The 57,671-nt window shown below is 65.7% G+C and carries 42 protein-coding genes and 2 rRNA genes (1 of these 44 only partly in view); 27 read left to right on the top strand and 17 right to left on the bottom strand.

What is annotated here, in order from left to right:
• The 7 genes from CupriaWKF_RS08390 to CupriaWKF_RS08360 all read left to right on the top strand — a co-directional run.
• Positions 1–191: ribosomal RNA gene (locus CupriaWKF_RS08390) — 23S ribosomal RNA — on the top strand; it begins 2,690 nt to the left of the window's first position.
• 129 nt (positions 192–320) lie between these two features.
• Positions 321–434: ribosomal RNA gene (rrf, locus tag CupriaWKF_RS08385) — 5S ribosomal RNA — on the top strand.
• Between the two features lie 283 nt (positions 435–717).
• On the top strand, positions 718–3,246 hold the full coding sequence (locus CupriaWKF_RS08380) for a hypothetical protein (protein WP_276100546.1): 2,529 nt from the start codon (positions 718–720) through the stop codon (positions 3,244–3,246).
• 31 nt (positions 3,247–3,277) lie between these two features.
• The gene (locus CupriaWKF_RS08375) at positions 3,278–5,203 is read left to right on the top strand and encodes a GMC family oxidoreductase (RefSeq protein ID WP_276100545.1); all 1,926 of its coding nucleotides are present in this window, start codon (positions 3,278–3,280) and stop codon (positions 5,201–5,203) included.
• Positions 5,151–5,582 carry a hypothetical protein gene (locus tag CupriaWKF_RS08370; protein ID WP_276100544.1) on the top strand — a complete coding sequence of 144 codons (432 nt, stop codon included), beginning with the start codon at positions 5,151–5,153 and terminating at the stop codon, positions 5,580–5,582. The genes CupriaWKF_RS08375 and CupriaWKF_RS08370 overlap by 53 nt, the downstream gene beginning before the upstream one ends.
• A gap of 7 nt (positions 5,583–5,589) precedes the next feature.
• Entirely contained in the window at positions 5,590–7,857 is a 2,268-nt protein-coding gene (locus tag CupriaWKF_RS08365) for a molybdopterin cofactor-binding domain-containing protein (RefSeq protein WP_276100543.1), read from the top strand.
• A gap of 16 nt (positions 7,858–7,873) precedes the next feature.
• Positions 7,874–8,332: a (2Fe-2S)-binding protein gene (locus CupriaWKF_RS08360; protein WP_276100541.1), complete on the top strand. Its 459-nt coding sequence runs from the start codon at positions 7,874–7,876 to the stop codon at positions 8,330–8,332.
• Between the two features lie 28 nt (positions 8,333–8,360).
• Here the strand turns inward: CupriaWKF_RS08360 and CupriaWKF_RS08355 are convergent, their stop codons facing one another.
• Positions 8,361–8,825, bottom strand: a complete 465-nt coding sequence (locus tag CupriaWKF_RS08355) for a ferritin-like domain-containing protein (RefSeq protein ID WP_276100539.1) — start codon at positions 8,823–8,825, stop codon at positions 8,361–8,363.
• A 393-nt stretch (positions 8,826–9,218) separates the two neighbouring features.
• Between CupriaWKF_RS08355 and katG the strand changes: the two genes are divergently transcribed.
• The 11 genes from katG (at position 9,219) to CupriaWKF_RS08300 (ending at position 24,730) form a co-directional block, all read left to right on the top strand.
• A complete protein-coding gene (katG, locus tag CupriaWKF_RS08350) occupies positions 9,219–11,405 on the top strand; it encodes a catalase/peroxidase HPI (protein ID WP_276100538.1) in 2,187 nt (728 codons plus the stop codon).
• A 328-nt stretch (positions 11,406–11,733) separates the two neighbouring features.
• Positions 11,734–13,287, top strand: coding sequence for a TolC family protein (locus tag CupriaWKF_RS08345; RefSeq protein ID WP_276100536.1), 1,554 nt, complete (start codon positions 11,734–11,736; stop codon positions 13,285–13,287).
• A complete protein-coding gene (locus tag CupriaWKF_RS08340) occupies positions 13,280–14,422 on the top strand; it encodes an HlyD family secretion protein (protein ID WP_276100535.1) in 1,143 nt (380 codons plus the stop codon). Before CupriaWKF_RS08345 ends, CupriaWKF_RS08340 begins: the two co-directional genes overlap by 8 nt.
• On the top strand, positions 14,412–15,452 hold the full coding sequence (locus tag CupriaWKF_RS08335) for a DUF2955 domain-containing protein (protein WP_276100534.1): 1,041 nt from the start codon (positions 14,412–14,414) through the stop codon (positions 15,450–15,452). The genes CupriaWKF_RS08340 and CupriaWKF_RS08335 overlap by 11 nt, the downstream gene beginning before the upstream one ends.
• Before the next feature lie 14 nt (positions 15,453–15,466).
• Entirely contained in the window at positions 15,467–15,916 is a 450-nt protein-coding gene (locus CupriaWKF_RS08330) for a potassium channel family protein (protein WP_276100533.1), read from the top strand.
• Positions 15,917–16,335: 419 nt separating this feature from the next.
• Positions 16,336–18,117, top strand: coding sequence for an EAL domain-containing protein (locus tag CupriaWKF_RS08325; RefSeq protein ID WP_276100531.1), 1,782 nt, complete (start codon positions 16,336–16,338; stop codon positions 18,115–18,117).
• Positions 18,118–18,125: 8 nt separating this feature from the next.
• On the top strand, positions 18,126–19,559 hold the full coding sequence (locus tag CupriaWKF_RS08320; RefSeq protein WP_276100530.1) for an HDOD domain-containing protein: 1,434 nt from the start codon (positions 18,126–18,128) through the stop codon (positions 19,557–19,559).
• A 242-nt stretch (positions 19,560–19,801) separates the two neighbouring features.
• Complete coding sequence (locus tag CupriaWKF_RS08315; RefSeq protein ID WP_276100529.1) at positions 19,802–21,328, top strand: ISNCY family transposase; 1,527 nt, start codon at positions 19,802–19,804, stop codon at positions 21,326–21,328.
• A 317-nt stretch (positions 21,329–21,645) separates the two neighbouring features.
• A complete protein-coding gene (locus CupriaWKF_RS08310) occupies positions 21,646–22,521 on the top strand; it encodes an alpha/beta fold hydrolase (protein WP_276100528.1) in 876 nt (291 codons plus the stop codon).
• On the top strand, positions 22,518–23,564 hold the full coding sequence (locus tag CupriaWKF_RS08305) for an Ldh family oxidoreductase (protein ID WP_276100527.1): 1,047 nt from the start codon (positions 22,518–22,520) through the stop codon (positions 23,562–23,564). The genes CupriaWKF_RS08310 and CupriaWKF_RS08305 overlap by 4 nt, the downstream gene beginning before the upstream one ends.
• Positions 23,565–23,866: 302 nt before the next feature.
• Positions 23,867–24,730, top strand: coding sequence for an AraC family transcriptional regulator (locus CupriaWKF_RS08300; protein WP_276100526.1), 864 nt, complete (start codon positions 23,867–23,869; stop codon positions 24,728–24,730).
• 30 nt (positions 24,731–24,760) lie between these two features.
• Here the strand turns inward: CupriaWKF_RS08300 and CupriaWKF_RS08295 are convergent, their stop codons facing one another.
• Together CupriaWKF_RS08295 and CupriaWKF_RS08290 are read right to left on the bottom strand one after the other, a co-directional pair.
• Positions 24,761–25,897 carry an acetamidase/formamidase family protein gene (locus CupriaWKF_RS08295; RefSeq protein WP_276100525.1) on the bottom strand — a complete coding sequence of 379 codons (1,137 nt, stop codon included), beginning with the start codon at positions 25,895–25,897 and terminating at the stop codon, positions 24,761–24,763.
• A 43-nt stretch (positions 25,898–25,940) separates the two neighbouring features.
• Complete coding sequence (locus CupriaWKF_RS08290) at positions 25,941–26,984, bottom strand: tripartite tricarboxylate transporter substrate binding protein (protein WP_276100524.1); 1,044 nt, start codon at positions 26,982–26,984, stop codon at positions 25,941–25,943.
• Positions 26,985–27,255: 271 nt separating this feature from the next.
• On the opposite strand from CupriaWKF_RS08290, the gene CupriaWKF_RS08285 reads away from it, so the two are divergent.
• Complete coding sequence (locus CupriaWKF_RS08285; protein ID WP_276100523.1) at positions 27,256–28,044, top strand: alpha/beta hydrolase; 789 nt, start codon at positions 27,256–27,258, stop codon at positions 28,042–28,044.
• A gap of 77 nt (positions 28,045–28,121) precedes the next feature.
• On the opposite strand, the gene CupriaWKF_RS08280 is transcribed toward CupriaWKF_RS08285, so the two are convergent.
• Both CupriaWKF_RS08280 and CupriaWKF_RS08275 read right to left on the bottom strand, forming a co-directional pair.
• Complete coding sequence (locus tag CupriaWKF_RS08280) at positions 28,122–28,631, bottom strand: heme-binding protein (RefSeq protein WP_276100522.1); 510 nt, start codon at positions 28,629–28,631, stop codon at positions 28,122–28,124.
• Positions 28,632–28,705: 74 nt separating this feature from the next.
• The gene (locus CupriaWKF_RS08275; RefSeq protein WP_276100521.1) at positions 28,706–29,758 is read right to left on the bottom strand and encodes a porin; all 1,053 of its coding nucleotides are present in this window, start codon (positions 29,756–29,758) and stop codon (positions 28,706–28,708) included.
• 124 nt (positions 29,759–29,882) lie between these two features.
• On the opposite strand from CupriaWKF_RS08275, the gene CupriaWKF_RS08270 reads away from it, so the two are divergent.
• Positions 29,883–30,077 carry a hypothetical protein gene (locus tag CupriaWKF_RS08270; RefSeq protein WP_276100520.1) on the top strand — a complete coding sequence of 65 codons (195 nt, stop codon included), beginning with the start codon at positions 29,883–29,885 and terminating at the stop codon, positions 30,075–30,077.
• A 54-nt stretch (positions 30,078–30,131) separates the two neighbouring features.
• Here CupriaWKF_RS08270 and CupriaWKF_RS08265 read toward each other — a convergent pair whose 3' ends face one another.
• Both CupriaWKF_RS08265 and CupriaWKF_RS08260 read right to left on the bottom strand, forming a co-directional pair.
• Positions 30,132–30,272 (bottom strand): hypothetical protein, encoded by a 141-nt coding sequence (locus CupriaWKF_RS08265; RefSeq protein ID WP_276100518.1) that lies wholly within the window; start codon positions 30,270–30,272, stop codon positions 30,132–30,134.
• A gap of 239 nt (positions 30,273–30,511) precedes the next feature.
• A complete protein-coding gene (locus CupriaWKF_RS08260; protein ID WP_276100721.1) occupies positions 30,512–31,006 on the bottom strand; it encodes an acyloxyacyl hydrolase in 495 nt (164 codons plus the stop codon).
• Positions 31,007–31,573: 567 nt separating this feature from the next.
• Between CupriaWKF_RS08260 and CupriaWKF_RS08255 the strand changes: the two genes are divergently transcribed.
• A complete protein-coding gene (locus CupriaWKF_RS08255) occupies positions 31,574–32,272 on the top strand; it encodes a hydrolase (RefSeq protein WP_276100517.1) in 699 nt (232 codons plus the stop codon).
• A 217-nt stretch (positions 32,273–32,489) separates the two neighbouring features.
• Here the strand turns inward: CupriaWKF_RS08255 and CupriaWKF_RS08250 are convergent, their stop codons facing one another.
• On the bottom strand, positions 32,490–33,152 hold the full coding sequence (locus CupriaWKF_RS08250) for a response regulator (protein ID WP_276100516.1): 663 nt from the start codon (positions 33,150–33,152) through the stop codon (positions 32,490–32,492).
• Positions 33,153–33,632: 480 nt separating this feature from the next.
• On the opposite strand from CupriaWKF_RS08250, the gene CupriaWKF_RS08245 reads away from it, so the two are divergent.
• Positions 33,633–34,508: an AraC family transcriptional regulator gene (locus CupriaWKF_RS08245; RefSeq protein WP_276100514.1), complete on the top strand. Its 876-nt coding sequence runs from the start codon at positions 33,633–33,635 to the stop codon at positions 34,506–34,508.
• Between the two features lie 196 nt (positions 34,509–34,704).
• On the top strand, positions 34,705–40,395 hold the full coding sequence (locus CupriaWKF_RS08240) for an ATP-binding sensor histidine kinase (protein WP_276100513.1): 5,691 nt from the start codon (positions 34,705–34,707) through the stop codon (positions 40,393–40,395).
• Here the strand turns inward: CupriaWKF_RS08240 and CupriaWKF_RS08235 are convergent.
• From CupriaWKF_RS08235 to CupriaWKF_RS08200, 8 genes are all read right to left on the bottom strand, one after another.
• The gene (locus tag CupriaWKF_RS08235; protein WP_276100511.1) at positions 40,384–40,773 is read right to left on the bottom strand and encodes a response regulator; all 390 of its coding nucleotides are present in this window, start codon (positions 40,771–40,773) and stop codon (positions 40,384–40,386) included. The genes CupriaWKF_RS08240 and CupriaWKF_RS08235 overlap by 12 nt on opposite strands.
• Before the next feature lie 168 nt (positions 40,774–40,941).
• A complete protein-coding gene (locus tag CupriaWKF_RS08230) occupies positions 40,942–41,217 on the bottom strand; it encodes a XapX domain-containing protein (RefSeq protein WP_276100509.1) in 276 nt (91 codons plus the stop codon).
• A 26-nt stretch (positions 41,218–41,243) separates the two neighbouring features.
• Positions 41,244–42,863, bottom strand: coding sequence for an MFS transporter (locus tag CupriaWKF_RS08225; protein WP_276100507.1), 1,620 nt, complete (start codon positions 42,861–42,863; stop codon positions 41,244–41,246).
• On the bottom strand, positions 42,860–43,294 hold the full coding sequence (locus tag CupriaWKF_RS08220; RefSeq protein ID WP_276100506.1) for a DoxX family protein: 435 nt from the start codon (positions 43,292–43,294) through the stop codon (positions 42,860–42,862). The genes CupriaWKF_RS08225 and CupriaWKF_RS08220 overlap by 4 nt, the downstream gene beginning before the upstream one ends.
• Before the next feature lie 57 nt (positions 43,295–43,351).
• Complete coding sequence (locus tag CupriaWKF_RS08215) at positions 43,352–45,229, bottom strand: amidohydrolase (protein WP_276100504.1); 1,878 nt, start codon at positions 45,227–45,229, stop codon at positions 43,352–43,354.
• Positions 45,230–45,316: 87 nt separating this feature from the next.
• A complete protein-coding gene (locus tag CupriaWKF_RS08210; RefSeq protein WP_276100720.1) occupies positions 45,317–46,138 on the bottom strand; it encodes an alpha/beta hydrolase in 822 nt (273 codons plus the stop codon).
• A 204-nt stretch (positions 46,139–46,342) separates the two neighbouring features.
• Entirely contained in the window at positions 46,343–47,029 is a 687-nt protein-coding gene (locus CupriaWKF_RS08205) for a hydrolase (RefSeq protein WP_276100502.1), read from the bottom strand.
• 169 nt (positions 47,030–47,198) lie between these two features.
• Entirely contained in the window at positions 47,199–47,357 is a 159-nt protein-coding gene (locus tag CupriaWKF_RS08200; protein ID WP_276100500.1) for a hypothetical protein, read from the bottom strand.
• Positions 47,358–47,441: 84 nt separating this feature from the next.
• On the opposite strand from CupriaWKF_RS08200, the gene CupriaWKF_RS08195 reads away from it, so the two are divergent.
• From CupriaWKF_RS08195 to CupriaWKF_RS08180, 4 genes are all read left to right on the top strand, one after another.
• On the top strand, positions 47,442–48,113 hold the full coding sequence (locus CupriaWKF_RS08195; protein ID WP_276100499.1) for a response regulator: 672 nt from the start codon (positions 47,442–47,444) through the stop codon (positions 48,111–48,113).
• A gap of 283 nt (positions 48,114–48,396) precedes the next feature.
• Positions 48,397–53,979 (top strand): AAA family ATPase, encoded by a 5,583-nt coding sequence (locus tag CupriaWKF_RS08190; protein ID WP_276100498.1) that lies wholly within the window; start codon positions 48,397–48,399, stop codon positions 53,977–53,979.
• Positions 53,980–54,254: 275 nt separating this feature from the next.
• Positions 54,255–55,457 (top strand): MFS transporter, encoded by a 1,203-nt coding sequence (locus CupriaWKF_RS08185; RefSeq protein WP_276100497.1) that lies wholly within the window; start codon positions 54,255–54,257, stop codon positions 55,455–55,457.
• 49 nt (positions 55,458–55,506) lie between these two features.
• Positions 55,507–56,619 (top strand): alkene reductase, encoded by a 1,113-nt coding sequence (locus CupriaWKF_RS08180; RefSeq protein WP_276100495.1) that lies wholly within the window; start codon positions 55,507–55,509, stop codon positions 56,617–56,619.
• A gap of 71 nt (positions 56,620–56,690) precedes the next feature.
• Here CupriaWKF_RS08180 and CupriaWKF_RS08175 read toward each other — a convergent pair whose 3' ends face one another.
• Positions 56,691–57,644: a LysR family transcriptional regulator gene (locus CupriaWKF_RS08175; protein WP_276100493.1), complete on the bottom strand. Its 954-nt coding sequence runs from the start codon at positions 57,642–57,644 to the stop codon at positions 56,691–56,693.
• Positions 57,645–57,671 lie beyond the last annotated feature (27 nt).

The following is a 57,671-nucleotide window of genomic DNA, read 5'->3' as shown; positions in this document are numbered from 1 at the left end:
GCAGGGTAGCTATGTACGGAAGAGATAACCGCTGAAAGCATCTAAGCGGGAAACTCGCCTGAAGATGAGGATTCCCTGGCGGCTTGACCGCCTTGAAGGGTCGTTCGAGACCAGGACGTTGATAGGCTGGGTGTGGAAGCGCAGTAATGCGTTAAGCTAACCAGTACTAATTGCCCGTAAGGCTTGATCCTATAACCAGTGTGTTTTAGCCTGGTGAGTGGAAAATCGCCTTGTGCCGATACAGCACAACCCGAAGACTACAAAGACTACATCCCGAATTGGTGACGCTGACCCACCTGTCAGCGCCACAACCCCTTATGCCTGGTGACCATAGCGAGTTGGAACCACCCCTTCCCATCCCGAACAGGTCCGTGAAACGACTCCGCGCCGATGATAGTGCGGATTACCCGTGTGAAAGTAGGTCATCGCCAGGCTCTTACAATGCAAAACCCCTCGACAGCGTGTGCTGCGAGGGGTTTTTGCTTTGGCGCGGCGGTTCGCGCAGGTGACACCCGCGCCGCATCGGCTGACTCCCTGATGTATCTCCTTGCTTATCTCTGTCGGAAACATCGTCGAACTCACCGTCGCAAAAATAGCGTTGTAGATCAGTAATAACCTTGACTTCTCCTCACGTCATTTCTAGGTTTATCTGTACTCAACGGCGTGCGTAGCACACCACGCTGCTGTGATAGACCATCCGGTCGGGGAGGGACGACGGTGAACCTGCACAGCAAGTCGATTCTTTGGTCGGCCGTGTTCTGCGCCGCGCTGTTCGCAAGTGGCTGCTCAAGGCCCAAGGCCGGCCACGTCCAGGACGAAGCGCAGCAGGCCGGCCGCAATGCCGAATCGTTCCGGCATGCTGCCGACGACTACTTCCACGACATGGATCGTGGCGTGTCCCTGACGAAGGAAGAGATCCAGGGCCGCAATATGTGGATCGTGTGGACCGGTGGCAACGACCGGTTCTGGGACGCGATGACGAACTACACGTTCGGCGCGTTCGACCTGCTCAAGTCGATCAGCTCCCATCCGAGCCAGGGCTATTCACGCGACAACCGCTGGACCTATCTCGGTCTGCTCAACGAGCCATGCTTCAGCAAGCCAACCGGACCGAATCCGCAGCGCTTTGGCTTGTGGCTGGACCAGCGCAGCAAGGACTGCCCCGCGGACCCGTTCGAGAACGAGCAGGCGTACCCCGGCGTCAAGACCGGTGCGCGCGGCGCGACCTTCCCGGACGGCCAGAAGCTGCCCGTAGGTTCGTACTATGGCTATCCGACCGGCATTGTCGGGCTGCGGCTGTTCCCGAATCCCGCATTCGACGAGAAGGCGGCCAAGGCCTGGGATCCCGAGCGCTACTACACCGATCCTTCCTACTACAACCGGGCCGATCTCGTGCGGCCTTACCGCGTGGGGATGTCATGCGGGTTCTGCCACATTGGCCCGAGCCCGATCCATCCGCCAGCCGATCCCGAGCATCCGCAGTGGGCGGAGCTGAGCTCCACGGTCGGGGCGCAGTACATGTGGGTCGACCGGCTCTTCATCCACAACGCTTCAACACCCGCAGGCAAGCAGAACTTCATGTTCCAGCTGGTCCACACATTCCGGCCAGGGGCGATGGATACCTCGCTGGTCTCGACCGACAACATCAACAACCCGCGCACGATGAACGCGCTCTACGACCTGATGGCGCGGATGGGCGTGGCCAGGCGGATCGGGCAGGAAACCATCGCAGGCGGGGAGAAGAACAACAAGCAGCTGAACGATTTCGTCCAGACTGGACCACTTTCGGAATTCTTCAAGGCGCCCGATACGGTCTGGACACCACACGTCCTCAAGGACGGCGCCGATTCCGTCGGCGTGCTCGGGGCGCTCAATCGTGTCTACCTGAACATCGGCCTGTTCAGCGAGGAATGGCTGCTGCATTTCAATCCGATCCTTGGCGGCAAGTCGATTTCGCCGATCGAGATCGCGGTAGCACAGAAGAATTCCTCGTACTGGCGCGCAACGGAGGCGGGATCGTTCAATCTGGCCGCATTCCTGCTGAAATCGACCCCGGCCGACCACCTGGCCGATGCGCCCGGCGGCAACGCCTACCTTGCCGATCCGGCCACGCCTGACGGGGGCCGCCTCTTGAACCGCGGCAAGACAGTGTTCGCCGAGACCTGCGCGCGCTGCCATTCGAGCAAGGGGCCACCACCACCGGCGGACCTGCAGATGCGCGACTGCGGCGGCGACAAATACATCGCTTGCTTCCAGCGCTACTGGAAATGGACCCAGACCGATGAGTACAAGGCAAAGATGCGCGACATCGTCAATGCGCCGGACTTCCTTGCCAACAACTACCTGTCCAGCGATGTCCGCGTGCCGGCCACGCTGCTGCGCACGAACATCTGCAGCCCGCTGGCCACCAATGCGCTCCGCGGCAATATCTGGGACAACTTCTCGTCGCAGACCTACAAGGGCCTGCCGTCCGTGGGCGCCGTGACGCTGCACGACCCGTTCACGGCCGAACGCTGGCAGTACCGCATGCCGGCCGGCGGGCGCGGCTACACGCGTGTGCCGTCGCTGATCAGCATCTGGTCGACGGCGCCGTTCCTGCTCAACAATACGCTCGGGCCATTCAGCAGCGATCCTTCGGTCAAGAGCCGGATGCAGGTCTTCGACGCATCGATCGAACAGCTTCTCTGGCCCGAGAAGCGTGCCCATGACACTGTGCTCGGCACGAAAGTGCCGGGCGTGATCGACCGCACCACGGAGCGCAGCGAGATCAAGATTCCGGTCGGTTTTGTGCCTGACGCGCTGCGGCCCATGGAGGGCTTGCTCCACCGTTGGGTGCCCTGGCTGGTGGGCGAGGGTGGCGACGTGACCATCGGCCCGGCGCCGGCCAGGATGCCGGTGAACCTGCTGGCGAACCTGCAGCCGCTGTCGGAGACATCCGATCCGGTTGCCAAGGCGGAACACGCGGCCAAGGTGCTCAAGCTGCTGGTGAAGCTCAAGGGAGACCTTGCATCGGTACCTGAAGGCGCGACCGACGACGACCTGCGAAAGATCTATGCGGATGTGATCAAGCCGATGCTGTCGCTCAGCAAGTGCCCAGATTTCGTGGTCAATCGCGGCCACTATTTCGGTACTGCCGAATTCAACAACCAGGACGGCCTGAGCGCCGACGAGCGATCGTTCGGCAAGGAGCCTGTGCTGAGCGATGACGATAAGCGGGCCTTGATCGCCTTCCTGAAGACGTTTTGATAATCCAAGGCCGACGACGTGGCGGAGGGCTATGTCTGGGCAAGATGAAACGGAATGGGACTACGTAGTCGTCGGATCCGGCGCTGGCGGCGGTACGCTGGCCGCGCGCCTCGCAGAGGCTGGCATGCGCGTGTGCGTGCTGGAAGCCGGTTGCGATGCGCGCGCGCATGAGATGTCATGCATGCCCGAGGATTACGACGTGCCGGGCTTTCACGCCTGCGCTAGCGAGAATCCGGCCATGGCGTGGAATTTCTTCGTGCGCCACTATGCCGATGACGCCCAGCAGCGCCGCGATCCCAAATGCGGCCCGTCCGGCGTGCTGTACCCGCGCGCGGGCACGCTTGGCGGTTGCACGGCGCATAACGCCCTGATCTTCCTGTATCCCCACGATGCGGACTGGGACTATATAGCCGACCTGACCGGCGACCCGTCCTGGACGGCGCCACGCATGCGACGGTATGCGAAGCTCGTCGAGCGATGTCGTCACCGCCCGCTCTGGAACCTCGCGCGCCGCTTCGGCCTCGATCCGACGCTGCACGGCTGGGGCGGCTGGCTGCACACGGAACGCGCAATGCCGCTGGAAGCGCTGGCTGATGACGCGCTGGTCCGCGTCATCATCGGTTCCATGGAGCTGGCCGCGCGCAGCGTGCCCAGGCGCCTGCGCGCGTGGCTGCGGCTGATCCGCTGGCAGGGGGATCCCAATTCGCGGCTGTGGGGACGGCGCTGCTTCCACGGCGTGTGCTACACACCGCTGACCACGCAGCGCCACGCGCGCCACGGTACGCGCGAACGCTTGCTCGACGTGGCGCAACGGCATCCGGCGATGCTGCATATCGAAACGGATGCACTGGCTACGCGCGTACTGTTCGACGGCCAGGGCAACGCTTGCGGCGTGGAATACCTGAAGGGCCGGCATCTCTATCAAGCGCACGTGAAGCCGAACGAACAGCTCGGGGAGCGGTGCCTGGTCCGCGCGCGGCGCGAGGTGATCCTCGCCGGCGGCGCATTCAACACGCCGCAGTTGCTGATGCTGTCCGGTATCGGGCCAGCCGAACATCTGCGCGAACATGGCATCCCGGTGCGGGTGGACCTGCCAGGGGTCGGCCGCAATTTGCAGGACCGTTATGAGATCGGCGTCGTGAACCGGATGTCGCGCTCATGGGAGGTGCTCCAGGGCGCGAGGTTCGTGCGCGACGACGCGCCGTACCGACGCTGGTTCGATTCGCGCGACGGCGTCTACACCACGAACGGCGTGGCCACGGCGGTCATCCGCCGCTCGGGCCGGCGCATGCCCGTGCCGGACATCTTCTGCATGGCGCTGCTGGAACGCTTTGTCGGCTACTACCCGGGCTACTCCAAGGTCTTCGCGCAGAACGACAACATGCTGACGTGGGCGATCCTGAAGGCGCACACGCGCAACCGCGCCGGCATCGTGTCGTTGCGCTCGGCCGATCCACGCGACGTGCCCGATGTCGACTTCCGGTATTTCGACGGCGCCGACGACCCGAAAGGCGAGGACATGCGCGCGCTGATCGGTGCGATCCGCTTTGTGCGGGGCCTCGCGCAGCCGCTGGCGGAGCAGGGGTATATCGCGCACGAAGAACTGCCGGGCGCTCATATCCAGAGCGATGAGGACCTGGCCGGCTATATCCGCGACAACGCCTGGGGCCACCATGCATCCTGCTCGTGCCCGATCGGCGCGCGCGCGGCGGGCGGCGTGCTGGACAGCAGCTTCTGCGTGCATGGCACGCGCCGTCTGCGCGTCGTCGATGCCTCGGCGTTTCCGCGCATTCCTGGCTTCTTTCCCGTGAGCGCCATCTACATGATGGCCGAGAAGGCTGCCGAAGTACTGCTGGCCGCGGCACAGGCAACGCCGCCGCTGCCATTCGAGATAGGAGACCACCATGGCCTACGACGTGCACAAGCTTCTGCAAATGCAGCAGGCCGAACTGGATGACCTGTTCCGCGAGAGCCCCGCGGGCGATATCCCGAACGGCGAGGCGAAAGGCACCGCCATCATCTCGCCCGGTACGGTATTCAGCGAAAGCATGGCGCGCATGGTCAGCCTGTTCGCGTGGCAGGGCAAGGTATTCGATGCCAGCCGCGGCGTGCTCAAGAACCGCATCACGCCATTCGGGCTGGAGGCCATCCTGGCCAAGGTCTACAAGGCGGACAGCTGGCTTGACCACAAGGAATGCATCGTGCTCGACTACTCCGATACCTCGCTGGTGGCGCACTGGATACGCGACGAGATACGCTGTATCGCGCCAGGCGTGTACCTTGGCAAGGTGTATTGGGACAAGGCGCGCCTGATCGATTTCTGCCTGGAATTCTGATCCCGCCATGAAGCGCAGAGCGTTCGTCTTTGGCGGTATCGGTGCAGTCGGCGCTTTGGTTGTCGGCTGGACCGTGCTGCCCGTGCGACAGCGGTTGGCTACGTCGGCGCCGCTGCCGACCCACGGCGCCGAAACCGCGCTGAACGGATGGGTCAAGATCGACGTGGACAACAGCGTCACCATCATGATGTGCCGCTCCGAGATGGGGCAGGGCGTGCATACCGGCCTCGCGATGATCCTGGCGGAGGAACTCGATGCCGACTGGAGCCGCGTGCGCGTGGAGAACGCGCCGCCGGACAGGATCTTCAACAACCTTCAGGTGGTCGTGGACGGACTGCCTTTTCGTCCGGACGATCATGGTCTGGTCCGCCGCATCGCGGACCAGCTCACGCGCAAGCTGATGCGCGAGATCGGCGAGATTGCCACCGGCGGGTCCTCCGGCCTGAGCGACTTGTGGATGCCCATGCGCGAGGCCGGCGCCTCGGCGCGGGCCATGCTCGTAGCCGCAGCGGCGCAGCGCTGGCGCGTGGCCGGGTCGGAGTGCCGCACCGAAGGCGGCAAGGTGCTGCATGGCTCCGGACGTTCCGTGACATTCGGCGAGCTGGCCGACACCGCCGGGCGCCAGCCGATGCCGGACAAGGTGCGGCTCAAGGACCCGTCCGCGTTCCGCCTGGTCGGGCGGCCGCTGCACAGGCTCGATGCGGCAGCAAAGACGAACGGGTCCGCACGCTTTGGCATCGATGCCTTGCCGCAAAAGCTGCTGTACGCCAGCGTCCTCATGTGCCCGACCGTAGGCGGTCGCGTAAAGCATGCCGACGTCAGCGCCGCACTGGCGCAGCGCGGCATCGTGAAGGCGTTCGTCGTGCCGCCTTTCGACGGAGGCACTGGCGGCGTTGCGGTCGTCGCCGACAACGCTTTTCGCGCGATGCGGGCGCTGGACGCCCTGAAGGTCGACTGGGATCCCGGCCCGGCAGCCGGCGCGTCGAGTGCCAGGCTGATGGCGCGCATGGTTGCGGCACTGGATCGCAATGACGGCCACGACTACTACACGCGTGGCGATGTGGACGAGGTGCTGCGCGGCGCCGCGAAGGTGATCAACGCCGAGTATCGGGCGCCATATCTCGCGCACGGTGCCGTCGAGCCCATCAACTGCACGGTCCAGTACGAGGACAACGCGGCAACGGTTTGGGTTTCGACACAGGTGCCCGGCATTGCACGCGCCCATGCCGCGAGTGTCCTTGGGCTGCGGCCCGAGCAGGTGGACCTGCAGGTCATGATGCTGGGCGGCGGCTTCGGCCGGCGCCTGGAGGCCGATTTTGTCTCGCAGGCCGCCGCGATCGCCCGCGAGGTCAAGGGGCGGCCGGTGCAGACCATCTGGACGCGCTCGCAGGACATGGCGCACGACTTCTACCGGCCCGCCTGCGTGGCACGGTTGCGGGCCGGCCTGGATGGCGAAGGTCGGCTGGTAGGCTGGCACGCCCGTTCGGCGGGCCAGGCCGTGGTACCGGAGATGCTGGCGCGCGACTTTGGCTTCCCTCGCATTCCGGTCGACAAGACGGTGGCGGAGGGCGCCTATGACCAGCCCTATGCGTGGCCGGCGGCCCGGGTTTCCCATACGAATGTCGAGCTGCCCATTCCGGTGGGCTTCTGGCGCTCGGTCGGCCACTCGCACCAGGCATTCTTCACGGAGTGCTTTCTCGACGAGATGGCGGCGGCCGCGCGCAAGGATCCGGTGGCGTTCCGTGCCAGCCTGCTTGGCGGGCATCCGCGGCATCTGGCTGTGCTGCAGCGCGTGGCAGCCTTGTCTGGCTGGGGCAAGCCGATCGTGCGCGCGGCGGACGGTATCGCGCGCGCACGCGGCGTGGCGTTGCACCAGTCGTACGGGAGCATCGTCGGGCAGGTCGCGGAGGTATCTGTCGCGGGGGACAGGACCATCCGCGTCCATCGCGTGTTCTGCGTGATCGATTGCGGCACGCCCGTGAATCCCAACCTGATCCGCCAACAGGCCGAGAGCGGCATCGTGTTCGGATTGTCCGCCGCGCTGTACCAGGAGATCACCTTCGTGAATGGCGTCGTGGAGCAAAAGAATTTCCATGACTTCCCGGTCGTGCGCATGGCCGATTGCCCTGCGATCCAGACCGACATCATTGCCAGTGCCGAGGCGCCCCAGGGCGCGGGAGAAGTCTGCACGCCGCCGATTGCACCGGCCGTGGCCAACGCGCTGTTTGCGCTGACCGGCCAGCGCCTGCGGGCGCTGCCGCTGAAGCTCGCCTAGTCGAGGAGGACACCCCATGGCGACCCTGAACGTAAACGGCAAGCCGGTCAGCGTGGATGCCGAACCTGACATGCCGCTGCTCTGGATCCTGCGTTGCGAACTGGCGCTGACCGGAACGAAGTACGGCTGCGGCGTGGGCATCTGCGGGGCCTGCACGCTGCATGTGGACGGCAAGGCCGAACTCGCCTGCCAGTTGCCCATGTCGAAGCTGCGCCCGGCCACGAAGATCACGACCATCGAAGGGGTGCAGGGCAAGGAAGCCGACGCCGTCAGGGCGGCGTGGCTCGACGTCGACGTGGTCCAGTGCGGCTACTGCCAGAGCGCGCAGATCATGGCCGCCTGCGCGCTGCTCAAGGCCAGGCCGAAGCCGACCGATGCGGACATCGACGCGGCGCTGGGAAATATCGTCTGCCGTTGCGGCACCTATCCGCGCATCCGCGCGGCGATCCACAAGGCGGCCGGGCAGGCGCCGTGAGCGTATGGCAGCATGGCTGCCGCGGAGCTCAGCCCGGGCTGGACTGCGCCGTCGCCGACTGTCCGGGCTTGCGCAGCATCTTGTCGACCTCGCCGGCATGCAGTTCCTCGACCTGGATCTGCTGGCGCGCATATTCTTCCAGCGCCACCGAGCGGCCTTCGACCAGCCCGAGCAGTTCGCGGTACAACTCCAGGGCCAGCATCTCCGTCGCCAGGGATTCGCGCAGGATGGAACCGATATCGAAAGTATGGCTGTCCAGCAGCTTGCCGATGCCGAGCGACGGGTAGGCGCCCAGGGTCGTGATCCATTCCCCCGCCTGGTGGGCATGCAGCAGCGATTCGTTGGCCTGCTCGCGCAGCCACGACACGATCGGGATGCGCCCAAAGCCGAACACCAGGAAGGAATAGTGCGTATAGCGCACTACACCGGCAAGTTCGGCTTCGAGTATTTGATTCAGCACGCCGACGACTTTGTCCTTATCGAGTTCCGTCATGACAATTCTCCCTGCAGCGTGGTATTGGCGGGACTTTTGCGGCAGTACCGCCGTCGGCCAAGGGGCTATGGGCGGCCGCTTGGATGCTTCCGCTGGCGGGCTGTTTCATTCTAGTCGGCGGGCGTACACTGTTCGCCCTTGCTGGTTCCTGACCGACGCGCGCCTCGCCTGGACGCGGTGAAATGTCCGTCATGAACGTAGTCAGCAAGGAATGGGATAGGAAGTCGCCTTAGCTTTTTTCTTTTTCAGCCATGAAGTAAACCTATTTCCGCCCGGTGTGAAGAAACAGTACTCTATTCAGGGCAGTGCTTGGGCTCCAAGGCGGAGCCGCGGTTGGGAGCAAGCGATCTAATAACGAACGATCTGGGTGCATACGAACCAAGGAGGCAACACATGTCGACCGAATCGAAGTGTCCGTTCAACCACGCCGCCGGCTCGGGGCAGTCGAACCGGGACTGGTGGCCCAATCAGCTGAACCTGGGGATCCTGCGCCAGCATTCTTCCCTGGCCGATCCCATGGACAAGGGATTCAACTACGCCGAAGCATTCAAGAGTCTCGATCTTGCGGCCGTGAAGAAGGATCTCACGGCGCTGATGACCGACTCGCAAGACTGGTGGCCGGCGGACTTCGGCCACTATGGCGGTTTGTTCATCCGCATGGCCTGGCATGCTGCCGGCACGTACCGCATCGGCGACGGCCGTGGTGGCGCGGGTTCAGGGCAGCAGCGCTTTGCGCCGCTGAACAGCTGGCCTGACAACGTCAACCTGGACAAGGCGCGCCGGCTGCTTTGGCCGATCAAGCAGAAATACGGCAACAAGCTTTCGTGGGCCGACCTGATCGTGCTGACCGGCAACGTCGCACTGGAGTCGATGGGCTTCAAGACGTTCGGCTTCGGCGGCGGGCGCGAAGATGTCTATGAGCCGGACCAGGACGTCTACTGGGGCTCCGAAACCGCGTGGCTGGCCGACAAGCGCTACTCCGGCGTGCGCGACCTGGAAAACCCGTTGGCTGCCGTCCAGATGGGCCTGATCTATGTGAATCCGGAAGGCCCGAACGGCAATCCGGATCCTGCCAAGGCGGCCGTGGATATCCGCGAGACCTTTGCCCGCATGGCCATGAACGACGAGGAGACGGTCGCGCTCATCGCCGGTGGCCATACCTTCGGCAAGACCCACGGCGCCGGACCGGCGTCCCATGTGGGGCCGGAACCGGAAGCCGCCGGGCTCGAAGAACAGGGCCTGGGTTGGCGCAGCAGCTTTGGTTCCGGCAAGGCCGGCGACGCCGTCACGAGCGGTCTGGAAGTGATCTGGTCGACCACCCCAACAAAGTGGAGCAATAGCTACTTCGAGAACCTGTTCGGCTATGAATGGGAGTTGACGAAGAGCCCGGCCGGCGCGCACCAGTGGAAGCCCAAAGGCGACGCAGGCGCCAACACCGTGCCGGACCCGTTCGAGCCGTCCAAGCGGCGCGGGCCGACCATGCTGACCACGGATCTTTCGCTGCGGGTTGACGCGGCTTACGAGAAGATCTCAAGGCGCTTCTACGAGAATCCGGAGCAGTTGGCCGATGCCTTCGCCCGCGCGTGGTTCAAGCTGACACACCGCGATATGGGCCCACGTGCGCGCTATCTCGGCCCCGAGGTCCCCGCCGAAGAACTGATCTGGCAGGATCCTATTCCCGCCCTCGATCACATGCTGGTCGACCATGAGGACATTACCGCCCTCAAGGGCAAGATCCTGGCGGCCGGGCTGCCAATCTCGCAACTGGTGTCGACGGCCTGGGCTTCGGCCTCGACCTTCCGCGGCTCCGACAAGCGTGGCGGCGCCAATGGCGCTCGCATCCGTCTCGCACCGCAGAAGGACTGGGAGGTGAACCAGCCGGCCCGGCTCGCGCAGGTGCTGGAGACCCTTGGGAAAATCCAGAGCGAGTTCAACAGCGCCCAGACCGGCGGCAAGAAGGTCTCGCTGGCCGACCTGATCGTGCTGGCCGGCTGCGCCGCCATCGAGCAAGCGGCGAAGCAGGGCGGCTACGACGTCAAGGTCCCGTTCACGCCGGGGCGCATGGACGCCGCGCAGGAGCAGACCGAGGTCGAGAATTTCCGGGTGCTTGAACCGATTGCCGACGGATTCCGTAACTACCTGAAGGGCACGTACGCCATCCCGGCCGAAACCTTGCTGGTCGACAAGGCGCAATTGCTGACGCTGACTGTGCCCGAGATGACGGTGCTGATAGGTGGCATGCGCGCCTTGAACACGAACTTCGGACAGACACAGCACGGTGTCCTGACCGATCGACCGGAGACGCTGACCAACGACTTTTTCATCAACCTGCTCGACATGGGCACGGAATGGAAGTCGGTGGCGGATGACAAGGACGTGTTCGAGGGCTACGACCGCGCAACGGGCAAGCTGAAGTGGACCGGCACGCGTGTCGATCTGATTTTCGGCTCCAACTCGCAGCTGCGCGCCGTGGCCGAAGTCTATGGCTGCTCGGATGCCAGGGAGAAGTTCGTCAAGGACTTTGTCGCGGCCTGGAACAAGGTGATGAACCTGGACCGTTTCGAGGTTGCCAACGGCTGAGCGTCGGCTGACGACATCGGTGTCCTGCAAAACGGCCGGTCGCAAGACTGGCCGTTTTCTTCTCTGGTGCCCTGTTTTCGCAACGGCGTTGCGCCTAAGACGAACGCCCGATGGCTGAAATCGCGATAGCGCACCATAATTGCCGTGTATATCGAATCGTCACATGCGATTTCGCAGAGGAGACTCGTATGCCGCAGGATCCCGCTTCGGCAATGACGATCCCCCCGGGCTTGCCTGGCACAGGGGGGCGGGACGGCGCCTTGCTTTTGCGCGCCGGAGCACCGGGCCCGCACCGGAAGCCTATTGCAACCGTCGTTCGCTCCTGACCATGTCGTCGAGGGCCCGCCTGGCTGGTCCGTTGCTGTCGGTGGCGCTGCTGCTTGGCGGCTGTGTCCGGCTGGGCCCGGACTTTCAGGCGCAACGCGAGTCGTGGACCGAATCGTGGAGCACTGCCGCGCTCGAGGAAACCACGCAGCAGCGGCAGCAACCGGACCTACGCCAGTGGTGGCAAGTCTTTGGCGACCCCATCCTTGAAAGGCTGATTGCCGAGGCCGACGCCGGCAACGCCGGTGTCAGGATCGCGGGGCTGCGCGTGGTCGAGGCCCGGGCCCAGCTGGGCATTGCCCTGGCCGGGCGCTACCCGCAGGTCCAGCAGGCCAGCGCGGAAGCGCTCTACGTCCATAGCCGGCAATCGGCGGCCACGGTCCAGACCAGCCGCGTCTGGCAGTACAGCGCGGGGGTGGATGTTGGCTGGGAGCTGGACTTCTGGGGGCGCTTCAGCCGCGCGATCGAATCCGCGGATGCGGCCTACTTTGCCTCGCGCGCCAACCATGAGGACGTGCTGGTGCTGCTGCATGCGCAGGTGGCCCAGACTTACTTCACCTTGCGCGCGGCGCAGGCCCGCTTGCGCATTGCCCGCGAGAATGCGCGGCTGCAAAAGCGCAGCTTCGAAATCACCGAGCGGTTGTTCAAGGGGGGCGAGAGCGACGAACTCGACCTGCAGCAGGCCAAGACGCAATACCTTGGCACCCTGAGCAGCATTCCCGAGCTGGAAGGCCAGATCCTGCATGCGCGCAATGCGCTCGCGATCCTGATCGGCCGCCCGCCGGCGCCCATGCATGAACTGCTGGACCTGCCGGAGAAAGAGGGCATAGTGCCGCTCATCGACCGTGCCGTGCTGCAGGATGTCCCGGCCAGCCTGCTGCTGCGCCGCCCGGACATCCGCGCCGCCGAACTGCAGATAGCCGCGCAATCGGCGTTGATCGGCGTGGCCAAGGCCGATCTCTATCCATCCCTGACCCTGCTCGGCAGCATCGGCTGGTCGGCCAGTTCGCTGCCCGGCACACCGAACGGCTTTGTGCTGATAGCGGGGCCGAGCCTGCGCTGGAACATCTTCGATTACGGGCGCATCCGCAACAACGTGCGCATACAGGATGCCCGTTTGCAGCAGCTTATCGTGGCCTACCAGGACAGCGTGCGCCAGGCCGCGCGCGAAGCGGACGACGCCGCCAGCGGGCTGATCAAGGCGCTCGAGCGCGAGGCGATCCTGGGAGAGGCGGCAACGGCCGCCAACCGCTCGCTGACCCTGGCCAATGCCTTGTTCCGCGAGGGGTACTCGGATTTCCAGCGCGTGCTGGATGCCCAGCGCGCGCTGTTTGCCCAGCAGGATGCTTACCTCGTCAACCGCAGCACGGCCGTGGGAAATCTCATCGCCTTGTACAAGGCTCTCGGCGGCGGCTGGCAAACCGGGCAGCCGCTCATCGATGCGGCGACGCGGCAGCAGATGGAGCAGCGCACCGACTGGGGCGGACTGATCGAAGAGGCAACGAGCGAGCCAGCTGGTAAACGCTCATCCTTGCAGGGAGGCAGAACTGATGAGTGAAGCCGTTCCACCGACTCCGACACCGACTCCGACACCGACTCCGGCGCCGTCACCAGCGTCCCCGGCAGATCCCGCGCGCAAGGGCACGAGGTGGGTGGTGGCGCTGATCATGGTGAGCCTCGCGTGGTATCTGTTCGCCGACCGCTATACGCCCTACACGCAGCAGGCGCGCATACAGGCCTACGTCGTCCCGGTGGCGCCGGAGGTATCCGGGCGCGTCACGCGTGTGCTGGTGCACAACAACCAGGACGTGCAGTCAGGCGCCGTGCTGTTCGAGGTCGATCCGCAGCAATACCGCATTGCAGCGGACCGCGCGCGCGCGGACCTGGAATCAATGCGAAGGCAGATTGGCGCGAGCACCGCGGGCATCGCGTCGGCGCAGGCCGCGCTGCGCGCGGCCCAGGCTAACGAGGTCAAGGCACGCCAGGATAGCGAACGCCTTGAGCGCCTGTACCGCGAGGATCCCGGCACCGTATCGATACGGCGGCTCGAGGTGGCGCGGGCCACCCACACGCAGGCCACCAGCCAGGTCGACGCGGCCCGCGCGGAGGTTGAGCGTGCGCGGGAGCAGCAGGGCGGCAGCGAAGAGGACAACGCCAAGATGCGCAGCTCGGCGGCCGCCCTGGAGAAGGCCGAGCTCGACCTCGCCAACGCCCAGGTGCGCGCACGCACTGCCGGCCTGATCACTGACCTGCGCACCGAAACCGGCCTGTATGCCGCCGCCGGCAATCCAGTCATGACGCTGATTGCGATCCATGACATCTGGATCAGCGCCGACCTGACGGAGAACAATCTTGGCCACGTCGAGCCCGGGACTCCGGTGGGAATCGTGCTGGACGCATTGCCTGGCAGGGTACTCGCGGGCCGCGTTCGCAGCATCGGCTACGGCGTCAGCGCTGGGCAGAGTCCGCCGCCGGGCAGCCTGCCGACCGTCCAGAACAGCCGCGACTGGCTGCGCCCGGCCCAGCGCTTTCCGGTGGTCGTCGAGATCGACAAAGGCGAACTGGCGACGCTGAAGGGCATTCGCGTGGGCGGGCAGGCCGAAGTCATGGCCTTCCCGACCGAAGGGAACCCCCTCAATCCGCTCGGCCGCTTGTTCCTGCATGCGATGAGCTGGCTGTCCTATGTCTACTGATGCTGCCGTGTCCGGCGCAATCGGTGTCCGCGGACGGCGGGCGCTGCGGCTGGCCATCGGCACCGCGCTTTGCCTGGCCACCAGCTTCGGGTTGAGTTGGCCGATTCCGATGGTCGCCCCGGTGATCGGCGCCTTCGTGCTCGCCTCGCTCGACCGGCCGCTGCCCGCCCGGGCCGGCGTGGGTCTGGCGCTGGTGGCCATGCTGGCCACCGGGAGCGGCCTGCTGATCGTTCCGTTCCTGCGCCAGTCCCCGTTCAGCGGCGTGCTGATGACAGCGCTTGGCCTGTTCCTGGCCTTTCGCCATGGCTTGCGTGGCGGCAACAGCCTGGTCGGCACCTTCCTGGCGGCCGGGCTTACCATGGTCTCGGTGGCGGGGACGGCGGATATCGGCCTGGCCCTCACCGTTGTCGCCGCTCTGGTCAAGGGCTTGCTGCTGGCGGTGGCGGTCCTGTCCCTCTGTTATGCGCTGATTCCGGAGCCGGGAGCCAGGCCGGCGCCGCGGCGCGCGCCGCCAGTCTCGCAAGGCGATGCCAACCGGATGGCCTTGCGCGCAGTGCTTGTCGTCATGCCGCCTGTCCTGCTCGCGCTTGGTGACCCGGCCGCCTATATGCCGATCCTCATGAAAGCCGTCAGCCTCGGCCGGCAAAGCTGCACCACGGCACGCGGGGCCGCGCGCGAACTGCTTGGATCCACGCTGCTCGGGGGGCTGCTGGCTATTTTGTTCTGGTGGGCCCTGGGCCTGTTCGTGCATCTGTGGATGTTTTTTCTCTGGATGCTCCTGTTTGCGCTGCTGCTGGCGCGCAAGCTCTTTGCGGGGCCGCCGGGCCGGCTATCGCCGGGCTTCTGGCTCAACACGCTGGTGACGCTGATCATCCTGCTGGGCCAGTCCGTGGAAGACAGCGCCGCGGGCAAGGATGTCTACCATGCCTTCGCAGTCCGCATGGGCCTGTTCATCGGGGTAACGCTATATGCCTGCCTGATGCTGGAACTGCTTGAGCAACGTAGCAGCGCTTCGTCCTCCGTGCTTTGATAAGGAAGTCCGCCATGCGCCTCCATTTGTTGGTCGCGGTCCCGGTCATGCTGGCCTGCCTGCTGCTTCAGGGACTGGTCGTGGCCGTGTGCCTGCGCCGCTATGCCCGCTTTCGCAATGACTGGAAGGGCGCCGAACCGCTCTGGGTGGACGTTGCCATGCTGTCGGTCGTCATGCTGGTCACGCTGTGCGGGAATTTTGCGCAGATGGCCGTCTGGGCAGGATTGTTCCTGCTGCTCGGCGAGTTCACGGATCCCTGGGTGGCCATCTATCACTCGGCGGTGAATTTTTCGACCCTGGGCTACGGCGACATTGTCATGTCCGAGCGCTGGCGCTTGCTGGGACCGATCGAGGCCGCGCACGGCATCCTGATGTTCGGCGTATCGACTGCGGTGATGACTGCCGCGGTATTGGACGTGGTCAAGAACAGCGCGGCGCGGCTAGAGCGCAAGGATGCGACCTGAAGTGGTCGTCGTCGCCTCTTGTCCAGGCAGCCGCTTGGCCGGCGGCACTGCCAGAATTTCTATCGTCCGGTTCAATCGGATCTAAAGGCGAGGCAATGGTTGCCGATAATCACTGACCTGCTGAAATCCTGAGCCTTGCTGAAGCGGCGTGTTATCGGCGCTATCCATAGATCAGGGGTTTTGTCTACCCCTCGCTCTAGTAAAGCAGGATGGTGGCGTTGTGAATATCAAAGCCGTTCCTTGTTTTCAAGCGCGATCGTTCGCGGCCGTAATAGAATTGGCTTCCCGTCGATACACTCAGGACGGCAAGTCGTGTTTCCGGACCATTAATGCTTTATTTCTACCGGGTTTCCCTGCGGTACCGCAGCCCCCGGGAATCGGCAAGGCGCAATCGCCAAACAGGCTAGGCCACAGACCACATGACGTCGTTCACGTATGATGCTGTTCAGGCAGGCAACGCGCGGGAACCGGTTCGTTCCGGCGGCGTTGCGGGAGCAGTGACTCCTGCCGGAAACAGGGATGCCTGGACGCTGCTGGAAGCATGGGGCGGATTGGCACTGCAGGTCAGCGAAGCCGGGAACATTCTGCAGGCCACGAGTGCTTCGGCGGATCTGCTCGCTTTTCCTCGTGAATATCTGCTGCATGCGTCGATCAAGGACATTATTGCCTTTGATGAACGCGAGCGTGCCGCCCATCTGCTGCAAGCCTGTTTCCAGGACGGTCTTCCCAAGCAGGCCGAGATTCGCTTTGCCAACGCGATTACGGGTACTCGCTGGATCGATCTGCGCGTTTGCCGGCATGTCAAAGCGGATGGCCAGGCATCGTTACTCCTGTTTGGCGCCGATGTCACCAAATGGGCCCAGAAGCTACATCGGCTGACGGAACAATCGCTCACCGACCCGCTGACTGGTGTTGGTAACCGCGGGCTGATCCGCAACCGGGTGGAGGCTTATTTCGCGTGCGATGCCGCCGAGCGCGGGCGCTTTGCCATTGCGCTGATGGACCTCGACGGATTCAAGAAGGTCAACGATTCGCTCGGCCACGAGGTTGGCGACATCCTGCTTAAAGAGCTGAGCCTGCGCCTCGCGGGCACACTGCGTTCCCGCGACACCATAGCGCGGCTTGGGGGCGATGAGTTCGTGATCCTGCTCCACGACGTGACCTCCGAGGAAACAGCCGCCGGCATGCTCGAACAGATCATGCGCGTCTGCCGGCAGCCGTTCCACCTGGCCGGGTGCCAGGTTCGTGTCACGACCAGTATCGGTCTGGCATTTGCCTCGGGCGTGCGCGAGACCGAGGCGCAGTTGCTGCGGCGGGCGGACCGGGCCATGTACGAGGCCAAGGCGCAGGGCAACAACCGCTATTGCCTGTATTCGCCGGAGCTGGATCGCCGGCTGAACGAGCAGTTCCGCATCGAGCAGGACCTGTTCGAGGCCGTGCTCAACGGTGAACTCTTCCTTCACTACCAGCCAATCTTCCGCGTCGGCCCGGACACCGTTTGCGCCGTGGAGGCCCTGATGCGATGGGATCATCGCAGCGGCGCCATTTCGCCGGAGGTCTTCGTGCCGCTGGCCGAGAGCAATGGGCTGATCAATCATCTCGGCGCGTGGGCGGTACGCTGCGCGTGCGCGCAGCTGGCCGCATGGGATGCAAACGGGGTAGAGCTTGGCTACGTGTCCGTCAACGTGTCACCGGTGCAGTTCAGGCACCCCGGCTTTGTCGACAGCGTGCGCAGTGCCATCCGCGATACCGGCATCGACCCGCACCGGCTGGTTCTGGAGATCACCGAAGGCGCGCTGATGACCGACCCTAAAGTCGCCGGGGATCTGCTGACGGAACTGAGGGCACTGGGAATCCGCTTTGCGGTTGATGACTTTGGCACGGGCTATTCGAGCTTGTCCTATCTGCGCCGGTTTCCCTTGTCGGCACTGAAGATCGACCGCAGCTTCGTGGCCGACATGGTGGATTCCCCGCACGCCCGCACCATTGTCTCCGCCGTGCTGTCGCTGGCGCGCGAACTCGGGCTGGTGGCCATTGCGGAAGGCGTCGAGACCGACGCTCAATGCGATTTGCTGGCTGCCCAGCGCTGTGAGCTGGGACAGGGCTGGCGGTTCGCCCGGGCGATGAGCCCCAATGATTTCGAGGACGCTGTCCGCGAGGGCAGGTTCCGGATCGACGCCGAGGACGCACTGTCCGCGTGATCGACACCATGACAAAGCAACAGTTCCTCGATCAACTGTGGGACCGAATGGCCCAGAAGGGCGACTTTCCGACGCTGCAGTACTGCATCGACAATGTCTTCAAGACGCTGAACAACGACATGAGCATTGGCGAAATGGCCGGTACTGTCCTGTCGGACTTCAGTCTTTCCCAGAAAGTCATCCGGCTGGCCAACTCCGCCATGTACCGTTCATTCGGCGGCGATGTCACAACCGTATCCCGCGCCATCATGGTGTTGGGCGTGGACACGATCACCCACCTGACGCTGGGCGTCCAGGTGCTCGACTTTTTCCAGGGCGTGGCGCCGAACCGCCCGCAGGCAGGCAGGGCGCTCAAGCAGGCCATCATGGCAGGCGAGATCACCCGCGCGTTGAACGATGCGCGGGGCATCCTGGGTGGGGAAGAGGGCGTCGTCTGCACGCTGATGCACCATGTCAGCCGCTTGGTCGTGATCTTCTATTTCCCGGATGAGTGGGACCGCATCGCCAAGCTGAGCGCGGATGGTGTCATGAGCGAAAGCGATGCCTGCCGCGAAGTCATCGGCATCTCGTTCGACGAAATCGCGAAAGCGGCCGCCTTCCGGTGGCGCCTGCCGACGCTGATCGCGGACGGCATGCTGGGTCGCAATCTGGGCGATGACACCGTGCTGGAATCCCACGCCGACTGGCTGGGCGCCGTAGCAAGCCTGTCATCCGGCGCAGCTGCCTCCATGCTGGCCGAACAGCCGGACGAAATTGTGCTCGGACCGCTGCTGGCACACGCACAAAGGCTCGGGCTGGAGGCGCCCCACGTCAATGCAGCGATCCAGCAGGCCGGGAAGCTGATGACAACGATGGCGCGCTCCGAGGCGCAGGAATCGGGCGTGCGCAGCGCGCCGGAAGAGGGCGGCAAGCGTGCCGATACGTTGATGCGCCTGCAGCACGCGCTCGCCGAAGTTCGGCAGGAGGGCGCAGGGATGACGGTATCCCAGCTGGCTCCGCTAGTGCTGGAGTCGGCCATGCGGGCACTGAATTTTTCGCATTGTTTCCTGATGCTGCTGCACCCGACGACCAAGCGTTTTGGCGCGCGCCTGGGCTTCGGCGATGGCATGCGGGACAAGCTCGATCAGCTGTCGTTCGAAGAAGGCTTCGTTCCCGACATGTTCCATTTCGCGATGATTGCGCCGCAACCCTTGCTGATCGAGGACCTGAGCGACAAGGCCGTATCGCATCGCGTTCCGCGCTGGTATCGCGATGCCATGCCCGACACGCGTTCGGTGCTGCTGATTCCGGTCAAGGTGCGCAACCGTTGCGTGGCCATGATCTGCGGCGACTGGGGCACAACGCGGATTGCCGGCGGGTTGACCAAGAACGAACTGGCGGCGGCAGGCGAACTGGCCGGGGAAATCGCGACTGCTGTCCTGCGGTCAGCGCCACAACGATAGTGGTGAGCTGGGAAAGCGGGCCGGAACGGTGAAACTGTGAGATGCCTACGACTGGAGGTCGGCCGTGGCTTGTTCGTTGGTCAATGGGACTTTCTATGATTTAACATAACACGTATTATGCGTAGAGGCGATGTAGCGGCAAAGTTGTAATGTCCGGTTTTGGCAAAGTTCAAATGTCCGCCTGAGCGGTCCATTCGTGTTATTTAGCCTGCCCCGGTTGAACACGATGGAGACGCCAGAGGATGGCTAAATCCGAGGTCATTACAGTCAGCATGCATGAGTTAGACAGGCTCAAGACCGTCCAGGCGGTTGTGGATGGTCAGTTACGGCCCGGTGTGGCCGCAGAACGATTGGAGATCACGGACCGGCAGTTGCGGCGGTTGCTGGAGCGCTACCGGCAAGAAGGTCCGTCGGGACTCGTGACCCGCAAGCGCGGCCGTCCGAGCAACAACCGGCTGTCGGCCGACCGCGAAGCCGCGGCGCTGGGCCTGATCCGGGAACACTACGCCGACTTCGGGCCGACGCTGGCCTGCGAGAAGCTCCGCGAACGCCATGGACTCACGTTGTCCAAGGAAACGATCCGCCGCCTGATGACGGCATCTGGGCTTTGGATACCGCGCAAACAGCGGCCGCCGAAGGTCTACCAGCCGCGCAACCGCCGTGCCTGCTATGGCGAGCTGATTCAGATCGACGGCTGCGATCACCGCTGGTTTGAGGAGCGCGCTGCGGCCTGCACGCTGCTGGTCTATGTCGACGACGCCACCAGCCGGATCATGGAACTGCGCTTTACCCATTCCGAGGCCACGTTCACATACTTCGCTGCAACTCGCGCCTACCTGGAGCGCCATGGCAAGCCGGTGGCGTTTTACAGCGACAAGGCCAGCGTCTTCCGGGTCAACAAGCCGAATGCCACCGGCGGCGATGGCCATACCCAGTTTTCCCGGGCCTTGTTCGAGCTGAACATCGAGGGCATCTGCGCCAACAGCAGCCAGGCCAAGGGCCGCGTCGAACGGACCCACCTGACGTTGCAGGACCGCTTGGTCAAGGAGCTGCGCCTTCGCAATATCAGCACCATGGAAGCTGCCAACGCCTTCATGCCCGAATTCATCGCGGACTACAACGCGCGCTTCGCCAAGGTCCCGCGTAACAGCCATAACGCGCATCGTCCGCTGCGACCGGATGAGAACCTGGATCTGATCTTCGCCTGGCGCGAACCACGCTGCGTCTCGAAGAGCCTGACGATCCAGTACGACAAGATGCTCTACCTGCTGGCAGATACACCCGAGCACCGCAAGCTCGCCGGTCGCTATATCGACGTCTACCACTACCCCGACGGCAGGATCGAGCCACGCGCGAATGGCGTCGCCCTGCCCTACACCACCTATGACCGCCTGTCAGAAATCGACCAGGGCGCGATCGTGGAGCACAAGCGGCTCGGGCACGTGCTGGCGCTCGCGGCGCAGGTGCAGGCGTTGCGCGACCGCCGGCAAACCATCGGGCCGTCGCGCACGCTGGCGGGCGAGCCACCGCGCCCGCACCGGCCGGCGCCCAACACCAAGCGGCAGCGGCTGATCAACCGGCTCGACCTGGAGCGCGCGCTGGCGGCCGCGCCGCTGACACAGCAGGCGGACATTTTAACGTTGCCCACCGCGAATCAACCGCCCCACCCTGGGCCCAACTCTGTCACGTCAGGCCAGCACCACTGCCCGACGGGAACCCCTCAAAAGAATTCAACCCCACACAAAAAGCACGCCCGTGCCGACATTTGAATTGAGCGGAACCGACGACCTTTCAAAACCGGCTGGACAGGCGAGTGCTGCAAAAATCTGCCTTATGTAACGCGTCAAGGCTTCCAGCATGGGCCATCGATGGCGTACACAGTCCATTCAGGTGGTATCTATCCAGCCGATCGCCGCAGCCATTCCCGCGGCGAGCGTTGATGGCAGCCGATCCGGGCGGCGAACCACGCCAGTCGAAGTAAGCGGACGATCCGGTAAGCCGGTGGATGGTTGGGCAGCCATCGGAGCGCGGATTTCGTAGAACATCGTGTGCCACGAAACCTGGAGAATTGATCGTGCACACGGTTGTGACATTTGACTCCGACGGCCTTCGCCTGGCCGGCGCCCTGCATTTCCCCTCCGACCTTGCCGAAGGCGAGCAGCGTCCCGCCATCGCTGTGCTGCACGGGTTCGGCAGCAACAAGGACGACGGCATGGTGCGGCTCGCGACGCGTCTGTTCTCGTCGCTCGGCTATGTGGTCCTGCGCTTTGACATGCGCGGTTGCGGCGACAGCGCAGGCGAACTCGGCAAGGTGCTGTGCGAGGACCAAGTGAGCGACACCCGCAACGCGGTCACCTATCTGCAGGGGCTGGGCGAAGTCGATCCGGCAAGGATTGCGGTCATGGGCCACAGCTTCGGAGCGGCCGTGGCAGTCTATGCCGCCGGCGTCGATCCTCGCATCGTGGCCTGCATCTCCTCGGCCGGATGGGGCGACGGCGAAGTGAAACTGCGCCAGCAGCATGCCGATCCGGGCGCCTGGGAGCGTTTCGAGGCGATGGTGAAAGAAGGCCGCGCGCGCCTGGCCAAGGGCCAGTCGATGCGGGTCTCGCGCTTTGACATCGTGCCCATCCCGCCCGCCATGCGCGGCAACCTGCCCGCGGGAAGCTTCATGGAATTCCCGTTCGAGGTCGTCGAGAGCATGCTGCGCTTCCGGCCGAACGAGGTGGCCGGCAAGATTGCACCGCGTCCGCTCCTGCTGCTGCATCCCGCCGAGGATTCGGTCACGCCGACGGAGCAGTCGATCGAGTTGTTCCGCAACGCCAGGATGCCGGCCGAACTGCATCTGCTCGCGCAGATCGACCATTTCATCTTCTCCGATGACAACCAGGCAGCCCTGAACCTGGTCACGGACTGGCTGCACAAGTTCTTCCCGGCCCGCCAGGCGCCGCTGGAGACGGCATGACCGAGCGCCCCGCCCCGTGGATCTCCGCAGCCGGACTGCAGGCCTACGCACAGGCGCTGCTGGGTTCGGCGGGGCTGGAGAGGCCAGCTGCTGCAGTCGTGGCCGAGAGCCTGGTGTGGGCTGACCTGCGCGGTTCGCCCGGACACGGGGTCTCGCGCATCCCGCAATACGCCGCGTGGCTCGCATCGGGCGAGATCAATGGCCGCGCACAACCGCGCGCGGGGCTCAGCCTGCCCGCGTTGACCATGATCGAGGGCGATCGCTGCGCCGGTGCACTCGGTATGCGTGTTGCCGCCAGGCAGGCGATCGCGGGGGCGCGCCGGGCCGGAGCCAGCCTCGTGCTGCTGCGGGAAACGACGCATACCGGCGCGCTAGGCTTCCATACGGCCCATGTCGCTGGCGAGGGAATGTTTGCCATGGCCATGGCCGCTTCGGGACCGTTGATGGCCTACCATGGCGCCGCGGTCGCGGGTGTCTCCACCGCGCCGCTGTCCATGGCCTGCCCCACGCGCGGCGAGCCGATCGTGTTCGACATGGCCGCGGGCGCCGTCGCCTTCGGCAAGCTCATGCAGGCCAGGGCCGCGGGCCGGCGGCTCGAGCCGGGCTGGGCCATGGACGCGATGGGCAATGCCACCACCGATGCGAACCTGGCCACGACGCCGTTGCCATTGGGCGGTCCGAAGGGATCGGGCCTGGCGCTGATGGCCGAGATCGCATGCAGCCTGCTGACCTGCCATCCGATCCTCTCCCCTGCCCTGTCGGACCCCGCGGCCACCCATCGCCACACGCAGAACGCGTGGATGCTTGCGATCGATATCGCGCAAGTCGTAGAGCCTTCGCAGTTTGAAGCGCAGCTGGCCGAACTGGCGGCGGCCATCCACAAGCTGCCGGCCTCTGGCGAGGGCCCGCCACGATTGCCCGGAGAGCGCGGCTACGCCGAAGCGCGCGAGCGACAGGCGACCGGCATTGCCCTGGCGCCCGCAACGGCTGATGCGCTGGAAGCGCTTGGCCATCAGACCGGCATCCGTGCCCCTTGGGCCTAGACTCGTCCATTGCCGGTGCGCTCGCTCCGGCGCGTTCCGGCCACGGCACGCAGCCCGCCCGAAGAGTGCAAAAAGCGGCCTTTACATGCCTGCCGGGTGGACGCGGTTCCACATTCCAACTGAAACGCAACAGTTGCGCCGCCTTTCTCTTGACGCCCGCCATATCGGTGACATAATCCGTCGTTGCAAACGTTTGCAACGTTAGCTGCATCAGGCGATTGTCGAAGCACTTGGAGGGGACTCCTCTTCTGCACGCAGGCGCCTTTTGCATGCCCGCTTGCCTGCTTGAGGAGAGAATTTGCATGGCAAAGGACCGCCAGATACGCATCGTCCATGGCAGCTTCGGTCGGGCCACCCTGCATCGCCTATCGGGGCCCCTCGTCGCGCATGCCCATGCGGAGTTCCACCTGATCTTCAAGCTCGGCGGCTCGGACGCACACTTCCGCATCGACGACCGGCCGCTGACGCTGACCGACGGCTGCGCGTTGCTGGTCAATCCCTGGTCGACCCATGCCAAGAGCGCCAGGGCAGGCTCGCCTTCACTGCTGCTGGCGTTGCTGCTGGAACCAGAGTGGCTCGGGCGCACGCTCGGGGTCGAAAACCCCGCCAGTGGCCTGCGCTTCAGCGATACGCTGGTGCGCATGGACGCGGATACCATCGCATCGTTGACGGCGCTGGGAAACTGCCTCGCCCGCGATCTCGCCGACGATCTGACCATTGGCTCCGCGGATTGCGAGACCGCTGTCGCCGACCTGGCGCTCAGGGTCTCGGCCCATCACCTCCAGCGGCGCTCCATGACTGAAGTGCTGGCCAGCACCAGGCCTCTGGACTACCGGATCAAGCGCGCGACCGAGTACATCCGCAGCCACGCGGGAGAAAATCCTAATGTCGAGACGGTCGCCAGCGCGGTGGGCATGTCGCGCAGCCGGCTGTTCCACCAGTTCAAGGCCTGCATGGGCATTTCGCCACAGCAATACCTGGACTGGATCCGGATCGGCATCGCCACGCGCCTGCTGGCGGAGCGCCACGCCAGCATCGGCGACGTTGCCCACCAGCTCGGCTTCAGCGCGCAAGGGCACTTCACGAGATTCTTCGTCCAGCACCTGGGGCTCAGCCCCTCGGAATTTCGCCGGACCGGCATGCCGGGAGGAGCGCCGGGCGACTGAGACGCCCCACCCCCGGCCCGCCGCCAAGCCTCAGCCGCGCAGCGAGCGCGACAGCTTTTCCCGGAAGGACGCATCGAACACCGACTTGGGCAGCATGCCATGCACGGTCTTGGCCGGGATCGACGTGTAGTTGCTGGCGGTCTGGTTGGAGTACTGCGTGATGCGGAAGTCGGTCGTGATACTGGCGAGCGAGTACACATCCTGCGGCTCCATGCCCGTCGCGGCGCTGACCCAGTCGAGCATCTGCCGCAGGCACGCCACCAGCGCCTCGTCCAGGTTCTTGCCGAAGCCGAGAACGATCCAGTGCGTGGGGGTCTCCGCCATCGGCAAGGCCAGGGGCCGCTGCTTGTGCAGGAAATACTGGATCCGCATGTCTTCCATCGCGGTTTCGATGGCGGTCTGGTTGACCACGCCGTCGCCCTGCGCGGCATGCGAGTCACCGGTCCAGATCATCGCGCCGGGCCGCTGGACAGGCAGGAACAGCGACGTGCCCTCGACCAGTTCGCGCAGCACGAGGTTGCCGCCATACGCGCCGCTGAGGATGCCGCTGACCGGTTCGTCGCCGGCAGGCTGCACCGCCATCACGCCCTGGAACGGCGCCAGCTTGATGCGGATGCCCGGCGCGAACTCGGTGTACTGCCGGCCCTCGTCAAACTTGAAATAGCGCAGGTACGGCTTGGCGAAGTCGTTCGGCAGTGCACCGACCCCCTTGGGTGCGGAGTTCCATCCCCAGCCGATCGGGCGCAGCCTCACCATGCGGCACTCGACCACGTCGCCGGGCATCGCCCCGCGCAGTTCCACCGGCCCGACATTCGAATACGGTCCCTGCGGAAACCGCTTGCGCACCGGCTCGCGGTCCTCGAAGCTCATGCCATATGCGGCGCCGTTGGCCCAGTTGACCCAGGTATTCGGATACATCACCAGGTCGCCCGACTCGATGCTGGCGACCGGCGCTGCCTTGGGATCGAGAATGCCGACGCGCACGGACTCGCTGGCGGACTCGATGCGGTGGATCTTGCCCGGTTGCGTCACGGGCAGCGGAGCGGCGCCGGACGCAGCCGCCGGCGCGGCGCGCCCTGCCTTACCCTGCGCCGCCGCGTTCAGCGACGCCGCGCCGAGGCCGAGCGCGCCAGCGGCCTTCAGCCAGTGTCTCCTGTCTATCATCATTGTTCTGGTTCCTTTTCGATTGAGCCGTCCACGGGAACTTGGCCTAGTTGAGATAGCCACCAGTCTTGGCGACGATCCTCTGCGCACGCTGCGTTTCGCTGGCCAGGCGGTTGGTCAGGCCGGTCACGCCGGTCTGGCTGAAGGCCGTGTCCACGCTCAGGCCGGCCAGCTTGGCGCGGATTTCGGCATCGTTCATGATGGTGCGGATCTCGCCACGCAGCCGCTCGACGATGGGCGCCGGCGTGCCCTTCGGCGCAAACACGCCATACCAGACGGTGATGTCGTACCCGGGAATGCTTTCGGCCACGGTCGGCACGCCGGGCAGGGCCTTGAGCCTGCCGCTCGTGCCGACGGCCAGCAGCTTGAGCTTGCCGGCGTTCACATGCGGCATGTACTCGAGCAGCGGTCCGGTCGCCAGGTCGATGTGCCCGGCGATCATGTCGTTGATGGTCGGGCCGCTGCCCTTGTACGGGATATTGGCGATATCGACGCCGGCCATCGTCTTGATCATCTCGAGCGGATAGCTGGTCGGGCCGCCGTAGTTGACCTTGCCGGGATTTGCCTTGGCATAGGCGATCAACTCGGGAACGGACTTGAATGGCGTGCGCGGGTTCGTGACCAGCACCAGCGGCGACTCGCCCAGCGGTGCCACGGGCACCAGGTCGTGCGCCACGTCATAGGGCAGCTTGCGGTAGAAGGCGGCGTTGACGCCATGGATGCTGTTCAGGATGCCGATCGTGTGCCCGTCCGGCGCTGCGCGCACGAGCGCTTCGGCGCCGATGTTGCCGCTGGCGCCGGGCCGGTTTTCCACCACGACCGGCTGCCCCAGCACGCTCGACAGGCGCTGTGCCACGGCCCTGGCCAGCACGTCGTTGATGCCGGCCGGCGGAAACGGAACGATGAAGGTGATCGGCTTCGACGGCTTCCACGCGGCTTGCGCACTGGCGTCCGCGGCGGCGTTGGCGACGCCCGGAAGCAGGCCCGCGGCGGCCACGGCCAGCGTGGCGCCGATGGCCACCGCCATGGCGGCAAGCTTGCCCAGCCGCCGCGGCACGGCGTGGGATGACGGAGAATTCCGGCTTTGCATTGACTCTGGTCTCCTTGTGAATCGCGATGCGTGGGCGACAGGGTCAGCCCAGGCTCGTACTCTCGCTGATCCGGACACAAGGTGCTTCCCCATTTGGGGAGCCGTTTACCAAAACGTCCTCCGTTCTGCGACTTCGCCATGCCTGCTGGCCTTCGCCCGGCGCCGCGCGGGCCGCACTTACCGGATTGTCCAAGAACTTGACAGCTGCCCGGCGCGCGCCGCGGCGGCTCATGCAAGATGGAGCGCCACATCCACGACCGGAGCAAAACCTATGCATCAACCGCAGAACGGCGCCGTAGTCACCATCGGCAACGGACCCATCCATGTCATCGGCTTGCATGGCTGGTTCGGCCATGCGCGCGGATGGGGCCCGCTTGTCGACGTGCTCGACGGCGAGCGCTTCACCTATGCTTTCATCGACTACCGCGGCTATGGTGCCCGGCGCGCGGTCCCGGGCCATTTCGACATGCGCGAGATCGCCGCCGACGTGCTGTCGCTTGGCGACGAACTCGGGTGGCAACGCTTCTCGCTGATCGGGCACTCGATGGGCGGCAAGGCCATGCAGGCCGTCGCCCTGCTCGCCCCCGCGCGCGTCACGGCCATGGTCGGCATCACGCCCGTGCCGCCCACGCCGGTGCCGTTCGATGCGGCAACGCGCTCGCTGTTCGAGCGGGCCGCCGACGAGTACGCGGCAAGAGTTGCGGTGCTGGATCATTCGACCGGCGAGCGCCTGAGCCGGCATTGGGTCGAGAAGATGGTCCGGGCCTCGACCGAACATGCCGCCCCCGAAGCATTTGGCGCATATTTCCGGGCATGGGCCGACACTGACTTCTTCGCCGAAATGACCGGTACCAAAATCCCCACGCTCCTGCTGGTCGGCGAGCACGATCCCTCGTTGACGGCCGACATCATGCAGCAGACCTACGGCCGGGCATTCGCGGACCTGGACATCGATGTCATCCGCAACGCGGGACACTATCCGATGGACGAGACGCCGGTCGATCTCGCCACGCGCATCGAGTGCTTCCTTGCGGATGTCGAGGCCCGCAGCCGCTCCTGATGCGCAACGCGCCTGACGGTACTGTGCCCGGCAGGCGCGCATGACATGAACGAGGCGCCCCAGGGCGCATCCAAAGTTCAGGGTGCTTCGGTCGCCCCGATCGCGGCCATGCCGCGCCGACCGATTTCCTCGTCCACGTCGGACGGCCCCCCGCTCACGCCTACGGCTCCGACCAGGCGCCCATCGACGTAGATGCCAAGCGACCCCTGCGAAGGAAAGACCGGCCCGCCATAGACGAGCGAGCTCATCTGGCCGAAGACGATGGGATTGGCCTGATAGCGCTTCACGAGTTCAGCGCCGGAGGCACCACCGGTCGCCGCCGAGGCGATGGCCTTGCCGCGCGCGACGTCGAAGGTCCCGAACGGGGCGCCATCCATTCTTACACCGCTCAGGAAGTGGCCGGCGACATCGACCACGACGATGCTGACCGGGACCTTGCGGTCCGCGGCAAACTGTTTGGCCGCGTCGGTCAGGCGGACCGCGGCATCCGCGCCGAGCGTCTGCATTGGTGTCACGCCTGCCGCCGATGCGATCGATGCGCAGAACAGATGCAGCCCGAAAGCCGCGGCGAAGATGGAGCGCTTCATGGATTCTCTTATGCTTTGCGGGATGGGATCGCCGTTGCCGGCAGCGGCAGCTGGCCGCCGCGCCGGCGTGCCGGTCAGAACAGGTGGCGCATGCCCATCATGACGCCACTCGGGTCGGACACGCTGGTCGCGGTGACCTCGTTGGGAATGTTCGAGAACGTGTAGTTGGTCTTGTTGGTGTTCCAGATCTTGCTGGCGTTGGTGTAGAGCGTTGTCCGCTTGGACAGCGAATACTGGTAGCCGATCGACGCCTGCTGGCCACGGTTGGACGTGCCAACCGATTGTTGCATGCCGTACGCCAGCAGCACCAGCCCGGCACCGCCGACGGGAATGGTGGTGCCCACATGGAAGCCACGATCCTTGAGCGTCGACTGCCCTGGCACCCATCGCGTTGCCTGGCGCACGTTGGCGAACACCTTCAGCCACGGGAACTCGTAGGTAGCGCCGATCGCCCGCTCGTCGCGGTCGGCGTCGGCGACCGCGTTGATGCTGTAGGTACGTTCGTAAGCCACGCCCAGCCACAGCGGACCGCGGGCATAGGTCAGCCCGATACCTGCAAACCGGTCTGCGTCGCGCGGCGCGCTGGTCCGCTCGGCGCCGAATGAATAGAGCAGGCTGGCTTGCAGGCCGCCGAGCTCGGGGCTTTCGTAGCGGACCGAGTTGTCGGCGCGCGCCGTCAGGCTGCTGCCCGCGGGTCCGCTGTTCTGCAGGCGACCGAGCGGCCCGTAAGGCGAGAAGCCGAAGGCCGACGCCTGTCCCTCGATGTAGTAGATCGGCGTGTTCTGCCGGCCCAGCGTCAGCGCGCCCCAGTCGTTGCTGCTCAGGCCGACCCAGGCCTGGCGGCCGAACAGGCGCCCGCCCTGCTGGGCCGTGCCGCTGTCGAGCGCCAGTCCCGTCTCGAGCGTGAAGACTGCCGACATCCCTTGCCCCAACTCCTCTTTGCCGCGCAGGCCCCACCGCGACTGATACAGCCCGCCATCCTCGACCCGCGCAACATGATTCGACCCTGACTTGACATACTCCATGTAAAGATCGGCTACACCATAAAGGGTCACCCCCGATTGTGCCGCCGCCATGCCGGGCACTGTTGCCATCGCCACCACCAAGAGTGCTCCCATCCTCTTCATGCGTCTCTCCTCGCTGTTCCGTCCTGTTTGACGATATGGTTCTTGCACGGTCCTCGACCGTCGCAGCAAGGGTATGGGGTGGCGCAGCGAATGCATTAACCCAATCGTCCCGCCAATTGGAAACGTGTCCGCATTGCGCAACCATCCCGATCACGCGCAGCGATTTATCGCGACGGCGTGGGGGTTTGCCGGGAATATTGGTGGGATCGAAAAGGCGACGAAGAGGCAAGGAAGGCGCAGCAGAAAGGTTCCGGTAAAAAAGAAAGAGGCCGGGTTGAATCCGGCCTCGGATGAATTCGCCATCTCCCGGCGGCATTGATCGATACAACGGATGTCGCGAGCGCCTGACGACGGAATGCCACGCTGGATATGCCTACAGGTTCCGACTGAACTCGTAGTTGTATGGGTCGCTGGTGAAACGATGCGTATTGTCGGCCCCCATCTGCGGACCGGCACAACCCATCACGCTCAGCGTGATCGCGCAGAGTATTGCGGCAGCCAGAAGTCGGATCATGATGCACCTCGCCTCGAGAACGCCCGCCACGGCACGGCGGAAGCGTGAATTGAGTCTATACCGGCTGCGCCGGGTTGCCATTTCCCGAACGAATGGATCATTGCCGGCAGGCATGACCGGACAGCTTTTCCCTGAATCGTGCATTTCCCGCGCAGGGGCCGCCATCGGGCCCCAGCCCGCTTATGTCGTACAAGCGATACGTTGCATGCCGGTTGGTGATGAGCGATTCACCTCTCGCTTCAAAAGCGGTAGCGCATATAACCGGTATAGAAGTTACTGCCGGGATTAGGCGCCTTGATACCGGCATTCGAGACATGCTGGAAGCGAAAGCCGGCTTCAGCGTTCAGCTTTGGACCGAAGGCCACGCCAATGCCAACCATGTCGGAAAACTGGAACGCCGTGCTGAAGTTGTGTTCCTCGGACGTACTGGTGTGGCTCAATAGCCGGACCCCAATGGAGGCTTCCAGGAATGGCACCAGCGACCATGCGCGCTTCTCGACCCGGAGGATTGGGGAAAATCCGAATTCGGTAACGTTCTGCTGCCTGGTGCCGCTGCGCGAATCCCATTGCGCCAGTTCGGCCTCCCATTGCAGCCTCGCCTGCCAGCTTTGGGGGTTGCCCCACGCAAATCCGGAATCCCAGTTGATGCCAATTTCGTACTTGTTGATATTGTGCGATGGGTCGCGGCCGAAGGCTGCGTGGATGGCCGGCTCCGCCCAGGCGGGTGCGGCCATTGCCGCAATCAGTGCAATTGACGCGCACCAGACGCGAAGGCGCAAAGCCGCCGCCCGTGATGGCAGTGATACTGCGCCGTGCCCAAATAGCGTCATCGAATCCGCATTCTTCATCAAATGGCTCCGTGCCAATTTATATCGCTTGGTGATTGGTAAGAATTTCCTTCCGGAAAGTGCTTAACGGTAGCAATTGCCCCCGGCAGTGTCAGTTATCCGCCCGGTCCGTCTGTCATGCCGGAGGTATGAGTCGACGAACCCAAGGACCCATTGCATTGGCCGATATCAACGGCTCGCTCTTGCGTAACCGGCGCGAGCGTCATGCATTGAGCACGGCGTGTTCACAGGTCTTTGGCAGGAGTCCGGGGGCGGGCTGTCAGGCAGGCACGGGCGTGTTATCGGCGGTTTGACCCTGGACCTTTAATTCAAATTGTTTGAATAACAACTGCAACCTGTAGCGCCTCTGGCAGCACAGGCCATCGCTATAGTTCTGCACATGGCGGCGCCAACTACGGAAAAGCCGCCAGATCAAAGCTTCAAACTGACTGAATCAATTCACCGGAGACCACCATGTCGAACGCCAAACTGCAAGTCCTGACCCCGCGCAATAGCCAACTGATCATCATCGACCATCAGCCCCAGATGGCCTTCGGCGTGCAGTCGATGGACCGCCAGACCATGAAGAACAATGTCGTGGGCCTGGCCAAGGCGGCGAAGATCTTCGACGTGCCGACCACGATCACCACCGTCGAAAGCGAATCGTTCTCCGGCTACACCTATCCCGAACTGCTCGACGTGTTTCCCGGCAAGCAGACGCTGGAACGCACCTCGATGAACTCGTGGGATGACCAGAAGGTGCGCGATGCACTGGCCGCCAACGGCCGCAAGAAGATCGTCGTCGCGGGCCTGTGGACCGAGGTCTGCAACACGACCTTCGCACTGAGCGCGATGCTCGAAGGCGACTACGAGATCTATATGGTGGCCGACGCATCCGGCGGCACCACCAAGGAAGCCCACGACTACGCGATGCAGCGCATGATCCAGGCAGGCGTGGTGCCCGTGACCTGGCAGCAGGTGATGCTCGAGTGGCAGCGCGACTGGAAGAACCGCGAAACTTACGACGCCGTGACCGGCCTTGCCAAGGAACATTCCGGCGCCTACGGCATGGGCATCGACTACGCCTACACGATGGTGCACAAGGCAGCGCAGCGTACCGCCACGCCGCACGCCTCGATCGCCCCGGTCCATGCGCCGGTGATCGAACGCTGATTCGTGCCCATTGCCAGCACCCGGGAGCAATCGAAATGAAATCACCAAAACGCATTGCCAATGGCGCCCTGCTGCTCGGTTGCTGGCTGGCCATCGGCACCTCGAGCGTGGCTGCCGCGGCGATGGTCGCGCAGGTCTTGGCCTGACGGACGCGCATCACGAAATGCGCAGCCTGCGGCGATCCGGCTCGTCATGCGGATCGCCTGCGGAAAATGGATCAGCGATCTGCCTTGCAGATGCCGAGTTGCTGCGCCATCAGTACCAGGCCGGCAAACGTGCGCGCCTTCATCTTGCGCATGGCCTGCCCGCGATGGATCTTGACGGTGACTTCGCTGATGCCGATCTCGCCGGCAATCTGCTTGTTGAGCAGGCCGGCGACCGCCAGGCCCATCACTTCGGCTTCGCGCGGGGTCAGCGTCGCATAGCTGGCGCGCATCTCGTCGAGCTTGCTGACCGCCAGGCGACGCAGCCGGTCTTTCTCCAGCGCCGCCGACACGGCATCGAGCAGGTCCTGGTCCCGGAACGGCTTGGCCATGAAATCTTCGGCGCCGGCTTTCATGGCGGCCACGCTCATGGCAATGTCGCCATATCCGGTCATGAAGATGATGGGGATGTGAATGCCCATCTGCGCCAGCCGCGTCTGCACATCCAGGCCGCTTGGGCCACGCAGGCGAACGTCCAGGACCAGGCAGCACGGTACGGCGGGCAATTGGAACTCGAGCAATTCGGCGGCAGAGGCAAATAGCGCCACTTGCATGCCCACCGAGCGAAATAGGTTGCCTAGGCCGTTGCGCAGCATCACATCGTCATCGACGATCAGCACCAGCTGTTCTTCCCTGGCATCGTCGGTCCCGGCGGGTTCCCCCGTGGTGGCTGTCACGGCGTTCTCTCCCTGAATCTTTCGCATCAACGGTTGATCGACTTACCGGTGCGCCGGCCAAAAGCGGCTGACCGATAGGTACAGCGCGATTGCCTGCCCGTATGCCCGGGCAAATCGTGCGTGCCAGAGGAGTTTCTAGCACAAGCCTTGAGGGCTTGCATTTATACCATCGGGTAGTGGCCATTTGCCCACCCACGTTCGAGATATTCCATCGGTTCAATCAAACTGTTCGATCTTCCTTTCGAAATTCACCGGCATTGCGCTTTGAGTCTTGCCACCTAGAATGTCAGGCAGTTGCAATGCTAGTATCGGTTCCCTGCGTGTCACCAAGCCGCATGAAGGCCGGCGAGCGATTATCGTTCGTCGCCGGCTTTCAATAAAGACGGCCGCCTCGTCACACCGGACCAGGCGCAACGACCTGGCCCCCACATGCCATTGCCGAGTTTTTCGAGTTCCGCTAGCGAGCCGACCGGACCTGCCGTGCTGCGCGATTCGCTCGGCTGCATGTCTGAGGCATTGCGATACGACCAGGCCCTTGCCGCCGGGGATCTGTGCTTTTTCCGCAAGAGTTCCGCGGCCGAGGAACTGCGCCAGGTGGTGACGCCGGCTTCGGAAAGAGGATTTCTGGCCGGTGTCTCGCTGACGGGCGGTCATCGCCGCCGCATCTTCCAGCCCAACCACGCCGATACCTATGCGTTCGACGTCGGTTCGGTCTATCTGCGCAATTTCCAGGACGACTACAAGGCCGACCTCTCGGGCACGTTCGACTTTGTACTGATCGAACTCTCTCCCGCGTTCATCGAGCGCACGGCCATGGAACTTGGCCGCCCGGCAAGCCTGGCGCTGCGCAATGCCGCGGCACAGCATGACCCGGTCCTGGCCCACCTTGCGCAGGCTCTGCTGCCTGCCCTGTCCAGGCCCGGCGGCGCCAGCCGCCTGTTTGTCGATCAGCTTGGACATGCAATCGGAACCCATCTGGTCGAACAATACGGCGGCATCGCCGCCGCACGCCTGCGCGGCTCGGGCCGGCTTTCACCGCGGATCCTGGCGCGGGCCCAGGACTACCTGACGGCACGCCTGGACGATGGCTCGATATCGGTTGCCGATGTGGCCGATGCCTGCCAGTTGTCCAGGAGCCATTTTTCACGGGCCTTCCGCCAGAGTACCGGCAAGACACCGCATGAATGGCTGCTCGAACGCCGTCTTGAACAAGCGCTCGCGCTGCTGCGCACCACGGAATTGCCAATCGCCGGGATCGCGGTGTCATGCGGATTCGCCGACCAGAGCCATTTGACGCGAAGCCTTTCGAAGAAATTTGGCGTGACCCCCGGTGCCTGGCGCACGCATCGAGAATAATTCCGTTTCTCATTCCCCCCCCACCTTTGCGCATCTCCGACGCCCTGCCCCATGCGCAGGGCACAAGAGGACAAGGCACAGCACAACTGTTCAAGCCAAGGGCTGGCAAAACTCTTAGATTGGCTTCGGGCAAGTCGTACCTTCCATCTGAGCCGGCACGACCTTCGCCCCGATGCATGCCAAGGGAGGGCCTATCGTGATTGCCAAGCCGGCGTTGGTCGAGGGAGGCGACCGTCATGCGGACCGCTTGCCATCCGCCAGCCAGATGCATTGGCTCCCCCGGGATCGTGCGCAGCGCGTGGACCGGGACGGCGTGGGGCAGATGAATCCGGAGTTTCGCCCCGTCGCCGCCAGCGAACTCAACGCCCGGATCCTGTGGGAGGACGAAGAGCGCGTGCTCGGCCGCTGGCACGTGGAACTCGACGGCCAGGCGACGCCCGTGCTGGCAGTGTGGCCCGCCGCCGAACGCCCCACTCCGGCCAGCCTGGCCCGTCTCACGCACGAATATGGCCTGAAGGAGAGGCTGGACGGTAGCTGGGCCGCGCGCCCACTCCATCTGGCGCGGGTACATGGCCGCATGGCGTTGTTGCTCGAAGATACGGGTGGCGAGCCGCTGGCCGGCCTGCTCGGCGTACCGATGGACGTGGGTCGCTTCCTGTGCCTGGCCATCAACATCTGCGCAGCGCTGGCGCAGCTCCACCGGCAACGCCTGGTCCACAAGGACCTCAAGCCGGCGCACATCCTCGTGAACGACGCCCTTGGCGCCGCCCGGCTGACCGGCTTCGGCCTTGCCTCGCGCCTGCCGGGCGGGTGCCAGGCGCCGGCGCCGCCGGAGGAGATCGCGGGCACGCTGGCCTATATGGCGCCCGAACAGACCGGACGCATCAACTGCGCAATCGATGCGCGCAGCGATCTCTACGCGCTTGGCGTCACGTTTTACCAAATGCTTACGGGTGTATTGCCCTTTGACGCCGGCGACCCGATGCATCTGGTGCATTGCCACATCGCCCGACAGCCGGTGCCGCCTGCCGATCGGGTTCCCGGCATTCCGGCCCTGCTTTCCGCCCTGGTGATGAAGCTGCTCGCCAAGACCGCCGCGGAGCGCTACCAGACCGCCTCCGGCCTGGAGTCCGACCTGCGGCGCTGCCTGGCTGCCTGGAACAGCGCCAGGCACATCGCGGCATTTGCGCTGGGGGAGCATGACCTGCCCGAGCGCCCGCTGCTGCCGGCACGGCTCTACGGGCGCAAGCGGGAAGTCCAGGCCCTGCTCGCCGCTTTCGACCGGGTCGCCGCTACAGGCATGCCGGAGTTCGTGCTGGTGTCCGGTTATTCCGGTGTCGGCAAGACCGCCGTCGTGCAGGAACTGCGGCGCACGCTTGCAAAGCGGCCGGGACTGTTCGCCTCGGGAAAGTTCGACCAGTTCAGGCGCGACATCCCCTATGCGACGCTGGCCCAGGCGTTCCAGGGCCTGATTCGCCCACTGCTGAGCATGAGCGAAGCCGAGCTCGAGCCGTGGCGCCTCGCACTGTGCGAGGCACTGGGTCCCAACGGCGCGCTGATGGTCGCGCTCATCCCCGAACTGGAACTGATCCTCGGTCCCCAGCCTCCCGTCCCGCCGCTCCCGCCCCTGGACGCGCAGCATCGCTTCCACCGCGCCTTCCAGTGCCTGCTCGACGTCTTTGCGCGCGCCGAACGTCCGCTCGCCATCTTCCTCGACGACCTGCAGTGGCTGGACGCGGCGACGCTGGATCTGCTCGCGCATCTGACGACGCAGGCCGAGGCGCGCCACCTGCTGCTGATCGGCGCGTATCGCAGCAACGAGGTCCAGCCCGGCCACGCGCTGCTCCTGCGCGTGCCGGCGATATGCGAGGCAGGCGGCCTGGTCCATGAGATCGCGCTTGGCCCGCTTGGTCCCGATGATGTCGGCGGCATGATTGCCGATGCCCTGCAGTGCGCGCCGGCGCAAGTCAGGAGCCTGGCCGGCCTGGTACAGGCCAAGACCGCCGGCAATCCGTTCTTCGCCATCCAGTTCCTCGGCGCCCTGGCCGAAGAAGGCCTGCTTGCCTTCGATCACCGGGCCTCGCGCTGGTCCTGGGACCTCGACCGCATCGTGGCCAAGGGATTTACCGACAACGTGGCGGATCTCATGTTGGGCAAGATCGCCCGTCTTCCCGCCGCGACCCGCAGCGCGCTGCAGCAACTGGCCTGCCTCGGCAACGACGCGGCCGTCGACGTGCTGAACGTGGTCCGGGGCAGCAGCCAGGCCGGCCCGAACGACCCGTTATGGCCGGCGATCCGTGCCGGGCTGCTACTACGCACCGGGACCAGCTACCGCTTTTTGCACGACCGGATCCAGGAGGCGGCCTATGGGCTCATTCCCGAAACTTCGCGACCGTCGGCGCACCTCGCGATCGGCCGCAGGCTTGCCGCGGCCACGCCGCCGGAGGCGGTCGCGGAGCATGTCTTCGAGATCGTCGGACAGTTCAACCATGGCCTCGCCCTGCTTGACGGGGACGAGGAACGCGAGCAGGTGGCCGCGCTGAACCTTCTTGCCGGCGAACGCGCCAAGGCGGCGACCGCCTACGCGTCGGCACTGACCTACCTGAGCGCCGGTGCAACGCTGCTCGTCCGGGACACCGATCAGCGTCGCCCCGGGCTGCGCTTCGCGCTCGAATACCAGCGCGCGGAATGCGAGTTTCTCACCGGGGCATCGGAGGCGGCGCAGGTGCGCCTCGCCGGGCTTGCGGATCGCGCGCCGGCCCTGAACGACCTGGCCCGCGTCACTCAACTGCGGCTGGAGCTGTATCTGGCGCTTGGGCAGCGCGAGCGCGCGGTTGAAGTCGGTCTCGATTTCCTGAGCCGTGCCGGCGTCCGGTGCCCTGCGAAGCCCGGTCGCGACGAAATGCTGCGGGAGTATGACGCGATGTGGCGCCGCATCGGCAACCGCCCCCTCGAGGCGCTGCGCGATCTGCCCTTGATGACCGATGCAGCCGCAAAAGCAACGATGGACGTCCTGGCCGCGCTCATGCTGCCGGCCTGGTACACCGACGTCAACCTGGGCGCGCTGATCATCGCCAGGATGGCGAACCTGAGCCTCGAGCACGGCAATTGCGACGCCTCCTGCCTCGGCTATGCCTGGCTGGGGCTGATCCTGGGGCCCCAATCAGGCGACTACGAGGCTGCCTTCCGCTTTGGCCAACTGGGCCTGGACCTGGTCGAGCGCGGCGGGCTGGACCACTTCAAGGCGCGCGTCTACCAGGCCTTCGGCGGCCACGTGATGCAATGGACCCGGCCGATCCGCAGCGCCCGCGGCCTGGTGCAACGCGCCTTCGACGTGGCGACCAGGATGGGCGATCTCACCTACGCCTGCTTTGCCCACAACAACCGCATTACCCAGATGCTGGCCAGCGGCGATGCGCTCGCCGAAGTGCAGCGGGAGGCCGAGGCCCTGAAGGACTTTGCCTGTCGGGCCAGGTTCAGCCTGGCGGTCGACCGGGTGACCCCTCAGCTCCAGCTGGCCCGATCGCTGCGCGGCCTGACGCCGGTGTTCGGCTCGCTGAGCGATGCCGGCTTCGACGAAGCCGCCTACGAGCAGTATCTCGACGCGCCGCCGGGTCCGACGCTCGCCACCTGCTGGTACTGGATCCGCAAGCTGCAGGCGCGCTATCTCGCGGGCGACTACGCGACGGCGCTGGCGGCCGCGGCTCGCGCCGAAGGGCTGCTGTGGACCTGCCCCTCGTTCTTCGAGCAGGCGGAATTCCATCTCTACGCGGCCCTTGCACGTGCCGCCTGCGTCGAAAACGCCACGGCGCCGGAACGCGCGGGGCAGTTGGAGATCATGGCCGTCCATCATCTCCAACTGCGGACCTGGGCGCAGCATTGTCCCGGGAACTTCGAGGACCGTGCCGCACTGGTCGGCGCGGAGATCGCCCGACTCGAGGGACGCGAAACGGATGCGATGCACCTCTATGAGCAGGCGCTGCGCGCCGCGCGCGACAGCGATTTCGTCCATGGCCAGGCGCTCGCCAACGAGCTGGCCGCACGATTCTATGCCGGGCGCGGCTTCGACAAGATTGCCCGCGTCTACCTGCAGGATGCGCGCCATCATTACCTGCGCTGGGGTGCCGACGGCAAGGTGCGCCAACTCGACGCGCACCATCCGCACCTCTGCGCAGGCGAGCGCGAGCCCGCCCCGACGGCGACGATCGGCGTGCCGGTCGAACAACTGGACCTGGCGACTGTCATGGCTGTGTCGCAGGCCGTGTCGGGCGAAATGGTGCTGGACAAGCTGCTGGATACGCTCATGCGCACGGCGCTCCAGCACGGCGGCGCGGAGCGCGGATTGCTGATCCTGCCGCGCGGATCGGAGCAGCGCGTCGTCGCCGAAGCGATGACCGCCGGGGCATCCATCTCAGTGCGGCTGTGCAGCGACGGCGTGACCACCGGCGCGATGCCTGTGTCGATCCTGCGCTATGTGCTGCGCACGCGCGAGAACATCATCCTCGACCACGCCGCCGAGCAGAACCCGTTCTCGAACGACCCGTACATCGTGCAGCGCCAGGCGCGTTCGATCCTCTGCCTGCCGCTGCTGGTGCGTGCCAAGCTGATCGGCGTGCTCTACCTTGAGAACCATCTCACGCCGCGCGTGTTCGCCCCGGCGCGCATCGCAGTGCTGAAGCTGCTCGCCTCGCAGGCGGCGACCGCCCTGGAGAATGCCTACCTGTACCGTCGTCTCGAACGCCGCGACGCGAAGATCCAGAGGCTGGTCGAGGCCAACCTCATCGGGATCTTCATGTGGCGCTTCGACGGCGGCATTTTCGAGGTCAATGATGCGTTCCTGCAGATGCTGGGCTACGAACGCGAGGAATTCTTCGGTGCCCGCCTTGGCTGGACGGACCTGACCCCGGTGGAATGGCGGGAAGACGACGCCCGGCGCGCGTGGGAATTCCGGCTGAATGGCACCCTCGCGCCATTCGAGAAGGAGTTCTTCCACAAGGACGGCAGCCGCGTGCCGGTGCTGATCGGTTCCGCCCTCTTCGAGGACGGCGATGACCGTGGCGTATCGTTCGTGCTCAACCTGACCGAGCGCAAGCGCGCCGAAACGGCGCTGCGCCAGGCACAGGTGCAACTGGCCCATGTCACGCGCGTCACGACACTGAGTGCGCTGACTGCTTCGATCGCGCACGAGGTCAGCCAGCCGCTGGCCACCATCGTGTCCAACGCGCACTCCGCCCTGCGCTGGCTGGCGCGCCAGCCACCCGACCTTGGCGAAGTTCGGGACGCGGTCAACGACATCGTCCAGGCCGGCCATCGGGCCGGGGCGGTCATCGGCGGCATGCGGGCGCTGTTCAGGAAGACCACGGCCGCGCCGGCACCGCTTGACCTCAACGTGCTGATCGACGACACCATCGCCCTGTTGCACGGCGAGGTCACGCGGCAGCAGATCCAGATCCGGACCGACCTGGGAGCCGACCTGCCCAGGGTGGTGGGCGACCGCGTGCAGTTGCAGCAGGTCCTCCTCAACCTTGTCATGAATGGCGTCGAGGCGATGAACGACACCGAGGAACACCGCCGAGAAATCGTTATCCGCTCGCGGCGCGATGCCAGCGGCGCGGCAATGGTCGCCGTCTGCGATAGCGGCACCGGGCTGGATCCGCGCAATGCGGACAAGATCTTCGATGCGTTCTACTCGACAAAATCGCAGGGTCTCGGCATGGGGCTGGCGATCTGCCGGCTGATCGTCGAGGCTCACCGGGGCAGGTTGTGTGCCAGCGCGAATATGCCGGCGGGCGCCGTGTTCGAGCTGCTTCTGCCGCCCGCCACGCCTGAAGCGGAACGCACGCCGCATGGAGCAAGGATGCCGCCAGGGCAGCCGTCAGCTCGATGAATCGCCTGCGCTGGCCTGCAAGGCCTGCTCGATGCAGCGGATGATGTCGGTATCCTGGAACGGCTTTTTCAGGAAGCAGGCCGCGCCGGCCGCCATGGCGCGTTGCTCGGAGCCCTCCTCCGCAAAGCCGGTCATGAAGATGACGGGCTTGTCGAAGCCGCTTGCGCGCAGCTGTTCGTAAAGGGCGAAGCCGTTCATGCCCGGCATCACCACGTCCGTGATCACGCAGGCGATCTGGTGCAGTTTCCCGGACTGCAGCAGTTCGCCGCCACCGCCGAACAGCTCCGCCGCGAAATCACAGGAGCGCACCAGTCGTCCCATGGCGTCCCTGACGGAAGCGTCGTCGTCGACGATGGCGATCACGGGGATGGCGGTCACACTCGATCCTTGCTCAATGGCGCGGTGACGGCAACATGTGCACCGCTTGCCAACAGCATAGCCGCGTCCAGCCCGGTCTCCATATAACACTCAAGTATTGCCCGGGTACCCGCGCCGAACGCGCAGGTGCTGGCCAGCAGCAACCCGGCGCAGGCGCCGCACTGCAGCCTAGCGCGCATGCTCGCCCTTCGCATTGGGTTCGCCTGCCAGCGTTGGCCCCGGTGTGCCCGTGATCTTCGGCATGCACTCGCTGTGGAACCACGCCACCGTGACCGGCTCGCCGGCGATCATGCGCTTGATTGGCGGCACGACCTGTTCGCCGATCAGCATGCCCAGCAGCCCGATCAGCGCCACGGCTGGCGGAGCCGGCGAGCGCACCTGCATCAGCGCATACAGGATGCCGACCAGGACGCCGGCGCCAAGGGAAATCAGGTAGAGCTTCATGGCAGTTTCTCGATGATGAAATGGAATCACTGTGGTGCGGCCGGCATCGCGACGCCAAGCAGGTGGCGCACGCGCGGTGGCTGCTCGCCCACGTGGAAGCTGGTAACGCCGCGCTGCAGGTCGGCATCGGCATTCGGCACGCGGCGGTGCTGGCGCATGTGCTCGGCCCACGATTCCACCAGGAACCATTCCGTGAGCAGCTCCGGATCGGCCGGATCCTCCATCACGCCCCAGCTGAACGCGCCGTCGCGCAGACGCTCCTCCGACAGCTTGTGCACTGCGCGCAGGAAGGCATCGCGATGCGCCGGGGGAATGCAGTATTCGATCAGGATCATTACCGGACCGCGGTCATACGCGATCTCGCCAGCCATCTCGGGCTCCGGCCAGTGGCCCGCGGGACCGAGGTCTTCGTCTCCGCGCGGCAGCCGCAGGCGATGGAGCATGAGCGCGGCAAGGACCAGCCCGATAGCCGCGATCAGCAACGCTTGCGGCGTGCCCATGGCCTGTGCCACGAAGCCCCACAGCAGGCTGCCGCCCGCCAGCGCGCCATTGAAGACCATCTGGTAGACCGCCAGCGCACGGCCGCGCACCCAGTTCGGCAGGATGGCCTGGGCCGCGCCGCCGAGCGTGGTCAGCGCCATGATCCAGGCGGCCCCGAGCAGCAGCAACAGTGGCAACGCCAGGCCGACCGGCGGCGCAAACGACAGCACGCCCATGACGATCGCCGTGACGAAGGCCGACAGCAGCACGAGGCCATCGGCATCAAGCCGCTTTTGCAGGTACGGCATCGTCAGCGCACCGAGAATGGCACCGGCGCCCACCGCCCCGAGCAGCACGCCATATAGGCCGGCGCCGCCATGCAGCAACTGACGCGCCACCAGCGGCAACAGCGCCCACACGCTGCTACCGAACGCAAAGTGCACGGCCGCGCGCACCAGCACGACGTGGAGCTGGCTGTGCGCGCGCGTAAAGCGCAAGCCGGCGCGAAAGGCGCTGAAGAAATGCTCGCGCAGCGGGTCGCGCGGCCGTTCCGGCCGCTTCCACCAGACCAGGGCGGCGACCACGAACAAGTAGCTGAGCAGGTCCACGCCGTACGTCGCCGCGGCACCGAACGCGGCCAGCAGCAGGCCGCCGGTCGCCGGACCGATGGCACGCGCGATATTGACGCCAAGCGCGTTCAGCGCCACCGCCTGCCGCAGCGTGCCCGGCGGCACCAGTTCGGGCACGATCGACTGCCACGTCGGCCCCATCATCGCCGCACCGATGCCCCCCAGGAACGCCAGGCCGATCAGGATCTCGATGGTCAGGCCCTGCCGCCACGCCAGCAGCGCGAGCGTGCCGCTGACCGCGGCCAGCGCGATCTGAATCACGATCAGGAAACGGCGCCGGTCGAGGATATCGGACAGTACGCCCGCGGGAATGGCGAGCAGGAACACGGGCAATGTCGCCGCGGCCTGGATCGTGGCGACGGCCGCCGGCGAACTCGACAGGTCCGTCGCCAGCCAGGCGCTCGCCACGTCGCGCATGAAGCTGCCGATGTTGCCAAGGATGGTGGCGACCCACAGTACCGCAAACGTGGGCTGCGCCAAGGGCGCGAAGGTGCCGCCTGCCGCAGGCTTCGCGCTCGCCATCGCCGGTTGCGTCATGCGTCCTCCCGGGTGCGCAGGTCATGCCATGCCACCAGCACGAACGCGCCGACCAGGCCGAGATGCTCGAAGAACGCATTGGCCATCATGAACTGCGCCTCGGCCGGTGCGCTCCAGAAGCGATTGGCCAGGAAGGTCGCGCCGAGCGTGAACGCCGCCAGCGCCAGTGCGCCGAGCCAGCGGTACACGCCGGACAGGATCATCGCCGACGCTGCCAGCTCCAGGCCGATCGTGGCGGCCGCCATGGGCACGGCGGGCGCCAGCCCGAACTGCCGCATCTCGGCCACGGCGCCGGCAAAGTCGAACAGCTTGACCAGGCCGCCCTGCAGATAGGCCGCGCAGATCAGCAGGAGCGCGACCCAGTGCAGCCAGCCGGGCAGCCGGCTCGCGGGTTCGCCGGCCACCGTTAGCGAGGAGGAGCGTGGAAGCATCGTGTCTCCGTTATCGGTCGATGAGAATGACGCGGGGGTGCGGGGACGGGCCCGGCGTCAGAATGCCCAGCACGAGCACCCCAATGCGCCCCAAAACGTGCTTTCGTCGGACGTCGGCACGCTCGAAGTCCAGGCCCTGGCGTGTGCATGGCCGTGCACGCCACAGGAACTGGCGCAGCCGCAGGCGGTGTTCAGCGCCAGCGTGGCCGCGGCAGTCTTCGCCTGCGGACGCGGCTGGTAGCGGCTGCCGTGGCGGGCCGGCGACCAGTCCGGCATCGGCGGCGGAATTTCCGGCGAATGCTTGCCGAACTCGTTGTCGCCGTAGACCACCTTGCCGCCGAGCACCGTCATCACCGAAGTGATGTCCTGGATCTCGTCGCCCGGCACCGCGAAATAGTCGGACGACAGCACCGCCAGGTCGGCCAGCTGGCCGGCCTGGATCTGGCCCTTCTTGCCGACTTCGGACGAGAACCAGGTATTGGCCTCGGTCCACAGGCGCAGCGCGGTTTCGCGGTCGAGCAGGTTGGCCTGCGGGTACATCGACATGCCACCCACGGTCTTGCCGGTGGTCAGCCAGTACAGCGACACCCACGGGTTGTACGACGCCACGCGCGTGGCATCGGTGCCCGCACCGACCTTGACGCCCTTGGCCAGCATCTTCTTCACCGGCGGCGTGGCTTCGGCGGCCCTGGCGCCGTAGCGCTCGACGAAGTACTCACCCTGGTAGGCCATGCGGTGCTGCACGGCGATGCCGCCGCCCAGCGCCGCGATGCGGTCGATATTGCGGTCGCTGATGGTCTCGGCGTGGTCGAAGAACCAGTTCAGGCCCTGGAACGGGATGTCCCGCGCCACCTTCTCGTAGACGTCCAGCGCGCGCGAAATGGTCTCGTCATAGGTGGCGTGCAGGCGCCACGGCCAGCGCTTCTCGGCCAGCAGGCGGATCACCGGCTCGAGGTCGCCTTCCATCGACGGCGGCATGTCGGGCCGTTCGACGCGGAAATCCTCGAAATCCGCCGCGGTATAGACCAGCATCTCGCCGGCGCCATTGTGGCGATAGAGATCGTCGCCCTGGCCCGGCTTCACGGTCGAGGTCCAGGTCTTGAAGTCGTTCAGCTCTTCCTTGGGTTTCTGCGTGAACAGGTTGTAGGCCACGCGCACCGTGAGCTGCCCTTCCTTGTGCAGCTCGTCGATGATGTTGTAGTCCTCGGGGTAGTTCTGGTAGCCGCCGCCCGCGTCGATCACGCCGGTCACGCCCAGGCGGTTCACCTCGCGCATGAAATGGCGCGTGGAGTTTTTCTGGTACTCGGCCGGCAGCTTCGGCCCCTTGGCCAGCGTGGCGTAGAGGATGGTGGCATTGGGCTTGGCCAGCAGCAGGCCGGTGGGATTGCCGCGCGCGTCGCGCACGATTTCGCCGCCCGGCGGGTTCGGCGTGTCCTTGGTGTAGCCGACCGCACGCAGCGCTGCGCCGTTCAGGATGGCGCGGTCATACAGGTGCAGGATGAACACCGGCGTGTCCGGCGCCGCCGCGTTCAGTTCGTCGACGGTCGGCAGGCGCTTCTCGGCGAACTGGTGCTCGGTAAAGCCGCCGACCACGCGCACCCACTGCGGCGCCGGCGTGCGCGCCACCTGTTCGCGCAGCATGCGCATGGCATCGGCCAGCGAGCGTACGCCATCCCAGCGCAGCTCCATGTTGTAGTTCAGGCCACCGCGGATGATGTGCATGTGGCTGTCGATCAGCCCGGGAATGACCCGCCGGCCATTCAGGTCGATCACCATGGTCTTCGCGGCCGCGAGTTTCATGATCTCGTCGCGCGTGCCGACGCTGACGAAGCGGCCATTCTGGATGGCCACGGCGTCAGCTTGCGGATTGGCTTTGTCAAGCGTGGTGAACTTGCCGTTGACGAGGATGAGATCGGGCGTCGGGGTCGGGGACATGGCGAGAAGCTCCGAAGAGGCTGCCGCGCCGAGGGCGGCAGCCGAAGCGATGAATTGCCGGCGGGTGACGGACATTGGCGTTCCGGCTTATGTGTTGAGGAAAGCGAGCAGGTCGGCATTGACCTGGTCGGCGTTGACCACGCACATGCCGTGCGACGCGCCCGGATAGACCTTGAGCGTGGCGTTCTTCACCAGCTTGGCCGACAGCCGGGCCGAATTGTCGATCGGCACGATCTGGTCGTCATCGCCATGCAGGATCAGCGTCGGCACCGTGATCTTCTTCAGGTCTTCGGTGTAGTCGACTTCCGAGAACTCCTTGATGCAGGCGTACTGGCCAAGAATGCCGCCGGTCATGCCCTGCGCCCAGAACGCGTCGATGGTGGCCTGCGATATCTTGGCGTTCGGCCGGTTGAAGCCGAAGAACGGCGTCGCCAGGTCCTTGTAGAACTGCGAGCGGTTGTCGGCCACACCCTTGCGGATACCATCGAACACCTCCATCGGCAAGCCGTTGGGGTAGGCGGCGCTCTTGGCCATGGTCGGCGGCACGGCGCCGATCAGCACGGCCTTGGCCACGCGCCTGGTGCCATGGCGCCCGATGTAGTGCGCGACTTCGCCGCCGCCGGTGGAGTGGCCCACCAGCGTGGCGCCCTTGATATCGAGGGCATCGAGCAGCGCGGCGAGGTCGTCGGCATAGGTGTCCATGTTGTTGCCCTGCGCGGGCTGGCTCGAACGGCCATGCCCGCGCCGGTCGTGGGCAATCACGCGGAAGCCCTTCTGCGCAAGGAACAGCATCTGGGGATCCCACGCGTCGGCATTGAGCGGCCAGCCGTGCGAGAACACGACCGGGCGCCCGGAGCCCCAGTCCTTGTAGAAGATCTGGGTTCCGTCCTTGGTAGTGATGGTGTTCATCTGTTTCCCTCCAGCGGAATGATGGGACGCCGCCTTGCCGGCCGCGCTGGCATCGGTCGCGGCGAACGAGGTCACCGCCGCCACGGCGGCGGCGCCCACCGTGCCCGCCCCGGACCGGAGCACCTGGCGCCGGGACGACGAGTGCCCGTCTTCCTGCAGGTTCTTGTGTGCGCTCATAGGATTGGCTCGCGTGGACAGGGTTGATCAGCGGGCCGGGACCGGCGCCAGCGATTCGTGCGTGGTCGCAGTGCGTTGCGGAGCCTTGTGGACCATCGTGTAGGCATAGTCGACACCCATGCCGTACGCGCCCGAGTGCTCCTTGACCAGCTTCATCACCGCGTCATACGTGTCGCGGTGCGCCCAGTCGCGCTGCCATTCGAGCAGCACCTGCTGCCAGGTAACGGGGACCGCGCCGGCCTGCACCATGCGCTGCATGGCATAGTCGTGCGCTTCCTTGCTGGTGCCGCCCGACGCATCGCCCACCATGTAGATTTCGTAGTTGCCTTCCAGCATCGCGCAGAGGGCGAAGGTCGTGTTGCAGACCTCGGTCCACAGTCCCGCCACGACGACCTTGTTGCGGCCGTTGGCCTTGAGCGCGTCGCGTACCTTCTGGTCATCCCACGAGTTCATGGAGGTACGCTCGAGCGTCCTGGCATTCGGGAACACGTCCAGGACTTCGGGATAGGTGTAGCCGGAGAACGACTCGCTCTCAACCGTCGTGATGGTGGTAGGAATATTGAAGATCTTCGCGGCCTTGGCCAGCCCCACCACGTTGTTCTTCATTGCCTGGCGGTCCATCGACTGGACGCCGAACGCCATTTGCGGCTGGTGATCGATGATGATGAGCTGGCTGTTCTGCGGGGTCAGGACTTCGAGCTTCGGATTCGACATGATCGTGATTCCTTGAAACGGTTGAGGGCGATGCGCGGGCGGCGCGGCATGCTGCCGCGCCGCCCGCGTGGCTCGTATCTCGCCGGGCCTTTCCTTCGGCGGTATCGGCGCGATGCGGTCCGAGCCAAGACTAGACCTCCATTGGCCGCCAGGCCATCAGCTCTTCGTATTACTTGTCCGAACCATGCGTGTCGTCGCGCAGTGCCGACACTTCGAAGCTGCCCGCCAACATGGGCCGGGCTTGCATGCGCGGATGATCGTGCCAGGCCAGTCGAATCGCCACTAATACCTTGGTATGGGTGGCAAGCTTGCGGGCTCTGTGTTTCAATGCACCAACGTAGTGCAGCCGTGACGGGGCAGGTCCCTGCTGGCGCGACGCGCGGCGGGACCAGGCAGCAACAGTGGATCAGGAATGGATAGCAGAACCGTGACATCGCGCAGCGCAGTTCCCGTGGCCGCTAGCGCGGCCGAGGAATCCATGGTGCTGGTGGTTGACGACGACGCCATGCTGCGCAAGGCGCTGAGCAGCCTGTTCCGGTCGGTCGGTCTGCAGGTCGCGCTGTTCGAGTCGGCGTCCGAGCTGCTCGCATCGGGCATCCCGGACATGCCGTGCTGCATGGTGCTCGATGTGCGGCTGCGCGGCCCGAGCGGGCTGGACCTGCAGTCGCGCCTGGCGCAGTCGGGCGTGCATGTTCCGATCATCTTCATGACCGGTTATGGCGATATCCCGATGACCGTGGCCGCCATGAAGGCCGGGGCCGAGAACTTCATCGTCAAGCCGTTCCGCGAACAGGACCTGCTCGACGCGGTGTCCGCCGCGATCGAGAAAGACAAGCTGCGCCGCCGGACGCTGGAACGGTCCGAAGCCGTCCGGGCCAGCTATGCCATGCTGAGTGCGCGCGAGGCCGAGGTCATGGGTTTGGCCGTCGCCGGCCTGCTGAACAAACAGATTGCTGCCCATATCGGCATCAGCGAAGTCACCGTGAAGATCCATCGCGGCCAGGCCATGCGCAAGATGAAGGCGCGCACGTTTGCCGACCTCGTGCTGATGGCACAGCAGATCGGCATCTGCAAGGTGGCATGACGGGCCCCGGACTTGGCACGGACCTGTTCTCACGGTGAACCGGGACGGCACGCGCATCTTTCTGGCGCTCCATCGGCAAGGCGCGCGGCGTCGCGCCGAGTGCCTTCGCCGGCGCACGTGACGCGGCCCTGCGCGCCGGCAATACCACGGTATTATTTGGCGCAGGCCCCGTGGGAACTATGCTGTTCGAACGGTGGACAGCCTGGAATCCCCGTGCCATCGGCCGTGGCTACGCGACGCATCGCGTGGCCACCGGTCAAGGACGCCACAGCGCCGCACCACAATGATCGACATTTTCGGCGACACCAACGTCTTCGCCCTGTCCGACTATCGTTTTGAAACGATCCATCAGGATGGCATCGTCGCGCTCTCGCGCGGGGTTCCCCTGTCAGGCGGCAACACGTTGCTGCTCGCGCATGCGGCATCGAGCCAGGTGGAAGCCGATGCCGCGCGCTGCATCCGCAACGAGTACGCGTTGCGCACGCTGCTGCACGATGACTGGGCGCTGGTGCCGCGCGGCATCACTCACTACCGGAGCGGGATCGCCGCGTTCTACGACGACCGGCCGATGGTGCCCGTGGCGGCGCTGCTGCGCCGGCGCCAGCCGGTGGCACGCGTGCTGGCGATCGCGCTCGGCGCGGCCGGCGCGCTCAGGTCGATGCACGAGAGCGGCCTGATCCACCGCGCGATCACGCCCGCCAGCCTGTTTGCCGACGCGGCGGGACATTGCCGCATCGGACATTTCGGCTTTGCCGTGCGCCAGTCCGACGCGAGCCGCGACGCCGATGCAGGCCACGGCCGGGGCAAGGCGCTGGCGATGACGATGGGCGGCGAGGCGCCCGCGTACATGTCGCCCGAGCATACGGGCCGCACGCGCCAGGCCATCGACGCCCGCAGCGACCTGTATTCTCTGGGCGTGATCCTCTACCAGATGCTGACCGGGCGCTTGCCGCTCGCGGCCAGGAACCCCGGCGACCTGTCGGAATGGATCCACAGCCACGTGGCCAGTGCGCCGGTGCCGGTCCACAGGTTCGTGCCCGAGGTTCCGGAAACGCTGTCCCGGATCGTTCTGAAGCTGCTCGACAAGAGCCCGGCCCGCCGCTATCAGTCCGCTGCCGGCCTCGAAGCCGACCTCCGGCGCTGCATGACAGCATGGCAGGAAACGAGGCAGATCGAGCCTTTCGAGCCGGGCGAACGCGACCAGCCGGCGGGCCTCGAGCTGCCCGAGGGACTGTTCGCGCGCGATAACGCGATGCACCAGCTATCCGCGGCCTTCGACCGCGTGATTGCCGATAACAGCTCGATGGCCGTGGCGTTGACCGGGCCCTCGGGCATTGGCAAGACAGCGTTGATGCAGGCATTCGCCAGGTGCCTGCAGCGCCAGGGTGTCTGGTGCTCCACTGGCAAGGCGGACCAGTTCCGTCAGGACATGCCTTATGTTGCGATCGCCGAGGCCTTCCAGGGACTGGTGCACCAGATCCTGGCGCTCCCCGAGGAAGAGGTACACGCATGGCAGCGACGCCTGGCGCAAACGCTGGGTGTCTATGGCGAGCCCGCCTGCAGGGTGGCGCCGGCGCTGCGGCTGCTGGTCAGCGATTTTCCGCCGCTGTCGGTGGCCGCCGGCGACGATCCTGATGTCCATGTCGATATCGCAATGCGCCAGCTGGTGAGCGCCTTTGCGCGGGCGGACCGCCCGCTGGTCCTGTTGATCGATGACTGCCAGTGGCTCGACGCGCCCTCCCGGCACCTGCTCGCCCGGCTCATCCGCACGCCTTCGCCGCTGCTGCTGGTCTGCAGCGCACGGTCTGTCAATGCGGAAGCCCTGAAGCACCTGCGCGAATGCGTACGGATGCACGACGTCGTACTGAAGAACTTCTCCGAGGCCACCGTGGCCAACCTGCTGGCGGAAACGCTGCGCACATCGGAACAGGATCTGCTACCGCTGGCGCAGCTCGTGCATCACAAGACGCTCGGCAATCCGTTCTTCGTCACGCAGTTCCTGACGACGCTGGTCGATGACCGCCTGCTCGTGTACTCGGCTGATGCAGAGGGCTGGCAGTACGACCTTCAGCATATCGCTGAGCGCGCCTATACCGACAATGTGGCGGCGCTTGTGCTGCAGCGCCTGGAACGCCTGCCGCAACCGACGCGCCGCCTGCTCAGCGGCATGGCCTGCCTGGGACGCCGGGCACCGGTATCGCTGCTTGGCATGACCTTCGGCCTCGGCGAACACGCGCTGCATGCGCAACTCGCGCCGGCCCGCACCGCCGGCGTGGTATTGCTGGCGCAGGACGGTACCTACGCGTTCGCGCACGACCGTGTCCAGGAAGCCGCCCACGCCGGGCTGACCGAAGACGAGCGCGCCGGGTTCTGCCTGCGCGCGGGCCGTCTGCTGGCCGCCCGCGTGCGCGACGATCTCGGCGATGCGCAGCGCGACGATTTTCTCTTCCGCGCCAGCGGCCTGCTGGCGCAGGCCGCGGCGCTGGTCACCGAACCGGACGAAGCCCTGGACGTCGCCTGGCTGTTCCATGCTGCTGCCTTGCGGGCACGGCACGCGGCGGCCTACGGCATAGCGCTGGGCTACGTCGAGTCCGGCATGAAGTTCTTGCGCCAGGCCGCCGCGCCGCAGCCGGCTTCACAAGAGCTCGAATTCGCCTTGCTCGAACAGCAGGCGAACTGCTGGTTCCAGCTCGGCCACCTGGACGATGCGCTCGCGCTGGCGGGCAAGCTGATCGAGCGGCCGGCCGGACCGCCGCGGCAGGCCAGCGTGTACCGGCTCAAGATCGAGATGCATACGCGCCTGTCCCAGAACGCGCTGGCCGTAGAGACCGCGATCGACAGCCTGCGCCTGTTCGGCATCACGCTGAGTCCGCACCCGGGCGCCCACGCCTGCGACGCGCTGTACGCGTCGCTGCTCCCGCTGCTGACCGCGGACAGGCTGCCCGCCATGATCGCGCTGCCCGAAGTGCGCGATGCGCAGACCGAGGCGGCCATGAGCCTGCTGTCGGCGCTGCTGGTGCCCGCGAGCTTCACCGACGAGCACCTGGCGTTCCTCGGCCATTGCGAGATGCTGCGGCTCACGCTGGCCCACGGCATGTCGGCCCCGTCGACCGCGTCGCTGGCCTGGCTGGGCGTCATGGTCTGCCACCGCTATGGCGCCTATGCCGACGGGTTCCGCTACGGACAGATGGCCCACCGGCTGGTGACTCATCATGGCTACGCCGCTTACGAAGCCCGCACGCTGTTGCCGCTCGACCAGCTCAGCGTCTGGACCCAGCCGCTGTCGTTCTCGATCGAATGTTCGCGCGCCGCCATGGCTTCCGGCGTGGCCCATGGCGACATGACCACGGCGTGCTATGCGTGCTGCCATATCGTCGCCAGCATGCTTGTGCGCGGCGACCGGCTCGACGACATCTGCGCCGAGATCGGGCGCGGGCTCGAGCTGGTTCGCCGCGCCGGCTTTCGTGATGTCGAGCTGATCCTGCAGGTCCAGCAGCGCCATATCGACGGCTTGCGGGCCGCGGGCTTGCCGGCCGGAGAAGCGCCGGAGTCCGACGGCGACGCGGCCGAAGGCTTTGCGGCCGAACGCCTGACCACGCTCGAGTTCTGGCAATGGCTGTATCGCGCAACAAGGCTGCTGCTCGCCGACCAGCCCGAGGCCGCGGCCCGCTGCCTGGAAAAGGCGGATGCGCTGGCGTGGTCCGCGCCGGGTCACATCCACCAGTCCGACTTCCACGTTTGCCGCGTGCTGGCCACCGCATCCTTGGCCACGCGACAGGACGAGGCGGCATGGCAGAGGCTGCGCGCCGACGCCCGCCGGATCCGTGCGTGGGCCGATGCCAATCCGGCATCTTTCGCCGACAAGGCGCTGCTGGTGGAGGCCGAGGTGGCCAGGCTGGAAGGCGATGCACTGGGCGCGATGTCGCGCTATGAAGCGGCCATCGCGCAGGCGAGCACCGAGGGCTTCGTGCAGATCGCGGCCCTGGCGCACGAACGCGCCGCCGGGCACTGCGACACGCTGGGGCTGGCGTCTTCGGCCATGGCCCATCGCCGCGCCGCCCGGGATCTCTACCGGCGCTGGGGCGCGACCGGGAAAGTCGGCCAGATGGAGGCGAAGTACCCGGATCTCGTCGATCACGCACCGACGCGCACGTGGTCGCTTGGCGAAGGCCAACAGTCGATGGACGCCGAAAGCGTGATCAGGGCGTCGCGGGCGCTGACCGAGGAAATCCGGCTAGACGGCCTGATCGACAAGCTGATGACGATCGTGCTCGAGTATTCCGCTGCCCAGCGCGGGCTGCTGATTCACATCAGGCCCGAAGGGCAATCGGTGGAAGCACGCGCGGACACCGGCGCGGATGGCATACGTGTGCACCTGGTGCAGGAGCGCCTGGGAACCGGCACGCTGCCGCTGTCGATGGTCAACACGGCGGTTCGCTCCGGCCAGGCGACCATGGCCAGTGCAGGCCGGCCCGCCCTGCCCTTCGCCCGGGACCCTTACTTCGCGGCGCATCCCGAATGTTCGGCCATCTGCATTCCGATGCTGCGCCACAACGAGGTGATCGGCGCGCTATACCTGGAGAACCGCCTGGTCCGCGACGCATTTACGCTGGAGCAGGCACGCCTGCTGGAGCTGATTGCCGCGCAGGCCGCGATCTCGCTGCGCTCGGCCCGTCTCTACGACGACCTGCTTACCGAGAACGAACGCCGCAAGAAGGTGGAGCGCGAACTGCGCGCCAGCGAGGCATCGCTGGCCATGGGCGAACGGCTGAGCCAGACGGGCAGCTGGCGCTGGGACCTGCGCCACGACCGCTTCCGTTGCTCTGAAGAGCTGCGGCGCATCTACGAGCTCGACCCCTCCCGGCAGGAATTCGCATTCGAGGACTTCGTCGCGCGCATGCACCCGGAGGATCGGGAGACGATACGGCGGGTGGTGTCGGCCCATACCGAGCAGTGGCTGCCGATTCGCGTCGAGCATCGGATCGTGCGCACCGATGGCTCGATCCGCCACCTTGCGGCGATCGGCGAGCCGCTGCCCGCGGATGATGGCACGCTGCAGTATTTCGGCACCGTGACCGATATCACCGCGCGGCGCCAGGCCGAGGACGCGGTACGCAGCGCGCAGGCCGACCTTGCCCGGGTGGCGCGCGCCACCACGGCCGGGCAGCTGACCGCATCGATCGCGCACGAGATCAACCAGCCGCTGATGTCCATTGTCTCGAATGCCGGCGCCAGCCTGCGCTGGCTGGCCCGGCCTGTGCCCGACATCGCCAACGCTCGCGAAGGCCTGGAGGCCATCGCCAGCGAAGGCCAGCGTGCCGGCGAGATGATCCGCAGCCTGCAGGCGCTCACGCGCAATGCCGCGCCGGCACTTGCTCCGGTGGATCTCCACGATGCGGTCAGGCATATCCTGGTCATTTCGCGCAGCGAGATCGAGCGCCGCCAGATTGCCGTCAAGCTGGCCCTGCACGCAGAAAACCCGACCGCTTTCGGAGACGGCATCCAGCTTCAGCAAGTGATCCTGAACCTGGTGGTCAATGCCATGGACGCGATGAGCGAAATCGACGACCGCCCGCGCGTCATGCACATCAACACGCGCAACGTCGACGGCACGGCGCTGGAACTGAGCGTGGCCGACAACGGCATCGGCATCGGCGCGAACACGCGTGAGCAGCTCTTCGAACCGTTCTATACCACCAAGGCCAACGGCATGGGCATGGGGCTGGCTATCTGCCGGTCCATCATCAGCGGGCACAGGGGCCAGCTGCATGCCGCGCCGCTGGTGCCGCACGGCAGCATGTTCGCGTTCACGATACCCAGCGAGCGCGACGCGGGCCCGGCCAGTCACGCACGCCCGATGCGCTGAGCAAGCTCGCCAGCGCCAGCACCGAGACGACAGTCCATCCCCACGGCGCCAGCATCACGCTGCCTTGCGCGGAACCGGCCCTTGCGCCGATGCGTCCGCCCCCCTATCCCGATGGTGACCGCCGCTCGCCGTTGGTTTATCCAATGATAATCAAAAGCCACCCCTTCAGATGGCAGCCGTTGCGCGCCACGCAACGCTGACTTGCTTGCCGCTGTGATTCAAATTGCCCCTGGCGGCCCCTAAGCTTTGGACACCGCAACCTGACACCCAAAGCCATGGAATCCACAACCTCCCCCACCCTGCATGGCGCCGGCCATGCAACCGCGCCGATGTCCGGCGCACTGGTCGCCCTGTTTGCGCTGTGCGCCGGCGTGCTGGTCGCCAATCTCTACTACGCCCAGCCGATCATCGAGCTGATCGCTCCGGCCGTCGGCCTGTCCGCCCAGAGCGCCAGCGTGATCGTGTCGCTGACCCAGATCGGCTATGCGGTCGGGCTGTTCTTCCTGGTGCCTCTGGCCGATCTGCATGAAAACCGGCGCCTGCTGACCATCAGCGGCGTGGCTGCGGCCATCAGCCTGGTCGGTGCCGCCATGTCGACGCAGCCGCATGTGTTCCTGCTGGTATCGCTGCTGCTGGGCCTGAGCTCCGTCAGTGTGCAGATCCTGATCCCGCTGGCCGCGCACCTGGCACCCGAGGCGCTGCGTGGCCGCACCGTGGGCACGATCATGGCCGGGCTGCTGTCCGGCATCCTGCTGTCGCGGCCGCTGTCGAGCGTGATGGCCGAATTCTTCGGCTGGCGCGCCGTCTTCTATATCGCCGCCGCGATGACGCTGGTTACGGTGGCGATCATCGTCACGACACTGCCGCGCCGCGAGCCGCAACATCGTGCCACCTATGGCAGCCTGCTGGCGTCGCTGTGGCACCTCTTCACGCGCTTCGCCGTGCTGCGTCAGCGCTCGCTGTACCAGGCGCTGCTGTTCGCGGCATTCAGCCTGTTCTGGACCGCCGCGCCGCTGGAGCTTGCCGGCCGGTACGGGCTGTCGCAATCGCAGATCGGCGTGTTCGCCCTGGTCGGCGCACTGGGCGCCATCGCGGCGCCGGTGGCCGGGCGCCTGGCCGACGCGGGCCACACGCGCATCGCCTCATACATTGCGATGATCGCGGCAGCCGTCAGCTTTATCCCGGGAATCGCCGGCGGCGCCGGCGGCCTGTACTGGCTCGCACTGACCGGCATCGTGCTCGACTTTGCCGTGCAGATGAACATGGTGCTCGGCCAACGTGCGATCTACGCGCTCGATGCCGCCAGCCGCGGACGCCTGAACGCGCTGTACATGACCGCCATCTTTGCCGGTGGCGCGGTGGGCTCGGCACTGGCCAGCACGCTCTACACGCACCTCGGCTGGTCCGGCATTGTTGCCACCGGCAGTGGTCTCGCCCTGGTCTCGCTGGCAGCGCTGGCACTGGCCTCGCGCCGCTGAGACCGTGCCGACTGTGCATATTGGAAATCCGTCAACAGGAGTCGCTGTCATGACATCCCATCTGTTCGCACCGATCACGATCGGGGCCCTGCAACTGAACCACCGCGTGGCCATGGCGCCGCTGACGCGCTCGCGCGCCGGCCAGCCGGGCAATGTGCCCAGCGCCATGAATGTGGAGTACTACCGGCAACGTGCGTCGGCAGCGTTGATCATTACCGAGGCCACGCAGATTTCCCAGCAGGGGCAAGGCTATGCCTGGACGCCCGGCATCCATAGCGCCGAGCAGATCGAGGGCTGGCGCGCCGTGGCGGACGCCGTGCATGCCGAAGGCGGCCGGATCTTCCTGCAGCTCTGGCATGTCGGCCGCGTCTCGCACCCGTCGTTCCAGCCCGGCGGCGCCCTGCCCGTCGCGCCGAGCGCGCTGCCCGTGCCGGGCAAGACCTTCATCGTCGACGCGGACGGCAACGGCGTGTGGAGCGAGATCCCGACACCGCAGGCACTGAGCGCGGAATCGGTCGCAGCGATCGTGCAGGACTACCGGCAGGCCGCGCGCAACGCGATCGACGCGGGCGTGGACGGCGTCGAGATCCATGCGGGCAACGGCTACCTGCTCGACCAGTTCATCAACTCGGAAAGCAACCACCGTACCGATGCCTATGGCGGCAGTATCGAAAACCGCGCGCGCTTCCTGCTGGAGGTGGTGGACGCCGTGGCCGCGGAAATCGGCGCACAACGCGTGGGCGTACGCCTCACGCCGATGGGGCGCTTCATGGGCATGGGCGACGACACGCCGGAAGCCACCTTTGGCTACATCGCGCAACGCCTCAATGACTGGCCGCTGGCGTACCTGCACCTGGTCGAGCCGGCGATGGTCGGCACCGTCAGGGACGAGGCTGCCAATCCGCGCTGGGACGGCATGATCCTCGCGATGCGGGGGGCATACCGCGGCGTTCTGATGCTGGCGGGCGGATACGATGGCCAGTCCGCGGAACAGGCAATTGCCGACGGCCGCGCCGACATCATCGCCTTCGGCCGGCCGTTCATTGCCAATCCCGACCTGCCTCACCGCCTAAAGACCCAGGCATCGCTGAACGCGCCGGATGCCGCCACGTTCTTCGGTGGCACGGCCGCCGGCTACACCGACTATCCGGCGCTGGCTTGAGCCGGACCGCGGCAAAGCCGGGTCCTGGCCGGGTCGGGCTTTGCCCCCTGCCAGCGCCCGGCGATGACATCTCAGGCGGCGTCGCGCCCGGCGGGACCACCGGCGCGCGTCATCGCAACCTGCCAGCGAGGCGGGGAGCCGATGCTCTGGAGCAGGTGCGCGGAAAATGCCTTCAGCTTGGCCGGCGCTCGCGGCGCGGCCCGCACCAGATGGATGCCGCCCTGCGCCTGCGGCAGCACGCCCTCCAGCAGCAGTTCCACCAGGCGGCCGGCGCCGATATCCTCGCCAACCGACCAGTCCGGCATCAGCGCAATACCGAGCCCCTGCAACACCGACAACCGGCGCGCATCGCAATCATCACACTCCATCGCGAACGCGGCGCTGGCGGCGTGGGCCGGCCGGAGCACTTCGCGCCAGCCGCGCATGCTGGTGCTGTGGGCGCGGTCGATCAGGCGGTGGTGCGCGAGCTCTTCGGCATGCAAGGGGCGGCCGTGCGCCTGGAGATAGGCCGGCGTTGCACAAACGATGTAGCGCTGGCTGGCGATGCGCCGGGCAATCAGGCTGCTGTCGGCCTGCTGTCCGACGCGGATGACCACGTCGAAGCGCTCCAGCACCGGATCCACGATGCGCTCGGTCAGCTCCAGTTCCACGGTCAGCCCCGGATACTGCGCATAAAGGCTGCCAAGATGCGGCACCACATGGCGTCGCGCGAAAGCGGGCAGGCAGGCAACCCGCAGCCTGCCGCTGACGCCCTGTTCCAGCGCCGTCACGGCGTCGCGCGTGTCGTTCAACTCCTGCAGGATGCGCGCCGCGCGCTCGAACAGCAGGTCCCCGGCCTCGGTGCGCACGAGCGCACGTGTGGAACGCGTGAACAGCGCCACGCCCATTTCACGCTCGAGCGCATCGATCTGGCGCGCGACCGACGACGCCACCTGTCCCTTGCGCCTGGCGACTGCCGAAAAGCTGCCGGCGCGCGCCACGTCGACGAAGGTGGCCAGGTTCTCGGCAAAACGGACAAATTCCATTTGTGCATTTCCCGCAAAGGCATTGCG

The organism is Cupriavidus sp. WKF15 (assembly GCF_029278605.1).
Taxonomy (GTDB): domain Bacteria; phylum Pseudomonadota; class Gammaproteobacteria; order Burkholderiales; family Burkholderiaceae; genus Cupriavidus.
This window is presented reverse-complemented; position numbering and strand designations above follow the sequence as displayed.

Bases quoted from the DNA above. Each gene is read 5' to 3' on its own strand.
- CupriaWKF_RS08260 (WP_276100721.1), bottom strand. From the start codon at position 31,006: ATGGCCGCACCCGCCTGGGCGGAGCCGGCCATCCACGCAGCCTTCGGC.
- CupriaWKF_RS08360 (WP_276100541.1), top strand. From the start codon at position 7,874: ATGGCGACCCTGAACGTAAACGGCAAGCCGGTCAGCGTGGATGCCGAA.
- CupriaWKF_RS08355 (WP_276100539.1), bottom strand. From the start codon at position 8,825: ATGACGGAACTCGATAAGGACAAAGTCGTCGGCGTGCTGAATCAAATA.
- CupriaWKF_RS08330 (WP_276100533.1), top strand. From the start codon at position 15,467: ATGCGCCTCCATTTGTTGGTCGCGGTCCCGGTCATGCTGGCCTGCCTG.
- katG (WP_276100538.1), top strand. From the start codon at position 9,219: ATGTCGACCGAATCGAAGTGTCCGTTCAACCACGCCGCCGGCTCGGGG.
- CupriaWKF_RS08280 (WP_276100522.1), bottom strand. From the start codon at position 28,631: ATGAAGCGCTCCATCTTCGCCGCGGCTTTCGGGCTGCATCTGTTCTGC.
- CupriaWKF_RS08370 (WP_276100544.1), top strand. From the start codon at position 5,151: ATGGCCTACGACGTGCACAAGCTTCTGCAAATGCAGCAGGCCGAACTG.
- CupriaWKF_RS08340 (WP_276100535.1), top strand. From the start codon at position 13,280: ATGAGTGAAGCCGTTCCACCGACTCCGACACCGACTCCGACACCGACT.
- CupriaWKF_RS08375 (WP_276100545.1), top strand. From the start codon at position 3,278: ATGTCTGGGCAAGATGAAACGGAATGGGACTACGTAGTCGTCGGATCC.
- CupriaWKF_RS08230 (WP_276100509.1), bottom strand. From the start codon at position 41,217: ATGAAGCTCTACCTGATTTCCCTTGGCGCCGGCGTCCTGGTCGGCATC.
- CupriaWKF_RS08285 (WP_276100523.1), top strand. From the start codon at position 27,256: ATGCATCAACCGCAGAACGGCGCCGTAGTCACCATCGGCAACGGACCC.
- CupriaWKF_RS08325 (WP_276100531.1), top strand. From the start codon at position 16,336: ATGACGTCGTTCACGTATGATGCTGTTCAGGCAGGCAACGCGCGGGAA.
- CupriaWKF_RS08180 (WP_276100495.1), top strand. From the start codon at position 55,507: ATGACATCCCATCTGTTCGCACCGATCACGATCGGGGCCCTGCAACTG.
- CupriaWKF_RS08185 (WP_276100497.1), top strand. From the start codon at position 54,255: ATGGAATCCACAACCTCCCCCACCCTGCATGGCGCCGGCCATGCAACC.
- CupriaWKF_RS08315 (WP_276100529.1), top strand. From the start codon at position 19,802: ATGGCTAAATCCGAGGTCATTACAGTCAGCATGCATGAGTTAGACAGG.
- CupriaWKF_RS08305 (WP_276100527.1), top strand. From the start codon at position 22,518: ATGACCGAGCGCCCCGCCCCGTGGATCTCCGCAGCCGGACTGCAGGCC.
- CupriaWKF_RS08300 (WP_276100526.1), top strand. From the start codon at position 23,867: ATGGCAAAGGACCGCCAGATACGCATCGTCCATGGCAGCTTCGGTCGG.
- CupriaWKF_RS08205 (WP_276100502.1), bottom strand. From the start codon at position 47,029: ATGTCGAATCCGAAGCTCGAAGTCCTGACCCCGCAGAACAGCCAGCTC.
- CupriaWKF_RS08320 (WP_276100530.1), top strand. From the start codon at position 18,126: ATGACAAAGCAACAGTTCCTCGATCAACTGTGGGACCGAATGGCCCAG.
- CupriaWKF_RS08335 (WP_276100534.1), top strand. From the start codon at position 14,412: ATGTCTACTGATGCTGCCGTGTCCGGCGCAATCGGTGTCCGCGGACGG.
- CupriaWKF_RS08190 (WP_276100498.1), top strand. From the start codon at position 48,397: ATGATCGACATTTTCGGCGACACCAACGTCTTCGCCCTGTCCGACTAT.
- CupriaWKF_RS08225 (WP_276100507.1), bottom strand. From the start codon at position 42,863: ATGACGCAACCGGCGATGGCGAGCGCGAAGCCTGCGGCAGGCGGCACC.
- CupriaWKF_RS08210 (WP_276100720.1), bottom strand. From the start codon at position 46,138: ATGAACACCATCACTACCAAGGACGGAACCCAGATCTTCTACAAGGAC.
- CupriaWKF_RS08220 (WP_276100506.1), bottom strand. From the start codon at position 43,294: ATGCTTCCACGCTCCTCCTCGCTAACGGTGGCCGGCGAACCCGCGAGC.
- CupriaWKF_RS08215 (WP_276100504.1), bottom strand. From the start codon at position 45,229: ATGTCCCCGACCCCGACGCCCGATCTCATCCTCGTCAACGGCAAGTTC.
- CupriaWKF_RS08275 (WP_276100521.1), bottom strand. From the start codon at position 29,758: ATGAAGAGGATGGGAGCACTCTTGGTGGTGGCGATGGCAACAGTGCCC.
- CupriaWKF_RS08345 (WP_276100536.1), top strand. From the start codon at position 11,734: ATGTCGTCGAGGGCCCGCCTGGCTGGTCCGTTGCTGTCGGTGGCGCTG.
- CupriaWKF_RS08195 (WP_276100499.1), top strand. From the start codon at position 47,442: ATGGATAGCAGAACCGTGACATCGCGCAGCGCAGTTCCCGTGGCCGCT.
- CupriaWKF_RS08290 (WP_276100524.1), bottom strand. From the start codon at position 26,984: ATGCAAAGCCGGAATTCTCCGTCATCCCACGCCGTGCCGCGGCGGCTG.
- CupriaWKF_RS08255 (WP_276100517.1), top strand. From the start codon at position 31,574: ATGTCGAACGCCAAACTGCAAGTCCTGACCCCGCGCAATAGCCAACTG.
- CupriaWKF_RS08265 (WP_276100518.1), bottom strand. From the start codon at position 30,272: ATGATCCGACTTCTGGCTGCCGCAATACTCTGCGCGATCACGCTGAGC.
- CupriaWKF_RS08365 (WP_276100543.1), top strand. From the start codon at position 5,590: ATGAAGCGCAGAGCGTTCGTCTTTGGCGGTATCGGTGCAGTCGGCGCT.
- CupriaWKF_RS08175 (WP_276100493.1), bottom strand. From the start codon at position 57,644: ATGGAATTTGTCCGTTTTGCCGAGAACCTGGCCACCTTCGTCGACGTG.
- CupriaWKF_RS08295 (WP_276100525.1), bottom strand. From the start codon at position 25,897: ATGATGATAGACAGGAGACACTGGCTGAAGGCCGCTGGCGCGCTCGGC.